Source organism: Undibacterium sp. Di26W (assembly GCF_049340265.1).
Lineage (GTDB): Bacteria > Pseudomonadota > Gammaproteobacteria > Burkholderiales > Burkholderiaceae_D > Undibacterium.
Map to the genome: position 1 here is coordinate 173014 of NZ_JBMPOR010000005.1, position 57671 is coordinate 230684.

General features: G+C 51.4%; 52 protein-coding genes and 3 tRNA genes (2 of these 55 only partly in view). 19 read left to right on the plus strand and 36 right to left on the minus strand.

Annotated features, from left to right (window positions below; all coding sequences use genetic code 11):
• The 5 genes from ACO0LM_RS08625 to ACO0LM_RS08645 form a co-directional block, all read right to left on the minus strand.
• A protein-coding gene (locus ACO0LM_RS08625; RefSeq protein WP_423036143.1) for an SDR family NAD(P)-dependent oxidoreductase crosses the window boundary here: on the minus strand, positions 1-326 show its 5' end (the start). The gene continues 442 nt to the left of window position 1, outside the view; the window shows 326 of its 768 coding nt (coding positions 1-326); it begins with the start codon at positions 324-326; its stop codon lies beyond the left edge, outside the window.
• An 80-nt stretch (positions 327-406) separates the two neighbouring features.
• Positions 407-1978 (minus strand): aldehyde dehydrogenase (NADP(+)), encoded by a 1572-nt coding sequence (locus ACO0LM_RS08630; RefSeq protein ID WP_423036145.1) that lies wholly within the window; start codon positions 1976-1978, stop codon positions 407-409.
• A complete protein-coding gene (gene araD1, locus ACO0LM_RS08635) occupies positions 1975-2967 on the minus strand; it encodes an AraD1 family protein (protein ID WP_423036147.1) in 993 nt (330 codons plus the stop codon). The genes ACO0LM_RS08630 and araD1 overlap by 4 nt, the downstream gene beginning before the upstream one ends.
• 87 nt (positions 2968-3054) lie before the next feature.
• On the minus strand, positions 3055-4797 hold the full coding sequence (locus tag ACO0LM_RS08640; protein ID WP_423036149.1) for an IlvD/Edd family dehydratase: 1743 nt from the start codon (positions 4795-4797) through the stop codon (positions 3055-3057).
• A gap of 234 nt (positions 4798-5031) precedes the next feature.
• Entirely contained in the window at positions 5032-6126 is a 1095-nt protein-coding gene (locus ACO0LM_RS08645) for an aldose epimerase family protein (protein WP_423036151.1), read from the minus strand.
• Between the two features lie 397 nt (positions 6127-6523).
• On the opposite strand from ACO0LM_RS08645, the gene ACO0LM_RS08650 reads away from it, so the two are divergent.
• The 4 genes from ACO0LM_RS08650 (at position 6524) to ACO0LM_RS08665 (ending at position 8892) form a co-directional block, all read left to right on the plus strand.
• Positions 6524-6613 (plus strand) — tRNA-Ser (locus tag ACO0LM_RS08650).
• A 681-nt stretch (positions 6614-7294) separates the two neighbouring features.
• Positions 7295-7729 (plus strand): biotin/lipoyl-binding protein, encoded by a 435-nt coding sequence (locus tag ACO0LM_RS08655; protein WP_423036153.1) that lies wholly within the window; start codon positions 7295-7297, stop codon positions 7727-7729.
• Between the two features lie 214 nt (positions 7730-7943).
• Positions 7944-8129 (plus strand): hypothetical protein, encoded by a 186-nt coding sequence (locus ACO0LM_RS08660; protein ID WP_423036155.1) that lies wholly within the window; start codon positions 7944-7946, stop codon positions 8127-8129.
• A 91-nt stretch (positions 8130-8220) separates the two neighbouring features.
• Positions 8221-8892 (plus strand): hypothetical protein, encoded by a 672-nt coding sequence (locus tag ACO0LM_RS08665; RefSeq protein ID WP_423036157.1) that lies wholly within the window; start codon positions 8221-8223, stop codon positions 8890-8892.
• Between the two features lie 88 nt (positions 8893-8980).
• On the opposite strand, the gene ACO0LM_RS08670 is transcribed toward ACO0LM_RS08665, so the two are convergent.
• From ACO0LM_RS08670 to ACO0LM_RS08680, 3 genes are all read right to left on the minus strand, one after another.
• The gene (locus ACO0LM_RS08670; RefSeq protein WP_423036159.1) at positions 8981-9253 is read right to left on the minus strand and encodes a DNA cytosine methyltransferase; all 273 of its coding nucleotides are present in this window, start codon (positions 9251-9253) and stop codon (positions 8981-8983) included.
• On the minus strand, positions 9222-9416 hold the full coding sequence (locus ACO0LM_RS08675) for a Com family DNA-binding transcriptional regulator (RefSeq protein WP_423036161.1): 195 nt from the start codon (positions 9414-9416) through the stop codon (positions 9222-9224). The genes ACO0LM_RS08670 and ACO0LM_RS08675 overlap by 32 nt, the downstream gene beginning before the upstream one ends.
• A 121-nt stretch (positions 9417-9537) precedes the next feature.
• Positions 9538-9759, minus strand: a complete 222-nt coding sequence (locus ACO0LM_RS08680; RefSeq protein WP_423036163.1) for a hypothetical protein — start codon at positions 9757-9759, stop codon at positions 9538-9540.
• 332 nt (positions 9760-10091) lie between these two features.
• Here ACO0LM_RS08680 and ACO0LM_RS08685 point away from each other — a divergent pair, with 332 nt between their 5' ends.
• Positions 10092-11867 carry a GGDEF domain-containing protein gene (locus ACO0LM_RS08685; RefSeq protein ID WP_423036364.1) on the plus strand — a complete coding sequence of 592 codons (1776 nt, stop codon included), beginning with the start codon at positions 10092-10094 and terminating at the stop codon, positions 11865-11867.
• A 90-nt stretch (positions 11868-11957) separates the two neighbouring features.
• Here the strand turns inward: ACO0LM_RS08685 and serS are convergent, their stop codons facing one another.
• The 7 genes from serS to ACO0LM_RS08720 all read right to left on the minus strand — a co-directional run bounded on the left by serS (position 11958) and on the right by ACO0LM_RS08720 (position 23308).
• Complete coding sequence (gene serS / locus ACO0LM_RS08690) at positions 11958-13253, minus strand: serine--tRNA ligase (protein ID WP_423036165.1); 1296 nt, start codon at positions 13251-13253, stop codon at positions 11958-11960.
• 146 nt (positions 13254-13399) lie between these two features.
• Positions 13400-15331 (minus strand): tetratricopeptide repeat protein, encoded by a 1932-nt coding sequence (locus ACO0LM_RS08695; RefSeq protein WP_423036167.1) that lies wholly within the window; start codon positions 15329-15331, stop codon positions 13400-13402.
• A 3-nt stretch (positions 15332-15334) separates the two neighbouring features.
• The gene (locus ACO0LM_RS08700; RefSeq protein WP_423036169.1) at positions 15335-17062 is read right to left on the minus strand and encodes an Hsp70 family protein; all 1728 of its coding nucleotides are present in this window, start codon (positions 17060-17062) and stop codon (positions 15335-15337) included.
• A 327-nt stretch (positions 17063-17389) separates the two neighbouring features.
• Entirely contained in the window at positions 17390-18877 is a 1488-nt protein-coding gene (locus tag ACO0LM_RS08705; RefSeq protein WP_423036171.1) for a DUF4139 domain-containing protein, read from the minus strand.
• A 62-nt stretch (positions 18878-18939) separates the two neighbouring features.
• Positions 18940-20247: a replication-associated recombination protein A gene (locus tag ACO0LM_RS08710; RefSeq protein ID WP_423036173.1), complete on the minus strand. Its 1308-nt coding sequence runs from the start codon at positions 20245-20247 to the stop codon at positions 18940-18942.
• Positions 20248-20901, minus strand: coding sequence for an outer membrane lipoprotein chaperone LolA (lolA, locus tag ACO0LM_RS08715; protein ID WP_423036175.1), 654 nt, complete (start codon positions 20899-20901; stop codon positions 20248-20250).
• 70 nt (positions 20902-20971) lie between these two features.
• Positions 20972-23308 carry a DNA translocase FtsK gene (locus ACO0LM_RS08720; protein ID WP_423036177.1) on the minus strand — a complete coding sequence of 779 codons (2337 nt, stop codon included), beginning with the start codon at positions 23306-23308 and terminating at the stop codon, positions 20972-20974.
• 295 nt (positions 23309-23603) lie between these two features.
• Between ACO0LM_RS08720 and trxB the strand changes: the two genes are divergently transcribed.
• Positions 23604-24560: a thioredoxin-disulfide reductase gene (gene trxB / locus ACO0LM_RS08725; protein WP_423036179.1), complete on the plus strand. Its 957-nt coding sequence runs from the start codon at positions 23604-23606 to the stop codon at positions 24558-24560.
• 26 nt (positions 24561-24586) lie between these two features.
• Positions 24587-25222, plus strand: coding sequence for a Smr/MutS family protein (locus ACO0LM_RS08730; protein WP_423036181.1), 636 nt, complete (start codon positions 24587-24589; stop codon positions 25220-25222).
• A gap of 56 nt (positions 25223-25278) precedes the next feature.
• Here ACO0LM_RS08730 and ACO0LM_RS08735 read toward each other — a convergent pair whose 3' ends face one another.
• From ACO0LM_RS08735 to ACO0LM_RS08745, 3 genes are all read right to left on the minus strand, one after another.
• Positions 25279-26370 (minus strand): ABC transporter substrate-binding protein, encoded by a 1092-nt coding sequence (locus ACO0LM_RS08735; protein ID WP_423036366.1) that lies wholly within the window; start codon positions 26368-26370, stop codon positions 25279-25281.
• Between the two features lie 100 nt (positions 26371-26470).
• Positions 26471-26809, minus strand: coding sequence for a P-II family nitrogen regulator (locus tag ACO0LM_RS08740; RefSeq protein WP_186946701.1), 339 nt, complete (start codon positions 26807-26809; stop codon positions 26471-26473).
• A gap of 287 nt (positions 26810-27096) precedes the next feature.
• A complete protein-coding gene (locus ACO0LM_RS08745; RefSeq protein WP_423036183.1) occupies positions 27097-28722 on the minus strand; it encodes an NAD+ synthase in 1626 nt (541 codons plus the stop codon).
• A gap of 26 nt (positions 28723-28748) precedes the next feature.
• Between ACO0LM_RS08745 and ACO0LM_RS08750 the strand changes: the two genes are divergently transcribed.
• Together ACO0LM_RS08750 and ACO0LM_RS08755 are read left to right on the plus strand one after the other, a co-directional pair.
• Entirely contained in the window at positions 28749-29930 is a 1182-nt protein-coding gene (locus ACO0LM_RS08750; protein WP_423036185.1) for a GNAT family N-acetyltransferase, read from the plus strand.
• Positions 29931-29961: 31 nt separating this feature from the next.
• Positions 29962-31017 (plus strand): serine/threonine protein kinase, encoded by a 1056-nt coding sequence (locus ACO0LM_RS08755; protein ID WP_423036187.1) that lies wholly within the window; start codon positions 29962-29964, stop codon positions 31015-31017.
• A gap of 103 nt (positions 31018-31120) precedes the next feature.
• Here the strand turns inward: ACO0LM_RS08755 and ppa are convergent, their stop codons facing one another.
• The 5 genes from ppa to hemC all read right to left on the minus strand — a co-directional run bounded on the left by ppa (position 31121) and on the right by hemC (position 35915).
• The gene (gene ppa, locus ACO0LM_RS08760; RefSeq protein ID WP_423036189.1) at positions 31121-31657 is read right to left on the minus strand and encodes an inorganic diphosphatase; all 537 of its coding nucleotides are present in this window, start codon (positions 31655-31657) and stop codon (positions 31121-31123) included.
• 98 nt (positions 31658-31755) lie between these two features.
• Positions 31756-32952, minus strand: coding sequence for a heme biosynthesis HemY N-terminal domain-containing protein (locus ACO0LM_RS08765; RefSeq protein WP_423036191.1), 1197 nt, complete (start codon positions 32950-32952; stop codon positions 31756-31758).
• Between the two features lie 4 nt (positions 32953-32956).
• Positions 32957-34108: a uroporphyrinogen-III C-methyltransferase gene (locus tag ACO0LM_RS08770; RefSeq protein WP_423036192.1), complete on the minus strand. Its 1152-nt coding sequence runs from the start codon at positions 34106-34108 to the stop codon at positions 32957-32959.
• 29 nt (positions 34109-34137) lie between these two features.
• On the minus strand, positions 34138-34956 hold the full coding sequence (locus ACO0LM_RS08775; protein ID WP_423036193.1) for a uroporphyrinogen-III synthase: 819 nt from the start codon (positions 34954-34956) through the stop codon (positions 34138-34140).
• Between the two features lie 35 nt (positions 34957-34991).
• A complete protein-coding gene (hemC, locus tag ACO0LM_RS08780) occupies positions 34992-35915 on the minus strand; it encodes a hydroxymethylbilane synthase (protein ID WP_423036195.1) in 924 nt (307 codons plus the stop codon).
• A gap of 330 nt (positions 35916-36245) precedes the next feature.
• Between hemC and trpS the strand changes: the two genes are divergently transcribed.
• From trpS to ACO0LM_RS08825, 9 genes are all read left to right on the plus strand, one after another.
• On the plus strand, positions 36246-37265 hold the full coding sequence (trpS, locus tag ACO0LM_RS08785) for a tryptophan--tRNA ligase (RefSeq protein WP_423036197.1): 1020 nt from the start codon (positions 36246-36248) through the stop codon (positions 37263-37265).
• Between the two features lie 68 nt (positions 37266-37333).
• Entirely contained in the window at positions 37334-38575 is a 1242-nt protein-coding gene (locus tag ACO0LM_RS08790; RefSeq protein WP_423036199.1) for a winged helix-turn-helix domain-containing protein, read from the plus strand.
• A gap of 161 nt (positions 38576-38736) precedes the next feature.
• Entirely contained in the window at positions 38737-39192 is a 456-nt protein-coding gene (locus tag ACO0LM_RS08795; RefSeq protein WP_423036201.1) for a universal stress protein, read from the plus strand.
• Positions 39193-39318: 126 nt separating this feature from the next.
• Positions 39319-39960 carry a response regulator gene (locus ACO0LM_RS08800; protein ID WP_423036203.1) on the plus strand — a complete coding sequence of 214 codons (642 nt, stop codon included), beginning with the start codon at positions 39319-39321 and terminating at the stop codon, positions 39958-39960.
• A gap of 372 nt (positions 39961-40332) precedes the next feature.
• Positions 40333-40716, plus strand: coding sequence for a response regulator (locus tag ACO0LM_RS08805; protein ID WP_423036205.1), 384 nt, complete (start codon positions 40333-40335; stop codon positions 40714-40716).
• Positions 40717-40741: 25 nt separating this feature from the next.
• Positions 40742-41635 (plus strand): helix-turn-helix domain-containing protein, encoded by an 894-nt coding sequence (locus ACO0LM_RS08810; protein WP_423036207.1) that lies wholly within the window; start codon positions 40742-40744, stop codon positions 41633-41635.
• Positions 41636-41742: 107 nt separating this feature from the next.
• On the plus strand, positions 41743-42582 hold the full coding sequence (locus ACO0LM_RS08815; protein ID WP_423036209.1) for a universal stress protein: 840 nt from the start codon (positions 41743-41745) through the stop codon (positions 42580-42582).
• A gap of 365 nt (positions 42583-42947) precedes the next feature.
• The gene (locus ACO0LM_RS08820; RefSeq protein ID WP_423036211.1) at positions 42948-44909 is read left to right on the plus strand and encodes an MASE3 domain-containing protein; all 1962 of its coding nucleotides are present in this window, start codon (positions 42948-42950) and stop codon (positions 44907-44909) included.
• A gap of 225 nt (positions 44910-45134) precedes the next feature.
• Complete coding sequence (locus tag ACO0LM_RS08825; protein WP_423036213.1) at positions 45135-45467, plus strand: flagellar basal body rod C-terminal domain-containing protein; 333 nt, start codon at positions 45135-45137, stop codon at positions 45465-45467.
• A gap of 22 nt (positions 45468-45489) precedes the next feature.
• Here ACO0LM_RS08825 and ACO0LM_RS08830 read toward each other — a convergent pair whose 3' ends face one another.
• From ACO0LM_RS08830 to ACO0LM_RS08890, 13 genes are all read right to left on the minus strand, one after another.
• Positions 45490-46287, minus strand: coding sequence for a sulfite exporter TauE/SafE family protein (locus tag ACO0LM_RS08830; RefSeq protein ID WP_423036215.1), 798 nt, complete (start codon positions 46285-46287; stop codon positions 45490-45492).
• Position 46288: 1 nt separating this feature from the next.
• Positions 46289-47692, minus strand: a complete 1404-nt coding sequence (gene hemN / locus ACO0LM_RS08835; protein WP_423036217.1) for an oxygen-independent coproporphyrinogen III oxidase — start codon at positions 47690-47692, stop codon at positions 46289-46291.
• An 11-nt stretch (positions 47693-47703) separates the two neighbouring features.
• A complete protein-coding gene (locus tag ACO0LM_RS08840) occupies positions 47704-47961 on the minus strand; it encodes a hypothetical protein (protein WP_423036219.1) in 258 nt (85 codons plus the stop codon).
• An 85-nt stretch (positions 47962-48046) separates the two neighbouring features.
• Entirely contained in the window at positions 48047-48592 is a 546-nt protein-coding gene (locus tag ACO0LM_RS08845; RefSeq protein WP_423036221.1) for a FixH family protein, read from the minus strand.
• Positions 48593-48601: 9 nt separating this feature from the next.
• Entirely contained in the window at positions 48602-50014 is a 1413-nt protein-coding gene (ccoG, locus tag ACO0LM_RS08850; RefSeq protein WP_423036223.1) for a cytochrome c oxidase accessory protein CcoG, read from the minus strand.
• 69 nt (positions 50015-50083) lie between these two features.
• Entirely contained in the window at positions 50084-51121 is a 1038-nt protein-coding gene (gene ccoP / locus ACO0LM_RS08855) for a cytochrome-c oxidase, cbb3-type subunit III (protein WP_423036225.1), read from the minus strand.
• Positions 51122-51123: 2 nt separating this feature from the next.
• Positions 51124-51270 carry a cbb3-type cytochrome oxidase subunit 3 gene (locus ACO0LM_RS08860; RefSeq protein ID WP_423036227.1) on the minus strand — a complete coding sequence of 49 codons (147 nt, stop codon included), beginning with the start codon at positions 51268-51270 and terminating at the stop codon, positions 51124-51126.
• 49 nt (positions 51271-51319) lie between these two features.
• Positions 51320-51937, minus strand: coding sequence for a cytochrome-c oxidase, cbb3-type subunit II (gene ccoO, locus ACO0LM_RS08865; protein WP_423036229.1), 618 nt, complete (start codon positions 51935-51937; stop codon positions 51320-51322).
• Positions 51938-51972: 35 nt separating this feature from the next.
• Positions 51973-53412 (minus strand): cytochrome-c oxidase, cbb3-type subunit I, encoded by a 1440-nt coding sequence (ccoN, locus tag ACO0LM_RS08870; protein WP_423036231.1) that lies wholly within the window; start codon positions 53410-53412, stop codon positions 51973-51975.
• Between the two features lie 219 nt (positions 53413-53631).
• Positions 53632-55554 (minus strand): SurA N-terminal domain-containing protein, encoded by a 1923-nt coding sequence (locus tag ACO0LM_RS08875; RefSeq protein WP_423036233.1) that lies wholly within the window; start codon positions 55552-55554, stop codon positions 53632-53634.
• 83 nt (positions 55555-55637) lie between these two features.
• Positions 55638-55714: transfer RNA gene (locus ACO0LM_RS08880), tRNA-Asp, on the minus strand.
• A gap of 26 nt (positions 55715-55740) precedes the next feature.
• Positions 55741-55816, minus strand: a tRNA-Val gene (locus ACO0LM_RS08885).
• A gap of 51 nt (positions 55817-55867) precedes the next feature.
• On the minus strand, positions 55868-56140 hold the full coding sequence (locus ACO0LM_RS08890; protein WP_422980746.1) for an HU family DNA-binding protein: 273 nt from the start codon (positions 56138-56140) through the stop codon (positions 55868-55870).
• Between the two features lie 520 nt (positions 56141-56660).
• Between ACO0LM_RS08890 and nadB the strand changes: the two genes are divergently transcribed.
• Positions 56661-57671, plus strand: partial view of an L-aspartate oxidase gene (gene nadB, locus ACO0LM_RS08895; RefSeq protein ID WP_423036235.1) — the 5' portion only. Its footprint extends 597 nt past the window's final position; 1011 of the gene's 1608 nt are visible here — the first part of the coding sequence; the start codon lies at positions 56661-56663; its stop codon lies beyond the right edge, outside the window.

A 57671-nucleotide genomic window follows, 5' to 3' on the forward strand; every position in this document is an offset into this window, starting at 1 on the left:
ACTTCTTCGGTCTGATGGCGCTGGTCATTGGCTGCATTGTTGACCAGCACATCAAAGTCACCGTTCTCTGCCGCCAGTTCGGCCATGATTTTTTGCAATGCCGGGATATCAGTGATATCGCAATAGCGGAACAGGGGAGCAGGCAAACCAGCAGCAGCCAGTTTGTTGCATAGTGCCTCGCTGGCATCTTTGGCGATATCTACAAACGCCACCTTTGCCCCCTGACGGGCAAAAGCCATGACCAGTTCTTCACCGATGCCGGTGCCGCCACCGGTAATAAACACTGACCGCCCCTTGAGGCTGGCGTAGTGTGCCAATTGATTCATGCTATCTCCTGCTTCACGTTTTATGATGCTGCTATTTTAAATCGACTGCGACGATTTCCTGTACTTATTGCATTTTCAGTTTATTTTTTTCCTAATACGCCATCATGGCGACGCCATATATTCGCGGCGTTTTCATCACGCAGACCAACTGGCAATAAAGCCTGCGGCAAGTTCTGGTAGCAGACCGGGCGCAAGAAGCGATGTATGGATGCCGTCCCCACTGAAGTACTGCGGCCATCAGCAGTGGCCGGAAACGGGCCACCATGCACCATGGCTGTGGCAACTTCAACCCCGGTTGGAAAACCGTTGGCCAGTATCCGCCCTACCTTGCGTTCCAGCACAGGCAGCAATGTGCTGACCTGTTCAAAATCGGCTTCTTCTATCTGTACCGTGGCGGTCAACTGCCCTTCCAGCCTCTCAGTCACGGCGCGCATCTGGTCCACATCGCGGCAAACGACCAGCAATGAGGTTGGGCCAAACACTTCGTTCTGTAATGCATGCTGGCTAAGGAAGGTATCTGCACTGCTGACAAACATGGCTGGATTCGCCTTGCCTTCTTCAGCATCGACCTTGACCAGGGTAGTGACTTCTTCCGCGTCGGCCAGGGCTTCTACCCCACGCTGATAGTTGGCTGCAATACCTGGCGTCAGCATGGGCGCGGGTAATACACCGGATATGATCTGGGTCGCCGATTTGACAAACCTGTCCAGGTCTGGCCCGTCCACTGCCAGCACCAGGCCGGGGTTGGTGCAGAACTGACCAGCACCCAGAGTCAGTGAGCTAACAAAATCTTTGGCAATCTCTTCTGCCCTTTGTGCCAAGGCTTGCGGAAACAGAAACAGCGGATTGATACTGCTCATTTCTGCATACACGGGTATCGGTTGCGGGCGTGCTGCCGCCACCGCCATCAAGGCCAGTCCACCAAAACGTGAACCGGTAAAACCCACGGCCTGTATGGCAGGATGACGTACCAGTTCCTGGCCGATTTCATTGCCGATACCTGTCAACAAGGAAAACACACCGGCAGGCAAACCGCACAATTGCAAAGCCTTGACGATGGCACGCCCTACCAGCTCGGATGTACCCGGGTGGGCAGGATGCACTTTTAATACCACCGGGCAGCCCGCTGCAAAAGCCGCTGCGGTATCACCACCAGCCACTGAAAACGCCAAAGGAAAATTACTGGCTGCGAAAACGGCAACCGGGCCCAGGCCTATCAATTGCATGCGCAAATCCGGGCGTGGTGGCTGGCGATCAGGCAAGGCGCTGTCTATACGGATATCCGGCCATGAGCCTTCGCGCAAGAGATCGGCAAACAATTGTAACTGACTGATGGTGCGGCCCCGTTCGCTTTCCAGGCGTCCACGCAGCAAACCGGTTTCGGCCATGGCACGCTCGATCAGGCGATCACCCAAGGCCATGATTTGCTGGCCTATGGTCTCCAGAAACACCGCTCTTTGTTCGCCAGTGCAGGCACGAAACGGGTCAAATGCTGCCTGCGCCATACTGCAGGCGGTATCAATCTGTTGCTTGTCCACCGTATAAAAAGCCGGTGCCATGCTGACCATTTTGGCTGGATCAAACGCCAGGAAAGAGTTGCCACTCCCCTTTTCCGCAATGCCGCCTATCAGGGCTTCGCCAGTGATATTCATAGGGTTTTGACCTTGGTAAATTCAATCTTCCTGACAGCCAGGCGATTGCGCAATGCTGGCCCGAATGCGGGCGCTTCAATTTCAAAGGTTTCGCCAGCCTTGACGCTGACACCGTCGGCAAAGCTGAGTGTCGCCGTACCAAAGAAATGGATGTGCACATCCCCCGGACGATTGAACAAGGGATATTTGAAATGATGGTATTCAAGATTGGCGATGGTATGCGACATATTTTGCTCACCGCTGACAAAGCTCTTTTCCCATCTTGGCTTGCCTTCGACATCATAAATGCGGGACGTACCGGCCACATGCTGCGGCAAATCACCTACCAGCAACGCTGGCCCCAGGCCACAGGCACGCAGTTTGGAATGGGCCAGGTACAGATAATTCTGACGTTCAGTCACATGATCAGAAAATTCATTGCCGATAGCAAAACCTACGCGATACGGCAAACCATCGTCACCAATGATATACAGACCGGCGATCTCTGGCTCTTCGCCACCATCGAGTGCAAAATCAGGCATATCCAGGTTTTGACCACTGGCGCGCACGACAGAACCATCACCCTTATAAAACCATTCAGGCTGTACGCCAGTAGCGCCTTCGGCTGGCTTGCCACCTTCCACACCCAGGCGGAACATTTTCATGCTGTCACTCAGGTTTTCAACATCGCCACCAATTTTCTTGTGCATGGCATCGCGTGCATCGGCACTGCCCAGATGTGTGAGGCCGGTACCGGTGACATAACAATGCGCATAATCGCGATGATCCAGCGGTGGCAACAACCGCCCTTCTTTGGCAATGTCTTCGTAGTTGTAGACGACCTTCCCCAGCGCCGCTGTCGCCAGCTTTTTCAGCCCCGTGCCAGACCCGATTGCAGTCTGTGCCAGCATATAGGTACTGGCATAGCCATCGATCACTCGAATCTGGTCTTGCTCCAGTGCGCCCACCAGACGTGTACCTGCTGGATTGGTAAATTGTACGATTAACATATTCTCTCCTGAAGCGAATTGTTGACTCAGACTGATGGGTTCACGGTATTAATGGGAATACGTAGTGGGGATACTTAGTGGAAATGCCTAGTGTGAATGCTTGGGCACTTCCGAACCACGGCTACCCAGCAGAAAATCAAAGTCACACCCCTGGTCCGCCTGCAAGACATGATCAATATACAGTTGCTGATACCCAGTTTTGTTGGATGGTTGCTGCTTTTCTGCGCGCCTGGCCAGACGTTGCTGTATTTCTTCATCTGTGACACCCAGGTCCAGCTTGCCATTGCGGCAGTCCAGCGTGATCCAGTCGCCATCCTGCACGATACCCAGGGGGCCGCCTGCCATGGCTTCTGGTGCCACGTGCAATACCACGGTGCCATAAGCGGTGCCGCTCATGCGGGCATCTGAAATCCGCACCATATCCTTGACACCTTGCGCCAGCAGTTTTGGTGGCAAACCCATATTGCCCACCTCTGCCATGCCAGGGTAACCTTTGGGGCCACAATTCTTCATGACCAGCACAGAATCTGCATCGACATCCAGATCAGGATCAAGTATGCGTTGCTTGTAATGTTCAAAATCTTCAAACACCACGGCCTTGCCGCGATGCTGCATCAGTGCCGGTGTTGCGGCAGATGGCTTCAGCACCGCACCCCGTGGTGCCAGATTGCCACGCAAGATGCAGATACCACCATCGGCCAGCAAAGGGTTGTCCAGTTGGCGTATGACTTCATCGTTATACACCGGCGCATCCTGGCAGTTTTCCCAGAAGCTTTTACCATTCACTGTCAATGCATTCTTATGCGGGACCAGACCGCCTTCGCCCAAGCGACGCACGACGCCTGGCAAACCACCGGCATAATAAAATTCTTCCATCAGGAAACGACCTGATGGCATCAGATCCACGATCGTGGGTGTGCCACGGCCAACCGTGGTCCAGTCTTCCAGTTCCAGCGGCACGCCGATGCGACCGGCTATCGCTTTCAAATGGATAACGGCATTGGTAGAACCACCAATCGCCGCATTCACGCGTATGGCATTTTCAAATGCTTCACGCGTCAGTATTTTGGACAGGCGCAAATCTTCACGCACCATTTCAACGATGCGTATGCCAGACATGTGTGCCAGTACATAACGGCGCGAATCCACTGCCGGAATCGCTGCATTATGTGGCAATGTCGTACCCAGCGCCTCGGCCATGCAAGCCATGGTGGATGCCGTACCCATGGTGTTGCAGGTGCCAGCAGAGCGCGACATGCCCGATTCTGCCGCCATGAACTGATGCATGGTGATAGAACCCGCCTTGACCGCTTCATGCAATTGCCAGACCGCAGTACCAGAACCGATATCCTTGCCATCCAGCTTGCCATTCAGCATGGGGCCGCCGCTGACGACGATAGTCGGAATATCACAACTTGCTGCACCCATCAGCAAAGCAGGCGTGGTCTTGTCGCAACCAACCAGCAACACCACCGCATCCATAGGGTTGCCACGGATGGATTCTTCCACATCCATACTGGCCAGATTGCGCGTCAGCATCGCCGTAGGACGCAAATTGGATTCACCATTTGAAAACACCGGAAACTCAACCGGGAACCCGCCCGCTTCCAGAATGCCGCGTTTGACATGTTCCGCCAGCTTGCGGAAATGCGCATTGCAGGGTGTCAGTTCTGACCATGTGTTGCAGATACCGATAATCGGTTTGCCTTCAAACTCGTGATCAGGGATACCCTGATTCTTCATCCAGCTACGGTACATGAAACCATTTTTATCCTGGGTTCCAAACCATTGCGCCGAGCGTAAAGTAAGTTTTTTCTTTGTTTCAGACATCCGGTATCTCCTTGTTTTTATGACGCAGGGTCGCAACTGAACCACGCACCCGCGCTTAATATAGAGATACTAATGACTCCAACGATGTCTTTCCAATGACTTTTTATTTGCAACTGATACTGCAATTGATATCGCAGCAAGTCTAATTTCACCAACCATGAAAATATCCGGGCCACGCACCCAGTCCGGGAGACTGCGGAACCAGCTTCTGGCGTGATTAAAAATCCCGCGCCTTCAAGCCTGCGCCGAGAATCGATAAATGGAGGTCGAACGATATTCCTCACCAGGCCGCAATATCGTCGAAGGAAATGCCGGCTGGTTCGGTGAATCAGGAAAATGCTGGGGCTCTATGCAAAAACCACCGTGCAGGGCATACGTTTGCCCCTTGCCGCTAAGACTGCCATCCAGAAAATTCCCGCTATAAAACTGCAGGCCGGGTTCGTCCGTCCATAATTCCAGCACGCGACCCGACACCGGTTCATGAACACGCACCGCCAGGCTGACTTCTTTTGTCGCTGCCTTGTTCAAGACAAAATTATGGTCATAACCCTGCCCATAGGCCAATTGCGGATCATTATCAGCGATGCGCGCACCAATAGCTGTCGCCCGACGAAAATCAAAAGCAGTACCAGCCACCGGTGCCAGCACACCCGTTGGTATCAAACCGGCATCCACCGGCGTATAGGCATCTGCATTGATCATCACCTCATGCCCCAGTATAGCCCCGCGCCCAGCTAGGTTGAAGTAAGCATGCTGGGTCAGATTGACTGGCGTTGCCTGGTCAGTAGCTGCGTGATAGCGGATATGGAATTGATTATCATCATCCAGCTCATAAGTGACCGTCACATGCAGGTTGCCGGGGTAGCCCTGCTCACCATCTTCACTGAAGTAACGCAGGCTAAGGCCGACACTATTGCGCTTCTGAAACGGTGTCGCATCCCACTTCACCTTATAAAAACCGCCACTACCGCCATGCAGATGGTTGTCACCATTATTGCGGTCAAGCTGATACGTCTTTCCATCCAGCGCAAAGCGCCCTTGCGCAATACGATTACCATACCGCCCTATCAGCGCCCCAAAAAATGAGGATTCGCCCGTATAAGGCTGCAAATCGGTAAAGCCCAGCGTCACGTCTGCCAGCACACCGTGCCGGTCTGGCACATGCAGTTCCGTAATGATGGCACCAAAATCCGTCACCTTGACCAGCATGCCCTGGCGATTGCGCAAGGTGTACAGATGAATGAGCTGCCCATCATCCAAATGACCAAAAACGCTTTGTTGCAGGCTTAAGTCCTGGATTTCATTCGTGAATTGTTCGGCAGACATCATGAGAGTTTATAAGCTATGGCGAGGAAAAATCAGTTTACCAGCGATGGCAGACCGAGTTGCAAGCATGCGGCACGCCTATGACTTCGGTATTTTGACAAAAACGTAGCAAAAACACCGCGCTACGCAGATATTGTTCTAATAGGCAAAATAACCCGACTGCATCATAAGCTGTGCCTAAAAATCCATCCAATCACATTTTTAGCACTTTTGATATTGGTTTCGGTATCGCACATTGATCATCTATAAACTAAAACCTGGCATGATATGGCGACCATCGACGGAGGAGCAATCAGATAAGCGTCGGGAACTTCTGGCATGGAAGAAAAGTAGCTATTTTGAATTGAGCCATTTCTTTGCTATAATCACAGGCTTCGCTTGCTAAGCGAACAACCAAGCCGGAGAGGTGGCAGAGTGGTTGAATGTACCTGACTCGAAATCAGGCGTAGTAGCAATACTATCGGGGGTTCGAATCCCCCCCTCTCCGCCAAAATACGAAAAAGCCCTTGAAAATCAAGGGCTTTTTTATTTTCCGTGAACTAATGTAAGGCGGCGCAAAACTTTGCACAAGTTTGCACTTGATATTGCATTTAAGTAGATCAAAAAGTCAGCTATTTGCACGAGTTACGAGATCGCAAAAAACAAAGTCTCGTGACATGTAGCGCAACCGCACTATCCAATCAAGATCATCACACGTTCATATCAGTCCTTGATAGCACGCTTAGCACGGTCTTTGTCCGCTTCTTCATCAAGAAACTCAAACCAGGAACTTCGGTTCATTTGTATTAAAACAAACGCCTCAAGAAAATATACAAGTGCTATCGCAGCCATACTGAGACACATTGCTGCGGCCCACCAAGTGGAGTACAAGCCGAGCGTGAGTTGAGAGGCGGATGCCAAAAGAGCCGATAGAACCGCGGCAGACAATAACCGAATAATATTTTATGCAGTCAAATGCATGATCGCAGGCGTGCTGGCGCGCGATTCTATCAAAAAGAATTTGAATACAGCCACGTTTTCTAAAAATATTTATTTGCACTTTTTTACAATATGTTGCAAATTCGGTTTATGCTTTATCAAACGGAGCGATGGACGCATCGAAATAAATATTGCCGTAGATAAACGAAGATGAAATACAGAAATAAGCAATTTGATACCAATAAGGGCGCTAATGAGTAATTCCAGCCCTTTATTCCGTCCCGAAGTCACAGCAGCATTAAGTAGTCAATGGATGGTTTCCGTCCGCCTGGCTCAACCAGCCTCGGCAAGTCTGATTGCTATCGTGGCAATGTTGATTGCCGCCGCATTGATCGCCTACATCACTTTTGGCAGTATTACCAAAAAAGCCCGTGTCACTGGCATTACTGTTCCAGTAGACGACCAGTTGAGTGTCGCTGCGTCCAATGCCGGTATCTTGCTGAACACCCACGTCAAAGAAGGCGAGCCGGTCAAGGCTGGACAAGTCTTGCTCACCATCTACATAGAAAGGCAAAACAGCCAGGGTGAAATCACTGCGCTGGTGGCCCAGCAACTGGCTACCCGCGCCGACAGGCGCAAACAATCAAGTCAGGCATGCGCTGGAAGCAGATGTGTTACAGGACAGTAGAAAGATTTGGGAATGAGTGATGGAGCCGGTTCTGATTGTGAAGCAACTTGCCTGAATGCAGAGAAAAAATCTTAGAATTCGTTGCTGAGCCTGTCGGGAAAACCCAACAGACCCGGCTCGGAAAAACCGTTCACGGTATTTGAGACCAAGAACGGAGCAGTAAAACCATGCCATGAGGTATGGTTCTTTTCAACCATGTTTAGGAGTACACAAAATGCGTTTGATTACAAATGAGGAATTGATGGTTGTGGCTGGTGGTGACGCTGCAGCAACTCGCTCTGGCAATGTAAATAGCTGGGGCGAAGAATATCCAAGCAAAGAAGGTCGCCTTGAGATTTTGATTGGTGGCTGTGATGGATCGACAGATTGTATGGACGCAATGTACGATCTGACACGTTAATTTTAAAAATCTGCCTGCTGGTCTTCCAATTGATGGGGCAGCAGGCATTTTCTGCGAACGGACTTTACTCTCTTTCTGGGATAAATATCGAATGAATGCAACCACACATATCGCCCAGTGTAGTGTTTTTTTGATGACACTTTTGTTTTCAAGCGTGACTCTTGGAGAGGAAATTGTACCCGCCAAAAGATTTGAAATAAACGGCGTCATTTCAAAAACTGATGTTGAGCGCTTCGATCAACTCATCAAAGAAAACCCAAATATTAATGAGATATTACTTTCAGATTCGCCTGGCGGATACGATGATGGAACAAGTACCGTTCTCGAATTCAAGAAACGCATTGATGACTTAAAGCTGAAAACTTCTGCACGCGGGCTTTGCGCATCTACATGCGCCTATATTTTTTTATTGGGTTATGAACGCACGTTACTGGCGAATCCATCAGGGAAAAAAACAATGCTTTTACTGCATCCTGTGCGCTGGATCGATAAAGACGATAAAGATGGCATAGGGCGAATCCAAGTTCAATATACTGACAAATTAAACAAGGCGATTTCCGAACGGAGTGGTGGAAAGATCACTACTGATTTGCTTGATAAAATGTACTCAACAGATGATTCCAGTGGTGGAATCTTCTTTTTAAGAGAAGCAAATTCTGAGAATAAATATATCCTTTTTTCTTCCAGCATAAAAAAGAGAATCAGAGCCATACCAATCAGCGATCTGACTCCCCAAGATTTGGGGATGATCATTAAGGACTGAGGGCAGAGAAAAGAGTTTCAGATTCGAGTCCTGAGTCTATAGGGAAATCTAGTTAGCGCATTTCCAATTCAACGGAAAATTGCTTGCGTCAATCACGCTGTGTAAAGTGGACCCATCTGTCCAGACAAATAATCGGTAACCCTCCGACAATGACATCGACTGGTTCAAGGTTGTGTTTCCCGCATTCCCTGACATCGTTAAATTGCCTGGCGCCTGGGAATCTGTCTGCGAGGACTGCTCTACAGACTGGATTAATTTCGATCTGCAATCTTGTTTCAAATCCTGCATTTTCAAATCCGAGGTCAAATCCTCCGATCCCTGCGAATAAGCTACCGATTGTTGGTTTCTTTGTTGCATACATATTTATCCTCAAAGTTTGTTAAAGACGCTCTGAGGCGTTCATCACTTGCACTCGCGGTGCTAAATTGATTTATTACTCCACACCTTGGACATTTAATGCTGAGCTTCTTATAGTCACCAAATCCCAATTTTTTACTACAACTTCCACAACGTATTTCCTGCATTTAACGCTCCGTGATAACATTCGGCCCACCTGTACAGGTGGCAGGGCCTTGGTTTGAGCGCAGTGCATGCTGCAATCAGATGGCCTGGCCAGTGTTAGCGCACTGACCGGGTCGCTCTGTTCTAAACGTCTATTACTTGTACTGTTAAATTCGGCGCGTCTCCCTGGATAACTCCATCCATGACAAAGACACTTTGCCCAACCACGCCATTTCCCCTGGCCGTGATTTGTCCGCCACCTGGCAGAGTAATCACACATTGCCCGACCTCGACAACGATCACTTTGCCCACCAACAGGGGAGCATTTGGTATCAGGTCTTTGAAAACCTTGTAGATATTAGCCATGGGTCTGCACCTCTATTGTCTGCCGTACTTTCGCCTGATCGGTACTCACTGATAACAAATACAATATTTCCAGCATTTGTCCATGCAGGTAAACCAAAACAAATCAATTCCCCTTGACATGAAGATGTCACAAAGCAACCTTATATTTCGGTAATGTCAGGTATCGTGCGTGGATTGTGGCGGCGGTGCTGGTTGTTTGCTTGCTGTTGCTTGTTTAATGGGAATTCGCCTCGATGGAAAGTAGTTTAGCGGGAGATACTGTGGATTATCTGTCTCAGCATACGTCTCAGTCTGGCATCCAGGCGGGGTCACCTGTCAGTCATGATGTGCTGATGCTAACGCAATTGCAGCGCATTATTGACCAGCGTTTGCTGACGGCGCGCTTCCAGCCTATCGTGCAAATGCATAATGGCGATATTCTGGGTTATGAAGGTTTGATACGTGGGCCGTCTGACAGCCCTTTGCATTCACCAGTCAACTTGTTCAAAGCCGCCTGGGAAAATAATCTGACGGTGAAGGTAGAACATCTGTGCCGCCGTATCGTTCTGGAGCAGTTTGCTGCCCAAAATCTGCCGGGCAAACTGTTTTTGAATGTCAGCCCGGAATGCCTGCTGCAAAGAGATGTGGTGTATGGCGAGACGCTGGATTATATCCATGAGGTGGGCATCAACCCTGAACGTGTCATCATAGAACTGACCGAATACCAGCCCACCCACGATTATGCGCTGCTGTGCGAGGCTGTCATCCATTATCGCGAGATGGGTTTTGAGATTGCGATTGATGACCTGGGTGAGGGATTTTCCAGCCTGCGTCTGTGGTCAGAACTGAAGCCTGAATACGTCAAGATCGACATGCACTTTATTCAGGGCATAGACCATGATCCGGTAAAGGCACAGTTTGTACGGTCCATACAAAGCATTGCCGAAAAATCGGGCACACGTGTGGTGGCCGAAGGTATAGAAACACAGGCTGAATTGATGGCCGTGCGCGACATGGGGGTGGCCTGTGGCCAGGGTTATCATATCGCCCGCCCACACCCGACACCGGCGCGTGCGGTGTCTGCCGAAGTGGCACGTATATTGACCAGCAACCAGTACCAGGCTGGACGCCGTTCCCCGACCACGTTTGAACGGTCGGCCACTGTAGAAAAAATACTGAAAACCCCGCCGACGATTTCTTCACGCATGCTGAACAATCAGGTCGATGACGTTTTTTTGCAAAACCCGAAACTGCAGATTGTGCCAGTAGTGGACGATGGCATGCCGGTGGGCCTGATCAATCGTTACCACATGATAGATCGCTTCGCCCGCCCCTATCAGCGCGAGCTGTATGGCAAAAAACCGTGCACGATATTCATGGATGCGCACCCTATCATCGTCGATAAAAATACCAGCATGCAGGATGTCAGCCACATCATTGTGGAAGCCAATCCCGATCACCTGATCAACGGTATCATCATCACTGACCAGGGCCGTTACATCGGTCTGGGAACCGGCCCGGACCTGATGCGCGAGATCACGCAGATGCAGATCAATGCGGCACGCTATGCCAACCCGCTGACGCAATTACCGGGCAACGTGCCCATCAATGAACATATTGATCAGTTGCTGCAAAAGGAACAGGTATTCTGCGCCTGCTATTGCGACCTGGATCACTTCAAACCTTTCAATGATGTGTATGGCTATCGTCGCGGCGACGACATCATACAGATGACCAGTGAAGTGCTGAAACAGCATTGTGACCCGCAGACGGATTTTATCGGCCACATAGGTGGTGATGATTTTATTATTCTGTTCCGCAGTGAAGACTGGGAAGTGCGTTGCCAGGAAATACTGCACAGCTTTGCGCAAGCCATCCATGATTTCTACAGCAATGAAGACCGCGAAAGAGGCGGTTATCTCAGTGAAGACCGTCAGGGTAAAAAGGTATTTTATCCACTGGTCAGCCTGTCGCTGGGTGTGGTGAAGTCACGGGCGAATAAATATTATTCGCACCACCAGATTTCAATTGCCGCATCAGATGCCAAGAAGCAGGCGAAAAAGATACACGGTAACAGCCTGTTTGTTGACCGCCGTTCCGAGATGGAATTATTGCTGGCGCAAGCCTGAAGACGTTCTGATGCAGCCTTAAAAACCCCGGCATTAAAAAACCCGCATGGTCAAAAAAGACAATGCGGGTTTTTTTATCGGCTTGCAGAATCAGCCAGCGATCTGCAATTTTTCTATGCCGCCCATGTAGGGGCGCAAGACGGTCGGGATGACGACGGAACCATCGGCCTGCTGGTAATTTTCCAACACGGCGACCAGGGTACGGCCCACTGCCAGTGCCGAGCCATTCAGGGTATGTACCAGTTCTGGCTTGCCCTGGGCATTGCGGAAACGGGCCTGCATGCGGCGCGCCTGGAAATCAAACATATTCGATATGGATGAAATTTCGCGGTAAGTGTTTTGTGCCGGCAGCCAAACTTCCAAGTCGAAGGTTTTGCAGGCACCAAAACCCATGTCGCCGGTACACAGGCTAAGCACGCGGTATGGCAGTTCCAGTTTTTGCAGCACGGCTTCGGCATGGCCTACCATTTCATCCAGGGCTTCCATGGATTTTTCTGGGTGGACGATCTGTACCATTTCCACTTTGTCGAACTGATGCTGACGTATCATGCCGCGTGTATCACGGCCATAACTGCCCGCTTCAGAGCGGAAGCATGGTGTGTGTGCGGTCAGCTTCACTGGCAATGCGTCAGCCGCCAGGATTTCATCGCGCACGGTATTGGTCAGGGTCACTTCGGAGGTAGGGATCAGGTACAGGGTTTCGCCCTCGCCTTCCTGGCCGCCTTTTTTTACGGCAAACAGGTCTTCTTCAAATTTTGGTAACTGACCGGTACCACGCATGGAATCTGCATTCACCATGTAGGGTGTATAGACTTCGGTATAGCCATGTTCCTGCGTCTGCATGTCGAGCATGAACTGGGCCAATGCGCGGTGCAGGCGCGCCATGCCGCCCTTCATGACGGAAAAACGGGAACCTGTCAGCTTGACGGCAGTATCAAAATCCAGGCCCAGGGCAGAACCGATATCGACGTGGTCTTTGATTTCAAAATCAAAGCTGCGTGGGGTACCGAATTTGCGCACTTCAACATTGCCGCTTTCGTCATTACCAACCGGCACCGATTCATGCGGCACATTGGGGATGGTTTGCAGGAACGCCGTCATTTTTGTCTGTATTTCAGACAGGCGCACTTCGGATGCTTTCAACTCTTCTGGAATACTGGCAACTTCAGCCATGATTGCGGAAGCATCTTCGCCCTTGCTTTTGAGATTGCCGATCTGTTTGGACAAGGTATTGCGCTTGCCTTGCAGTTCTTCGGTACGGGACTGGATTTGCTTGCGTTCTGCTTCCAGCGCGTTAAAGCTGTCCACATCCAGCTGAAATTTACGGGTAGCCAGGCGTGCTGCCACGTTGGCGATGTCTTTGCGCAGGAGTTGAATATCTATCATGGTCTATTACTGGTTAAATGCTGATTGAATGCCGGAAAAACAAGCTAGTCGGCTATTGTATCAAGGGACGAGCGTTTTCCCTAAAATTAGCCCATGGCAAAATGGAAAAGCTTGGGTTTATCAGTTACAAAAGATCAATAAAACAATCAAATGGCGGATGTACAAGCTGGTAAGTTTTCCTTGTCGCAGAGTTGCTGTAACCAGATTTTGGCCTGTTTATTATAGTTTTTGATGGCTTTTTTATACCAATCCACCGCCACAGAGGCTTGCTTGCTGAGGCCACCCACACCTAGCTCATAAGCACGGCCATACAAGCCCTGTGCCGTGCCATTACCTTTTTGTGCCGCTCTGGAAAGCCACAACACGGCCTTGTCTTCGTCTTTTTTCAAGCCAAACTGACCAAACCAGTATAACTGGCCCAGGGTACTTTCTGCCCCCACCTGCCCCTGTTCTGCCGACAGTGTCAGCATTTTGACGGCTTCGGCCTTGTTGGCTTTTACGCCTATGCCTTTTTCATACATCGTGGCCAGTTTAAGCTGGGCGATGCTGCTACCCTTGTCTGCGGCTTTTTTATACCAGTTAAAGGCTTCTACGGAATTTTTAGCTACCCCTTCGCCGTTGAGTAAATCGTCGCCCACCAGTACCAGCGCACTTTCCTTGCCTTGCTCTGCCGCCAGCGAAAACCAGCCATGGGCTTTCGTCGCATTTTTTTCTACTTTATTGCCAACAAAGTAGAGCCAGCCCAGTTGATATGAGGCTTCCTTGTCACCTTTGTCGGATGCCTGCGTCCACAGCTTGATGGCTTCATCCACATTCACCTGCAGTCCATTGCGGCCCAGGAAGTAATCCGTTGCGTGCTGCGACAAGCCAGCTGCCTTGGAATGATCGTAAGCTGGTTTTTGCTGTGCATATTGCGCAGGATTACTGGATGGCGTAGACCAGTTCAATAAAGTCACCACCTTAATCAGCGCAAAGAAAAGGCAAAAGAAAATGGCCTTGTTATCGAATAGCCAGTTGGAAGCGGGGGCTGGCGGTTTACCGATAACGCTGCCTATGTTTTTTGGCTGCCCATTATCCGCTACGGCTGACACGTCCCGGTACTGCGTCATTTCATTATAAGTTTTACGCCATTCGCGAATATTGCGGACCTTGGTCACCAGCGACATCCAGCCCGGGAACAGATTCATCATCTGTTCCATCTGCGGCAAATTAACTTCCAGATAATCGACGCCAGGAAATTCATCTGACCTGGCCTTACTGATCAGGGCTAGCTGTTTATTCTGGATTTTTTTGCTTTTTTCGTTAAAGACGGCCAACTCTGTCAGGGCACGATCCAGAATGAAAGCACGCGTATCCAGGCTGAACAGGCGCTGCTTGTCTTTGTTCCAGTCAAACTGTTGGACGGCGGCATCAAACAATTCGCCATCACCATCATGCCAGCCGCCCAGAAGATACCGGGCCATGCCGCATTCAAACAGATGCCGCGCTTCCACCTGTATCAGACGGGCATCATTCAAGGCCGCTTCCAGCGCGAGGCTGGCATGGTCTGCTGTGTCTGCGGTATCCTGCAATTGCTGGCGCATTTGCTCAAACACGGCTTCGGCCACGGCTTCGGGGTTGGGCAGCGAAGGTGCGTCGGCCTGCGCTGCTGTCTGGATGCGCGCCAGCGTTTCTGCGTCTGGCCAGTGCTTAGCCTTGCTATCAGGATGATCTGGCTCTGGTTCGCTTTCTTCGGGATATGCCTTGGCGACGGGTTCAATTTCCTGTTCTGTTAAAACCGGCGTCAGTGGCGCAGCCTGGTCTGATACCGGCGTTGCAGGTTGTGCAGGGATGACTGCATCTGCAGTTTCATCCTCATCCTCAATGTCGTCTTCAACATTTTCCCAGCGTGCATACAGGTCTTTGTTTTGCAGCCACTGCAAGGCATGTTCATAGGATTCGCGTAGCGCCTGAAAACCACCAGGGTCATTTTCCTGGTCGATTTTTTTCAGGGCTTTGGCATAGGCACGTTTGATATCGCGCTCATCCGCTTCACGGGCAAGCGCATGCTCATTGAAAAAAGAAGGCAGATACGACATGGCTTAATTGGGTTGCGGGTCAAAGTCGGTATGCAAATGCGTGTCTTTTTCGATCTGGTGCAAGAGCTCGGAGAACTTTTTCAAGGCCGGGTCAATCAGACGCGAGTTCTGGCTTTCGATCACGCCTTCAAATTCAGTGATCTGTACCGCCAGCCAGTGGCGTGCATTGCCACGCAAGGTTTCATAGATACGGTCAGCACGTGCCAGTGCGGTGCGCACTTCCAGCGTATCGCGCGGATGCATCTTGATTTTTTCCAGCTCGGCAAAACGTCGTTTGATTTCTTCGTCAGTCAACATGCCGGGGTTACCCTGGATGACGATGGAATGCGTTTCCTGCGTCTTGACCAGGGTCGCCTGCACTTCCAGCAAGCCATTGACGTCATAGGTGAAACGCACGTCAACACCGTTTTCATCGCGTGGCAAGGGTGCCAGTTTCAGGTTCAGGGTGCCAAGGTGGATATTGTCTTTCACCAGACGTGACTCGCCCTGATAAATCTCCAGGGTCAGCTTGACCTGTCTGTCTTCGATGGGAAAGAAGCGCTGTACACGACTGACGGGCACCGCGGTATTACGCTCGATCACCGGCGAGAAATGTCCTTTGGCATTGCGGCCATCGGCCAGCGAAATGGCCACTTCCACACCCAGGGAATACGGTGAGACATCCGTCATCACCACTTCATCCAGCGCGGCATCTTTCATCTTCAGGCCAGCCTGTACGGCGGCACCCATGGCGACCACTTCATCCGGATTGATGTCACTGGCAGGGAAGCGACCAAACATCAGCGTCACCAGGCGCTTGATGATAGGCATGCGGGTTGCACCACCGGCCAGCACGATGCTATCCAGCTGGTTGCTGCGCAGATTGGTATCGCGCAAGGCACGTTCTACCGGATCACGCATGCGCTTGAGCAAGGGTGCGCAAACTTTATCCAGAGCGGCTTCGTCCAGATCCAGTACCAGGTCACGCTGGTCTACATGCATGCTGACTTTTGCAGTCTGTGCCGTGGTCATGACACGCTTGGCATTTTCAGCGGCAGCGGTCAGGCGCTGCATGAAAGCGGCGTCATTACGTTTATCTGCATTTAAATCATGGCGCTGGAAGAACAGGTCAACGATGGCATTGGTAATATCTTCGCCACCCAGAAAATTATCACCGGCAGACGCCCTGACTTCCATGACGCCTTCAAACAATTCAAGTATGGAAACGTCAAAGGTACCGCCACCCAGATCGAATACCAGGAAGCGTGATTCACCATCAATCTGGTGCATGCCATAGGCCAGTGCCGCCGCCGTTGGTTCGTTCAGCAGGCGATCAACCTTCAACCCAGCCAGTTGCCCTGCTGCCCTGGTGGCCTTGCGCTGTGCATCCGAAAAATAGGCGGGGACGGTGATGATGGCTTCGGTGACTGGTTCACCCAGAAAGGCTTCGGCATCGGCCTTCAGCGCTTTCAAAACAAAGGCAGACAATTCTTCGGCACGAAACTCACGTTTGCCTAGCTGTATTTTTTTATCGCTGCCCATATAGCGTTTAAACACTGCCACCGATTTATCGGGATGTGTTTGCAAACGCTCTCTTGCGGCTTTGCCGACCAGTATTGTTCCATCCTGATCCAGACTGACGCAGGAAGGTGTCAGGGTGTCACCCAAACCATTTGCTATCAATTGTGCCTTGCCATCACGCCAGACAGCGACCAGGCTGTTGGTGGTTCCCAAATCAATACCAATGATCATACGCAATCAACCCCAAACTAATGTGTAGGACTTACGCAAAACTGCCCCAACTGCGTTGCAGCTCCTAGCCGTACTAAAGTACTGTCTTCGTCGCTGTGCCTTGTTGGGACAATTTTGCGTAAGTCCTAATGTAAAAAACTTATTCATACCAAAGCAAAACGGTCTGAACAACTCGCCAAAGCATCATAAAATAAACCAGATTGCCTGTTTGTGGCAAACAAAACAAGCAAACAGGGTCCATTTCTGCCTTACCTAAAGACAGAAATGGACCCTGCGGAATCACAAAGAACAACAAAGAACCAGTATTGGTAACGGTTCAGTGGCAGATCAGTAACGAACGACGCTACGGTAGACCAGCTTGGTGCTGCCCTCGGCTGGTACGCTGATCTTCCAGACTGCGGCATTACTGGCAGCTTTGACATAAGGATGGCTGCTGCTCAGCACTTGCCAGTCACCTGGCATAGGCTCTTGTACAGTCACGACGACGGCTTCTTTCTTGGCATTTTTCAACACCAGCTCATAGGCGCTTTCAAATACATAATTGTATTTTCCCGTACCTGAGAGTTTTTTGAAATCTGTCTGCTTCTTGTCTGCTGTCACATCAAAAGCTTCACCCAGTTTCAGGCGTACTTTTTCATTCTTGGGTGTGTGATCAACACTGTCTTCACCGATGAACTGGGCGTTGCCCGATGCATCTTTTTTATACACGCGTACTATGCCTTTTGGCAGGGGCATACCCAGTTGCGAAGCTTCTTTATTATCGAATTCGACAAAGACGCCTATCTTCATTTTCTGACCCAGATCGCCATAGCTGCTTTGGTAGTAATAGTCATTACCGGTCAATAGTAATTCCTTGCGCGCTGGCACACCAGATGCGGTCAGCAAGGCCACCTGTTTGGTCTGGTTTTCTGCGATCGTGGTGGGTCTGTCCAGGGTATACAGGTGGTATTCAAACAAAGACTCTTCGGCCATAGCCTTCCTTGCCAGCATTGGCTTGGCGGTTTCCATTTTGACCGAGCTACCCGTTATTTCCACCCTTTGGCTTACCTGATTGACGTCACCGGCCACCAACTGTAGTTTGGCATTGCGGTAGGTGGTGCCGCTGGTATTGCCCAGTGTGACCCAGCCAGAGATATCCAGCTTGTCATCTGCAGGATTCAGTTCCACCACGTAATCAGCTTTCCATGACAGGCCACTGGTCAGGTAACTGAGTTCTACATCCTGCTGTTGTGCACCTGTGTTATCCAGCGCCATCACCAGGGTTGGCCGGTCACGCAGATTGGCTGGCACATCAGGGTAAATGATGCGCCCACCGGGCAGGCCGGTTTCTATGCGGTCACCTATCTTCAATACAATGCCGCTATTGGCAGACAGGACCTGTGCAGATTCGGTAGTCTCAACGCCTGTCGCCGGATTGGTGCGGACGATATTGACATTGCGACCCACATATTTTTCCAGCAGCTTTTGCGGGGTCAGCAAATCAAAATTAAAATTCTGCTCAACGACAGACAAACTACCGGGTGAAGTCAGGCTGCGCAGCAAGGCAGTTTCTGGACGCATCCTGGCACTGACATCACGAAACGCCAGCGCAGTTGCACCCCGCTTCAGTTGCAGCTTGCGCTGGTCTTTGACCAGGGCCAGGTTTTCATTGTAGATCGTGACGGCGACTTCTTTCTGGTCTGCCAGGGTACTGCGCTGCTCTTCTGTCTGGGCATACGCACTGCCCACCAGGGACAATAACAACAGGCTGGCAGCGAATGAGCGCACAGCAGTCGGGCTTACAACAGTTGGGCTTACAACGAATGGTTTATGCATGACAAATCCTTGATAAAAATTGTTGGCACAATGGATGTAGCTACGGACAGATGCAACGACCTCTACTTGGCCTGATCATCCAGGCTGCGCAGATAAGCAAGCTTTTCTGCAATCTTGATTTCCAGACCGCGTGGTACCGGGTGGTACCAGGATTCATTTTCCAAACCTTCGGGCAGATAGGTTTCGCCAGCGGCATACGCATCTGGTTCGTCATGCGCATAGCGATACAATTTGCCATAGCCCAGCTCTTTCATGAGCTTGGTAGGTGCATTGCGTAAATGTTCGGGCACCAGGCGTGACTTGTCTTTGGCAATCAGCGCACGCACGGCGTTGTAGGCGTTATAGACGGCATTCGATTTGGCAGCACAGGCCAGGTAAATCACGGCCTCTGCCAATGCCAGTTCGCCTTCGGGCGAGCCTAGTCTTTCATAGGTTTCTGCAGCATCCAGGCAAATGCGCAGTGCACGTGGATCAGCCAGACCAATATCTTCTGACGCCATGCGTACGATGCGCCTGGCCATGTAGCGTGGATCGGCACCACCATCTAGCATGCGTACCAGCCAGTACAAGGCAGCATCGGGGTTGGAACCACGCACCGATTTATGCAGGGCAGATATCTGGTCATAAAAAGCATCACCACCTTTATCAAAGCGGCGCAATGCATCACCCAGGCATTCGCCCAGCAAACCCTGGTCTACGGTATCCAGATGCTTGGCCACCGCTGCATGGGCAACGATGTCGAGATTGTTCAGTAATTTGCGGCCATCACCATCGGCGCTGGACACCAGGCTGGCCATTGCTTCTGGTGTCAGCGTCAGGCCATTCAGTTCACGCTCGCAGGCACGCAACACCATGGCAGACAGGTCTTCATCCGTCAGTGATTTCAATACATAGACTGAAGCACGTGACAGCAAGGCGCTATTGACTTCAAACGAAGGGTTTTCTGTAGTGGCACCGATGAAGGTGAACAGGCCACTTTCCACATGCGGCAGGAAGGCGTCTTGCTGGCTCTTGTTGAAGCGATGGACTTCATCGACAAACAGGATGGTTCTGCGATGTGAAGTCGCCTGCAATATCTGGGCACGTTCTACCGCTTCGCGGATGTCCTTGATGCCGGACAATACCGCCGACAGGGCGATGAATTCACACAGGAAAGCGTCTGCCATCAGGCGTGCCAGCGTGGTCTTGCCTACGCCTGGCGGGCCCCACAATATCATCGAATGTGGCTCACCCGACTGGAAAGCCACGCGCAGCGGCTTGCCCTCGCCCAGAATATGCTGCTGGCCGATGACGTCATCCAGCGTGGTCGGACGCATGCGTTCAGCCAGCGGTGCAGGTTTCTTGCGCGGATTGTTTTGCAGCGTATTCATTTACTGGCGAAATACGTCGGCACCGGCGGGTACAACAAACTTGAACTGATCAGGTTTCAGTGCCGGATTTTTTTCCAGGTTTTTCAAGGTCAACACAGAAAACTGGCCAAAGTTGTCACGCAATTCCAGCGCCACAGGCAAGCCATCTTTCATGCCTATGCCTATATGTTCAAACTGGGAATCCTTGGCCTTGGGTGTGGCTTCCAGCCATTCCAGCCCCTGCTTGTTACCGACTTCCTTGAAGCTGAAGTTTTTGTCCAGGTCGGCGGCACCAGCACTGCCAAACAGGATGGCGGCGGGACTGGAACCCAGGGCATTGCCCAGAGGACGTATGGTGACCTGATTCAAGTCCTTGTCGTAGATGTAGAGCTTGTCGCCATCGGCCTGCAAAATTTGTTCATACGGCTTGACGTAAGCCCAGACAAATTTGCCTGGCCGTGCGAAGATGAAATTGCCAGTGGCAGTTTTACTGATCTTGGGGCTTCCATCAACCATTTTGACTTGCTGCTGGGTAAATTCACCCTTGGCGCTTTTATTATTGCTGACAAATGCCTTGAACTGCTCAACCGCAGCAGTCGATGCTAAGGCAGGCATGATGGCAAATGCCATCGCAGCTACCGACAGTTTTGCCATCACACTAGTGTGTTTCTTCACTGAATATCCTATTCTGCTATGCCGTTACCATGCTGTTTTATTCTGTGCTTATTCTGTGCTTATTCTGTGCTTATTCTATATTCCCGGCCGGAACCAGAATTTCGCGGTTACCGTTAGACTGCATGGTAGATACGACACCACTTTGTTCCATTTGTTCCAGCAAACGGGCGGCGCGATTGTAACCGATACGTAAATGTCTTTGCACCAGCGAAATGGAGGCACGGCGGTTCTTGAGTACTATAGCTACCGCCTGATCATACAGGGCATCGGCTTCACCACCGCCAGCACCGGCACTTTCGCCGCCCACTTCACCGCCCTCTTCCAGCGTACCGCCTTCGAGTATGCCTTCGATGTAATTCGGCTCGCCCTGGGATTTTAAATATTCAACCACGCGATGTACTTCTTCATCTGACACAAAGGCACCATGCACACGAATAGGCAAGCCCGTGCCTGGTGGCATGTACAACATGTCACCCATACCAAGCAGGGCTTCGGCCCCCATCTGGTCAAGAATCGTGCGCGAATCGATCTTGCTGCTGACCTGGAAGGCGATACGGGTAGGAATATTCGCCTTGATCAGGCCGGTAATCACGTCCACCGATGGCCTTTGTGTTGCCAGGATCAGATGCAGACCGGCTGCGCGGGCTTTTTGTGCAATACGGGCAATCAGTTCTTCCACCTTCTTGCCAACCACCATCATCAGGTCTGCCAATTCATCGATGATGATGACGATGGTAGGCAGTTTTTCCAATGGTTCTGGCGCATCGGGCGTCAGGCTGAAGGGATTGGGGATATGCACTTCCTTGCGCGCGGCTTCCGCAATCTTGGTGTTATAGCCAGCCAGGTTACGCACACCCAGTTTTGACATCAGCTTGTAGCGGCGTTCCATCTCGCCCACCGCCCAGTTCAGGGCGTGGCCGGCCTGGCGCATGTCGGTCACCACTGGTGCCAGCAAATGCGGTATGCCTTCGTACACCGACATTTCCAGCATTTTTGGATCGATCAAAATCATGCGCACATCATTTGGATCTGACTTGTATAACAGCGACAGGATGGTGGCATTGATACCCACCGATTTACCGGAACCAGTCGTACCCGCCACCAGCAAATGCGGCATCTTGGCCAGGTCGGCGCAGATGGGGTGGCCGCCAATATCCTTGCCCAACGCTACAGTCAGGCTGGACGAACTGTCGTTGTACACTTTGGAACCCAGGATTTCTGTCAGGCGCACGATCTGGCGTTTGGGGTTGGGCAATTCCAGGCCCATGAAATTCTTGCCGGGTATGGTTTCGACCACCCGTATCGATGTCAGCGACAGGGAACGCGCCAGGTCACGTGCCAGATTGACGATCTGACTGCCCTTGACGCCGGTTGCCGGTTCAATTTCATAGCGGGTAACCACAGGGCCAGGGTAGGCGGCCACCACCTTGGCATCGACGCCAAAATCGGAGAGTTTTTTCTCTATCAAGCGACTGGTAAATTCCAGCGTCTGCACGCTGACGGTTTCCTGCACCGGTGGTGGTTCATCCAGCAAGGACAAAGGTGGCAGATTGGTATCTGGCAGCTCATTGAACAGGGATACCTGCTTTTCTTTTTCTACCCGTTCGGAACGCTGCACGGCCACCACTTGCGGTTCTATGCGTATCGGTTGTGCTTCAACGATCTTGGCCCGTTCTTGCACCACGACTTCTTCACGCTTGACTGCGGCAGTCTGACCGACGCGACGGTCTTCTGCATCCGCATGTTTGCTTTGCACAAAGACAAACGCAAACTCGATGCCGCTGCCTATGCGTTCGGCAATTGTCAGCCACGACACATGGAAATACAGGCTGATACCCAGCGCAATCATCAACAGCAGCAACAGGGTCGCCCCGGTAAAGCCTATGACGGCAAAGGCGGCATTGCCTATCAGCTCACCCAGCACTCCACCGGGTGCCAGCGGCAAGGCAACTTTCAGGCTGTGCATGCGCAGAAATTCCAGCCCCATGCTGCCAGCCAGCAGCAAGGCAAAGCCGATAGCTTCGGTCAGGATTTCAGGGAAACCGATTTCCGGTTCAGGTTCCGGGTTAAGCTTCACTCTTTGCGACAGCTTGTGGTACGACTTCCAGACCTGGCGGCAAGCACCAACACACCACCACCATGCAGAGACACCAAATACATAAAACAGCACGTCAGACAGCCATGCACCAAACTTGCCGGCGATATTGTGTACCTTGGGGATGTCGACGGACCTGGACCAGCCAGGATCACGGGTTGAATAGGTGGCCAGTATCAGCACCAGGCACACGCAAAACGCAGCCAGCGCAATCCACCTGGCTTCCATCAGCAACACGACAAAGCGGTTGGGTGGTGCTGCAGGTGCTGCGGTTTTACTGCTTCGCGTATAAGCTTCGTTACTTGTAGTCATAAAACGGGAAAAACCTCATCCAGACAGCTATCGAAAGCTGACAAGATAGCATGATAGCCTGTCTGCGCCAAACAAGTCGGCTGTAACAATTGAAACAAAGTTGTCCCTCCTGAACTACGCCATCTCCCTATGCTGCCTGACGACCCTGTCATGGATAGTCTATAATTTACACTTATCACAGAATAGCGATGCAAAATAGGCAAAAATACTTGAAATTAGCCTGAAAATCGCCATCTCACCAGCATATTAAACATCTAATCATCTACCTTTCGGTTAACTTTTTATCAGGTCTGCCATGTCCACACCAGCAATCGTACCAAAGCACGCTCATGTATTAATTCTTGGCTCTGGCCCCGCAGGCTATTCTGCTGCCGTGTATGCAGCCCGTGCCAACCTGAACCCGGTACTGATCACCGGGGTCGAGCAAGGCGGCCAACTGATGACCACCACGGACGTGGAAAACTGGCCTGCCGACCCCATGGGCGTGCAAGGCCCGGAACTGATGCAGCGTTTTCTGCAACATGCAGAACGCTTCAATACTGAAATCATTTTTGATTACATCCACACTGCCAAGCTGGATGAAAAACCGATACGTCTGATCGGTGACCAGGCCCAATACACCTGTGATTCATTGATCATCGCTACCGGCGCATCTGCCCAATACCTGGGTCTGCCTTCTGAGCAAGCCTTCATGGGCAAGGGTGTATCTGCCTGCGCTACCTGTGATGGCTTTTTCTATCGCGGCAAAGAAGTAGCCGTCGTTGGTGGTGGCAATACGGCGGTGGAAGAAGCCCTGTACCTGTCGAACATCGCCAGCAAGGTGACGGTGATTCATCGTCGCGACAAGTTCCGTGCCGAAGCCATCCTGATCGACCGTTTGATGGCCAAAGTGGCCGAAGGCAAGATCGAAGTCAAATGGAACCACACACTGGATGAAGTGGTTGGAGATGAATCTGGCGTGACCGGTATCAAGGTCAAGGCAGCCGATGACACGGTGACACCCATTACTGTGCACGGTGTTTTTATCGCGATTGGTCACAAGCCCAACACCAGTATTTTTGAAGGCCAGTTGGAAATGCATAACGGCTACATCAAGACCCGTACCGGCACTGAAGGCATGGCAACCGCCACCAATGTGCCTGGCGTGTTTGCGGCAGGTGATGTGCAGGATCATGTGTATCGCCAGGCCATCACCAGTGCCGGCACCGGTTGCATGGCAGCGCTGGATGCGCAGCGCTTTTTGGAAGAATAAGACCAGCCAGGTCAGGAAAGTATCAGATGTCGTCTTTTAAAAGCCTTGCTGATCTGAAGTCACTCAGTCAGCAATTAAAGCAGCAAGAAGAAAGCCGGCAACGTGCAGACGCAATACGCCTGGAACAGGAAAAGAAAGCCAAAGAAGAGGCAAACATTTTCCGTTCCAGCGTGGGCACAATAGCACCTTTGAAAATTGCTGCGAAACACAGCCCGATACCCACTCGCATCGCCCCCCTGCCCTTCCAGCACCTGGCAGATGAGCAGGCAGCATTGCAGGAATCGCTGTCGGATGAATTCGATGCCGATTCCCTGCTGGAAACCGATGAAAATCTCAGCTATACCCGTGCCGGGGTCGGCCAGGATGTCGTCAGGAAGCTCAGGAAAGGTCACTGGGCGATACAGGCCCAACTGGATCTGCACGGCCTGCGCCGCGACGAGGCCAGGGATAGCCTGGGAGAATTCTTGCGCAAGTGCATGCGCAATGGCACACGCTGCGTACGCATCATTCATGGCAAGGGTTTAGGATCAATCAATAAAGAACCCGTACTCAAGCAAAAAGTCAGGAACTGGCTGATACAGAAAGATGAAGTATTGGCGTTTAGCCAGGCGACTGCTGCAGATGGTGGTTCTGGTGCCCTGATCGTGTTACTGAAAGCCTGAAAGTGACAGCAGACATTGAGCTCGGAACCGGGCTCAATGTCTATGATTTGCTCAACTCAATTGTGGAACTTCTTGTCTTTCGTAATAACGGTCATATCAACATACTTTGAACCATTATGATTGGAAGATGAGAAGCTGACATCAAAGCCGCCCGTATCGTAGCTGGAGCGATTGATCGTTTCCAGCGCAGACAGCAGTTTTTCCCTCGTCAGTGCAGGCCCGGCGCGTTTCAAGCCTTCGACAAACACCTTGGCTGCGATATAGCCTTCAAAGCTGGAGAAGTTCAGAGTTTTGACACCTGCCTTGTCCAGGCTTTTGGTGTATTCGCCCACCAGCGGGATCGATCCCGACCATGGGAATGGCGTCACCTGGGAAATCACCACCCCTACACCATCCTTATCCAGCGCATCAGCCAGTGCCTGGCTACCCACGAAGGACACATTGTAGAACATGCCGGTGTACGACGCCTTGTGCATTTCCTTGATCAACGCACTGCTGGCTGCGTAGGTACTGATTTGTATGATGGCATCAGGGCGATTGGGCAATAACTTGGCAACTGCGGCGGCCACATCAGTGCTGTTTCTTTCCACAGTCGCCAGCTCGACAACGCGCAAATTTCTTTTCTTCATTGCCAGTTCAACACCGGCAAGACCTGCTTTGCCATAAGCATCATTCTGATAAAAGACAGCGATACTTTTTGTACCCAGGTTGGCGAGACGGTCTACCAGATATTCAGTCTCATCATAATAACTTGCCCGGATGTGGAAGATTTGCCGGTTGAACGGTTCCCGCAAGGATTGCGCGCCAGTGAAAGGGGCAAAGAAAGGGACTTTTGCTTGTGAAAAAATCGGCAAGGCAGCATTGCTGGTTGGTGTACCTACATAACCAAACAAGGCGAATACGCCGTCGTTTTCAATCAAGGCCTTGGTATTGGCAGCAGCGAGGTCCGCCTCATATTTATCATCCTTCTGGATGATTTCAATCTTGCGACCATACACACCGCCCGCCGCATTGACCTGATCAAAATAAACCCTTGCACCCAAGTTCAACTGTATGCCAAGTTGTGCCGCCGGCCCGGAAAACGCGGCAGACTGTCCCAATAAAATCTTCTTGTCTGTGACACCGGTTTCGGCATGGGCATGCGCCATCACCGTCAGCACCAGTGCCACGCCTGCTTTTGCCCTTGCTTTTGAAAAACCTGCAAATCCAAGTTTTATCAACCGCTTTACTGTATTCAACGTCTTCATATTAAACCGCATCAGATCCCGTCTCGCCAGTACGAATTCGTATCACTTGCTCAACATTTTGTACAAAAATTTTGCCGTCACCAATCTTGCCAGTGTGGGCTGCCTTGATAATCGCGTCTACAACATTGTCTGCAATATTATCATCGACGACGACTTCTACCTTGATCTTGGGCAGAAAATCGACGACGTATTCTGCGCCACGATACAGTTCTGTATGTCCCTTTTGACGACCAAAACCTTTTACCTCAACCACGGTCAGTCCTGTGACGCCAACGTCAGCCAGGGCTTCACGTACTTCGTCCAGTTTGAACGGTTTGATAATAGCGGTAATCTGTTTCATTTCCCTCTCCTTAGTTAATACGAATTAATTTATCGTGAGCTTAACAGTTGAACCAGCATACAGCAGGTAGCACGCGGCCCTGATCGCCGGGTTAGCGCCTTTCATTTCTGTTTCAAAGTTGCAATCCATTAGTGGACTGTAACAATTGAAAACAGAGTGCCTTCCGCTTGCGCGACGGCCATGGCTGCGTTGCAAATGCTCGCGATAGTTCACTATCGCTGTGCTTTGCGCCTTGCCCTGATCGCCGGGCAAGCACCTTTCACTTCTGTTTCAACTGTTACAGTCCACTAGTCTCTGAACTTCGAAGTAATAGGATAACGCCAGTCACGCCCAAAGGCGCGATGGGTAATCCTGATACCTATGGGCGCTTGACGCCGCTTGTATTCATTAATCTTGATCAGGCGCGTGATGCGCTCCACATCTTCTGTCTTGTATCCGGCTGCAACGATCTCTGCACGTGCCTTGTTTTCTTCCATATACATAGCCATGATGCCATCCAGGATGTCATACGGCGGCAGGGAATCCTGATCCTTTTGATCGGGTCGCAATTCAGCTGACGGTGCCCTGGTCAATATCCTTTCGGGTATCACGGCTGACAGGGTATTGCGATAAGCACACAGGCGATATACCAGAGTTTTGGCAATGTCCTTGATGACCGCAAAACCACCCGCCATATCACCATACAAAGTGCAGTAGCCAACCGCCATTTCACTCTTGTTACCCGTCGTCAAAACGATGGAGCCATATTTGTTCGACAAAGCCATCAACAAGGTGCCGCGTATCCTGGCCTGAATATTTTCTTCTGTCGTATCTTCTTTCAGTCCGGCAAATTCCTGACTGAGCGTAGAGCGGAAGGCATCAAAACAATCACTGATGGCAATCTCATCATAACGCACACCTGTGCGTGCCACCATGTCGCGCGAATCTATCCACGAGATATCTGCCGTATAAGGTGACGGCATCATGATGGCCCTGACCTTGTCCGCCCCCAGCGCATCCACGGCAATCGCCAGCACCAGGGCCGAATCCACACCACCCGACAAACCCAGCAAGACGCTGGGGAAGCCATTCTTGCCTACATAATCACGTACCCCCATCACCAGCGCCTGATAGACCTCAGCTTCGAGTGACAAAGCGGGTTCAATACGGGCCATGAGAGGCAAAGGCTGAGGCAGGGCACCATCAAATTCAATTACCTGCAAATCAGCTTGGCAATGTTTCAGTTGCGCGCATACCTGGCCTTGCGCATTCATGACAAAAGAATTGCCGTCAAAAATCAGTTCGTCCTGCCCGCCCACCAGGTTTGCATACACCAGTGACAGGCCTTGCGAAGTCACATTGCTGCGCATCACGTCGTAACGCTGATGCTGCTTGCCCACGTGATAGGGGGAACCATTAGGCACCAGCAAGACTTGCGCGCCAGCCTGTCTGGCCAGGGCAGGTGCATCAGGCAACCAGGTATCTTCACAGATATTGATGCCAAAGCAGATGCCTTTTACCTCAAATACACAAGCCTGAAGCGAGGATGAAAAATAGCGTTTTTCATCAAACACCATGTCATTCGGCAAATCGCGCTTGAAATAAACCGCTTTTACGACACCATCTTGCAGCACGGAAACTGCATTATACCGCCTGCCATCTGATTCCGCCGGATGCCCTACCAAAACAGCAAGTCCCGGAAATAGCGTAAGCTGCTTGCCAAGCGCTGTCATTGCTTGTGCAGTTTCAAGGTAAAACGCCTGCCGCAGCAACAAATCTTCAGGCGGATAACCGACCAGGGATAATTCTGGCGTCACAAGTATGTCTGCCCCCTGCTCTGCAGCGCGACGGGCATACTCTACAATCTGTGCAGCATTACCGGCAAGATCACCGACAACACTATTCATCTGGGCAATGGCAACTTTTACTGTCATAGTGGCAAATCTGTTTTAAATCGAAAATGAAATTTGAATCTATTGCACCGCATTATCGCATGCGCATCATTACTTCACTGTCTGACATAGCGCAGTTTCAATGGGATACGCTGATTGCCGCGCAATCACATCCCAATCCGTTTTTATCTTATGCATTTTTACATGCCTTGCATGAATCGGGTTCGGCATCCGCCCAAAGCGGCTGGCAAGCCCGTTTTATCACCCTGTGGGAAGGTGAGCAACTGATTGCTGCCCTACCCCTGTATGAAAAAGACCATTCCTACGGTGAGTATGTTTTCGACTGGGCCTGGGCCGAAGCGTATCAGCGCTATGGTTTTGTCTATTATCCCAAATTGCTGTCGGCAATACCATTTACCCCGGTCACCGGCAATCGCCTGCTGGCCTATACCCCAGAAGCGCAAGATACCCTGGTGGCAGCCCTGCAGGAACTGCAAAGCGCCGGTGAATTCTCATCCAGCCACCTGCTGTTCCTGCCGGAAGAACAGGCGCAGCGCTTGGGCCAGGCCGGTTACCTGTTACGCACGGGCGTGCAGTTTCATTGGGAAAACCACGACTACCGCTGCTTTGAAGATTTTCTGGAAGGACTGGACAAGAAGAAGCGCAAGAACATCCGCGCCGAACGCCGGAAAGTCAGCGACGCCGATATACAGTTTCAGCATATCAAGGGCAGCGCCATGCAAGAAGAAGACTGGCTATTCTTCAAGCGTTGCTATGACCACACTTACAGGGAGCATCACTCCACCCCATACCTGAACCTGGATTTTTTCTTGCGTATAGGCAAAACCATGCCTGAGCACATCCATTTGATTTTCGCATTGCGTTCAGGCAATAGAATTGCTGCTTCACTACTGATTCATGACCAGGACACGGTGTATGGCCGCTATTGGGGCTGTCTGGAGCATCATCCCTGTCTGCATTTTGAAACTGCCTATTACCAAGCTATAGAATTTTGCATACAGGAAAAAATTCGCATCTTTGAAGGCGGTGCTCAGGGTGAACACAAGATGGCACGCGGCTTTTTACCCACCAGGACCTGGTCGGCCCATCACTTGAGCCATCCGGATTTTGCGAATGCGGTGTCGGATTTCCTTAAAAGAGAAACTGGCGGGGTTGAGCTGTATTTCAACGAACTCAACGAACATTCCCCTTACAAATCTTCACAGTCTGGTACGGGTACCCCTACTTGAAATTTTACCTAGATCAGGGCATCCTGTGGCCATGCAAAATAATTTCATTTCCACACCGAACCTGCCCCCTGCTCCGTTACCGACCAAGCGTGTGGGCCGCTTTTATCTGAGCGAAAGAATAGGTATGGGATCCAATGGCGCTGTCTACCGTGGACACGATCCCGTCATTGACCGTGATGTTGCCATCAAAATATTTAGCGCAGGCAATAATGCGGCTGACAAGAAGCAGCGCGAGCAGCAGTTCATCAATGAAGCGCGTGCTGCCGGTCGCCTGTCCCATCCCAATATCGTGACGATTTTTGATGCCTCCAGCGAAGGCGGAAGCACCTTTATTGCGATGGAGTTCCTGCAGGGCAAAGATTTGCGGCATTTGTTGGCTGATGGCAGGGAGTTTGACATCATAGAAACCGCCAATATCATACAAAAAATCGCTGATGCGCTGGAATACGCCCATGGTAACGGCGTAATACACCGTGATATCAAGCCCGCCAACATCTTTGTCTTGCCAAGCCAGCAGCCCAAAGTCGTCGATTTTGGGATTGCCCGCGCCCCCAACCGTGTACTGGATGAAACCAGGGAACAGTCACATACCTTGTTCAACAACAACATTATGGGTACACCGAACTACATGTCGCCGGAACAGGCGAACGGCAAACAGGTCACGGCGTTGACAGATGTATACTCACTGGGGGCAGTGATGTATGAGATGCTGACCGGGCAAAAGCCTTTTCAGTCGCAAGATGTAGACAAATTATTGCAACAAATTGTAAGTAAGCCGCCCAAGAATCCGTCTGAAATTTGCGCAAATATTCCGGAATCCTTATCCAGAATCGTCATGAAAGCCATGCAAAAAGACCCTTCTGCGCGATATGAAAGTGCCGCCGAGATGTCGCTGGCGCTGGAAAAATTCCTGGATCGCGACAAAAAACTGAAGCGCAAACGCATGAAACAGGGAAGCAATAGCGATATCGATTTCGATAAGGCAAAAAGCAGCCACTCCAATTCCTGGCTGAGCTGGGTTGCCGTGGTTCTGGCCGGTCTGGCAGTGGCAGGTTATTTTCTGAATAAATCGCAGATGCTGCAGTAGATCATCGCCTGCATGCGGCGATGAAAAACCGGTCGCAGATAACCGTTGAAGACGAAAAAAAGGGGCGATCTGACATCACCCCTTTTTTTAAGCCACAAGCAAATTACGCATGGGACTTGTTGTAGCTTTCTACGCCAGCCATGATTTCTGCTTTGGCATCATCCGGACTACCCCAGCCTTCAATTTTCACCCATTTGCCTGGTTCCAGGTCTTTGTAATGCTCAAAGAAATGTTGGATTTGACGCAAGCGCAGATCATTCAGGTCTTCCGGTTGTTGCCAGTGTGTGTAGATAGGCAAAATCTTGTCTACTGGAACTGCCAGTACTTTGGCATCATCGCCGCCTTCATCCTTCATTTTCAGGACGCCAATTGCACGGCAACGTACCACCACACCAGGGATCAGTGGGAAAGGTGTGATCACCAATACATCTACCGGATCACCGTCACCAGCGATAGTGCGGGGAACATAACCATAGTTGCACGGATAATGCATGGCTGTGCCCATGAAACGATCAACGAAGATTGCGCCACTTTCCTTGTCCACTTCATACTTGACCGGATCACCGTTCATGGGGATTTCGATAATGACGTTGAAATCATTAGGCAGATCACGACCTGCCGGGACTTTATTCAAGCTCATGTTGCACTTTCTGTATAAGTATCAATAGAAGAAATTAATCTGGTGAGATTATATCGGCTTTCGACACACAATTGTGCATCGCAGCAGCAGGCGCTTGCCTACAGCATGGTGGCAATTGCACACTGACGATAATGGCTGGCAGCCTCTTCTGCCTGGCCAAGTGCCTCATGCAATTGCGCCAGTTTCAGATTGGCTTCACGCACCGTGCGCGGATCAACTGCATCCGACAGGGCCTGTTCCATATGTCGCTGTGCCTTACCCCATAATTTTTGTCTCAGACACAGTGTACCAAGTGTCAGTGCCAGTTCGGGGTCGGTGGGATGTTGCTCTGACCATTTTTCACAATGTTCAATTTGTGACAACAATGCGGCGGAGCCTTCTGAAGCAGCGGCGTCACGATAGGCGCGCATCAGGCGTTCATCCCAGTCTTCGCTCAGGGCTTTTTCGACAATGCCACGTGCATCATCAAACAAACCGTGGGAATTGAAGGCACTGGCAGCGACGAAGGCAACGAAGGCAGATTTGCGTTCTGCCTGGGGAATTTCAAACCATACCCGGCGTATCGATTCGGCATCATGCCCCTGGTTGGTCAGAAAATCTTCATAAGCCAGTTCACGCAGGCGTTGCGACAAGGCCGGGTGCAAGGCGCGATGCTTGTCCAGTGTGCGGACCAGCTTCAATACTTCCTGCCATTTCTGCGCTTGCTGATTGGCTTTCAATGCCCAACGCAATACCTGGATATGGCGCACGCCGCTGGAATTCAACTCCCGCACGGCTTCCAGCGCCTTGCCGGATTGATGCTGATCCACCAGCAATTCTGTCATGCTGACCAGACGTGCGACTTTAAAGTTATTGTCTGCCTCGATACCGGAGAACCAGGAATCACGCCGTTCAAACTGGCCCATGTGATGGGCAGCACGGGCACCGATCAGCGATGCCACGCTGGCATTTTCTGGCAATTCAGTGGCACGCATGGCAGCTTTTTCAGCATGACCAAAACGTCCTTCGAACAAGGCCTTCAAGGCTTCACGCAAGGCCTTGTTACTGTCTTTTTCACGCTTGTTCTGACGATACAGCGCGACCTTGCGCGGCATCTTGCGGGTAGTGACGATAGCCCGTATCACCAGGTACAGCAACACAAACAGCACCAGCACCAGGAACAGGAAAAAATTCAATGACAGGTCTATCCGGTAAGGCGGATAAAACAAAACCACGTTACCGGGGTTGTAGCGCGCACCGACAGCAAGACCTACGGCAAGCGCAAACAAAATCAGAAGCCGGATAAAAATTCGCATACTGTTAAGGCTTCACTTTATAGTTACGTACTGCGTTCAGACTTTCGGCCAGCGTCGGCATTTCTATCGACAGATTGCTGCCCTGCACCTGACGCAACAGGGCCTGCACGGTCTGGGTCTGTTTGGCACGGGTATCAAAATATTTGGCAATGGCATCCTGGGCAGCGATCATGTCGCTCCTGAAAATATTTTCATTGCGCGACAATAGTGCCAGACGCGCATTCAGCAATCTCAGCTTCAGGTTTTCACGCGCAAAATACGATTGTGTGGGACTCAGCAACAAGACGTCTGGTGTTTCTACATTCCGCACGCGTATCAGTTGTCGTACCTCATTCCACATCTCGCTGGAAAAACTCTGCCAGGCATCCTGCAGGCGCATGCTCCAGGTATTTTCTTCTATCTCTTCTGCCGGTTGCGTAACTGTTTTTGTACCCGGCAGCGATTTCGGCAAGGATTTTGGCAAGGATTTCGGCAATACGCGCAAAGGCGCTTTCGGCGGCGTCGCAGAGACCACGGATTTTTCATCTGCCCATAAAGGGATATGGTCTATCTGTGCAATCACGCTATCCAGACGCAGCGCCACACCGGGCAAATCCAATGCCGGCAGGGATTTCAGCCTTTCTATGTCTTTCGCAATTGCACGACGGATGGAGATAAATTGCGGTTTTTCCGATTTGGCCAGACGGCCATCGGCATTTTGCAAGGCGATCAAGGCGCCCTGTACATTGCCAGCCAGTTGCAATTGCTGACTGGCGGTCGCCAATACCTGCTCAATTTCGGCCAGCGCCCAGTCATCACGGTTCCTGGACAAGTCCTGATACAGCTGTTCAAGTGCCAGTTGCTGACTTTGTGCCTCGGATTGCTTGCCTTCCAGCAGAATCACCTTGGATTGAACTTCCTTGGTGGTTTCTTGCACATTGCGCGCCAGCACCTTGGTTTCACTGCTATTGGTATCGGCACTCAGCAGGCGGCGAGCGACTTCTTCACGCAGGCTGGCGATCTGGTTTTGCGATGACCACCAGTTAACCGCCAGCAGCACGGCTAACACGCCGGAAGCCAGATAAGCCGGATTCCCCCAGGCCATGGACTTGGGGTTTTCCTGTGAGGCAGGAATTATCGGCTGGCGAGCAGCTGGCTCGACAGGATTTGCCGTCATTGCGGCTTCAGAATTTGGTTGCTGTTCACTCATAGACGAGATTGTAACGCGACAAGCAGTTGTTCGTCGCCAGAAGCTGTTAAGGTAATAAATTGAAATCCCAGGGATTTCGCGGTTTCTTCAATGCGACTGTGCGGAACCAGCAGCACTTGCCGTTGCATTTTTGCCACGCCATCAGGCAAACCCAGTGCATCAACATCATGCAACAGATTGCGCAATGCCTCAGAACTAGTGACAACCCACTGGTTTTCCTGCTCCAGCAAGAGGCGCAATTGCTGCGTCCTGCCGGCATCCAGTTGCGGTGCCACCCGCCGGTAAGCAGCCAGTTGCCTGACTTCGATACCGCGTGCACGCAAAGCATCGGCCAATAATTCACGTCCGCTTTCACCACGGACAATCAAGACTTTTTTATCCTGCAAGGCGGCGCAGTCCAGTTCGTCCAGCAAGGTTTCGGAATCAGTCTTGAGTTGATTGCGGGGACGTATGATGGTCGCCGTCTGGTCATTCAAGCCATATTCTGCCAGACGCTGACGACTACCCTCGCCCATGACAGCAATCGGGATTTCTTTTGGATACTGGCTGACATGGCGAAAGAAAGCATCAATCGCATTCGGGCTGACAAAGGCCAGCAAGGCATACTCCTGCAAATGCGCGATTTCAGCGATCAAATGACTTTCGTCCGGCAAGGGCTGGATTTCCAGCAGGGGGAACAGTACACAATCCCGCCCCATAGCCTGCAAGCGACGCGCAAAGTCCTCTGCCTGGGCAGCGGGCCGGGTAATGATCACCGCCCTTCTGTCCCTGCCATCACTACCATTCCTGCTGCTAATGCGATCAATGTGATTCATATCGCCCATATTTTGCAAAATTTTTGCAGAAAGAATTATTCCGTGATCTGGGCTTTGCATACCGCCAGGATGCCTTCTGCATCCTGTGCCGACAGGGCGCGTGCCAGTTCCTGCCCCAGACTGAGCGCCTGGTCCGCATCACCGCGTGCTTCGGCACGTGCAATGCGGCTGCCGTCCGGCGTTGCCACCATGCCGCGAATGAACATCTTGCCCTGGCTGACGGTCGCAAACGCCGCCAGCGGGATTTGGCAACTGCCACCAAACGCCTTGGATACGGTACGTTCTGCAGTCACGGCCTGATCGGTTTCGAGATGGTTCAAGGCAGCCAGCATGGCTTGCAGCTCGGGCCGGTTATCCGGTATTTCTATCGCCATTGCGCCCTGGCCTGCGGCTGGCAGGCTTTGTTCCGGGTCCAGGCAGGCACGTATTCTTTCTGGCAAACCCAGACGTTTGAGGCCGGCTGCTGCCAGGATGATGGCTGCGTATTCGCCGCTATCCAGCTTGCGCAGACGGGTATCCAGATTGCCACGCAAGGGACGGATGACCAGATGCGGGAAACGGGCCGCAATCAGGGCCTGGCGTCGCAAGCTACTAGTACCTACTACCGCACCGGCAGGCAGGCTATCCAGATCGGCATAGTCATTTGAAACAAATGCGTCACGCGGGTCTTCGCGTTCCAGTATCGCGGCCAGGGCAAAGCCTGCCGGCAGATCCATGGGAACATCCTTGAGCGAATGGACGGCCAGGTCAGCACGGCCTTCGGCCATGGCGACTTCCAGTTCTTTCACAAACAAACCTTTGCCACCGACTTTTGACAGCGCCTTATCCAGAATCTGGTCGCCGCGTGTCGTCATTCCCAGTATTTCTACCTGCCAGTCGGGGTACAGTGCGATCAGGCGATCGCGCACATGTTCAGCCTGCCACATCGCCAGACGGCTCTCACGTGAGGCAATAATCAATTTTTTAACGCTTGAGCTGGTCAAAATAAGGCTACTTTCAACTATATAAAAACGAACCGCGATTTTATCATTTTGGGAAATGACTTTATAAGTAATTCAGATGACAAGATGATAGTTTTAAGTGAATTAAGGCAAAATATCGGATAGATCAAGCTGGGGAAGCCTGCAAATCTGGTCAAACTTGACACATCCAGCCTGAAAACGGCATCATAGCCATAGAACACGCCTTGATATCCGTCATGCCGCTCATAGCTCATAACGCAGCGGCATTTTTTACGTATACTCCAGGTTCTGTCAGCACTTTCACCGTATTACCCAACTGGATTTAGCATGCTCCCTGGTACCGAAAACAAAAAACACCTGATATTGACTGGCGATCGCCCTACCGGCCCCTTGCACCTCGGCCATTTTGTCGGCAGCCTGCGCAACCGCGTCAAATTCCAGCATCAGTATGAACAGTACATCATGCTGGCCGATGCCCAGGCATTGACCGACAATATGGAAAACCCGGCCAAGGTGCATGACAATGTCATGGAGGTGGCGCTTGATTACCTGGCCGTCGGCATAGACCCTGCCAAGTCGACGATACTGATACAGTCACAAATTCCTGAACTGACAGAACTGACCTTCTATTACCTGAACCTGGTCACCGTAGCCCGCCTGGAACGTAACCCCACCATCAAGCAAGAGATCGTCTTGCGCAATTTCGAGCGTGACATCCCTGCCGGCTTTTTGACCTACCCGGTCAGCCAGGCATCCGATATCACAGCCTTCAAGGCCAGCCTGGTACCAGTGGGTGAAGACCAGATACCGATGATAGAGCAGACCAATGAAATCGTGCGTCGCTTCAACCGTCTGGCAAATAAAGATATCCTGGTGGAATGCCAGGCTCTGGTGCCTGAAATTGGCCGCCTGCCCGGCGTCGATGGCAAGGCCAAGATGAGCAAGTCACTGGGCAATGTCATCAACCTCAGTTTCACGCCCGCCGAAATCAAGGCAGCAGTGCGCAATGTCTACACCGACCCGTTGCATCTGCGTGTGGCCGACCCTGGCCATCTGGAAGGCAATGTCGCCTTTATCTACCTGGATGCCTTCGACGAAGATAAAGCCGGCCTGCAGGAAATGAAAGACCATTACGTGCGGGGCGGCCTGGGTGACAGCATCGTCAAGGCGCGCCTGGAAGGTATCTTGCAGGATTTGCTGAAACCTATTCGCGAACGCCGCGAAGAATTTGCCAAAGACCGTGGTCAGGTTTTACAAATCCTGAAAGAAGGTACACGCAAGGCACGTGAAATCGCCGCGCAAACTACCGATGAAGTCAGGGCAGCCATCGGTTTGAAGCACTTCTGATCTGCGGGGGAATTCGAACCCCCGCCCCTGCCTCCTACCCCCAGTTATTTTTTTACGGCAATGACTTTATGAGCGCAACTGATTTCCATCTGACACTCAGTTCCGCTCGCGCCCTGCATCTGGCGGCACAGGGCTTGTTGAATCCTGCGCTGCGCAAAGCTGGCAAACTGGATGTGCTGGCCTGCATACGCAATATGTCTGCCCTGCAGATCGACACCATCAGCGTAGTGGCGCGCAGCCCCTATCTGGTGCTGTGGAGCCGCTTGGGAAACTATCCGCATGCATGGCTGCACGAATTGCTGGAAGAAGGCCATCTATTTGAATACTGGTCGCATGAAGCCTGCTTTTTGCCGATAGAAGACTATGGCCTGTATCGCCACCAGATGGTGTCGCCACAGGGCCTGGGCTGGAAATACAATCACAAGTGGCTGAAAGAAAATGCTGTGCAGGTTGACACCGTGCGCCAACATATCCATGCAAATGGTGCCAGCCGCTCGGCAGATTTTGAACGTACCGACGGCAAAAGTGGTGGCTGGTGGGAATGGAAGCCAGAAAAACGCTCGCTCGAAGTCTTGTTCACCACTGGCGAAGTGATGGTCGCCAAACGCCATAATTTCCAGCGCATTTATGACTTGCGTGAACGCGTGCATCCCAAATGGAATGACAAAAAACATCTGAAGCCCATCCTGCATTGCGAGCGCACGCAAATCTTGCAATCAGTCCGTGCGCTGGGTATCTGCAAGGCAAACTGGATCAGCGATTATTTCCGCATGGGTAAACCTGATATCAACAATCAGCCTGCGCAACTGGTCAGGGAAGGTTTGCTGATACCGGTCACAGTCGATCAACACGATGCCCTGTTTTATGTGCATCCGGATCGCCGGGATTTACTGGAACGGGCCAGCGAGAACAAGCTGAAAGCCACGACAACCCGTATTCTGTCACCGTTCGACCCGGTGGTCTGGGACAGGAAACGCGCCATAGACCTGTTTGACTTTGACTATAAACTTGAATGCTATACACCAGCGCCGAAACGGCGCTATGGCTATTTCACCCTGCCCATCTTGCGCCGCGGCGTCTTGATCGGGCGCATGGACGCCAAGGCCCATCGCAAGCAAGGCATACTGGAAGTCAAGGCCCTGCATCTGGAACCGGGTGTGCGCGTTTCGCAAAGCCTGGCAACGGACCTGGCCAAAACCCTGCGCGAATTTGCACTCTGGCACGAATGCAATGATCTCCAGTTAACATGGAGCAATTCATCAGAGCTGACACCCTTATTGCAGGCACTGATCCAGGGCGTGTTGCCCTAGCCAGGCATCAACGATCTGAGCCCTTGAGTGCCCAATGCGTGCTGAATAATTCATCAAATCCCTTGTTTGAAATCAAAGCCGGTGCAACAATCAAGATGCACTATTAGTGGAGTGTTGTAACAGTCCACTAATCTCAAGCTCAACGATGAAAGGCACAGGATATGTACTCCAGAATCTTGTTACCCACCGATGGTTCCGAACTGTCACACGCCTGTGTCACTGCCGGACTGGAATTTGCGCTGCAATTGAAAGCGGAAGTCATCGCTGTGTTTGTTGCCAGCAATTATCAATATCCACTGTATGTCGATATCGTGCCCCCCAATGGTCCGACTGAAGATGAATACAAGGCAGCCATGCGGGCCATGGCCGAAAGCTATCTGCAACCAGTCAGGGAAGCCGCTGCGGCTGCCGGGCTCGCCTATCAGGAAGTCATACAGTTCAACGACTCTACCGCCAAGGAAATTGTTCATACCGCACAAGAGTATGGTTGCGACCTGATCTTCATGGGTTCGCATGGCAGAAGCGGCCTGGGCCAGTTCCTACTCGGCAGTGTCACCACCAAAGTATTGTCCCTGTGCCTGATTCCGGTACTGGTGCACCGTATCAAGCATCACTGATCCGCCATCACGGATTGATCATCACTGCGCACGCGCCAGCGGGCGCTTGCAGTACAATAGCGTTTCACCTTGCCGTGGCACAACACCGGGCAAGTTTCACCATGACTAACGCCTTGTACACAAACGATGACCCGCATTCTGATTGCCGACGACCATACCATCATGCGCGAGGGCTTGAAGCGCATACTGGAAGGGATAGAAGATATACAGGTCATCGGCGAAGCCATTGATGGATTTGATACCCTGGAAAAAGTCCGCAGCCTGGAATTTGATGTCTTGCTGATGGATTTGTCCATGCCAGGCCGCAGCGGTGTGGATCTGATACGCCAGATCAAGGACGAATACCCGAAACTGCCGATACTGATACTGACCATGCATGAAGAAGAACAGTATGCAGTAAGGGCCATACGCGCCGGTGCACGTGGTTACCTGACCAAGGAAAGCGCAGGCACGCAACTGGTTACTGCCCTGCGCAAAGTAGCGTCAGGCCGTCCCTATATCAGTATAGAAGTGGCCGAACAACTGGCCATGAGCGCCATGCCTGCCGATGACAGCCAGCCACATACCAGCCTGTCTGACCGTGAATTTGAAGTGTTCAGCCACCTGGTCAAGGGCAAGTCGATTACTGAAATTGCTGACCTCCTGCATTTAAGTGTCAAAACCGTCAGCACCCACAAGACCAGAATCATGCAAAAAATGAACATGAATAATCTGTCTGACCTAGTGCAATATGCAGTAGCACATCACCTGCTGCAACCACAAGCCTGAATATCCTCGCGCAGCCAGGGCTGCGCTTTCCCTCGCCATACCCTCTTCCATCCAGCCTTTCCCTCTCTCCCTCATTCCGGACTAGTGGACTGTAACTTTGAAACAGAAGTGAAAGACGCTTGCCCGGCGATCAGGGCAAGAAGCAAAGCACAGCGATAGTGAACTATCGCGAGCATTTGCAACGCAGCCATGGTCGTCGCGCAAGCGGAAGGCACTCTGTTTTCAATTGTTACAGTCCACTAGGAATATTCCTACATGTCAGGCTGTAAATCTGACACTCCGAATCAGCATTGGCTGATTTAAATCAAGCTTCATGTTCACGATAATAGAGGCTAAGCAAACACAGTAGCACTAACCACTTAACTCCACATCATGAACCTGTACATCGTAGAAGATTCGGCCCTGATTCAACAACGCCTTATCCGATTCATAGAAGAAGTGCCAGGCATGCATGTGGTCGGGGTAGCCGGCGATATCAGTCACGCCATGCAGGGCATTCTGGATGAACATGCGGATGCCATGATTCTCGATATCCAACTGACCGATGGCAATGGCTTGCAGCTACTCAAGAACATCAAGCAAAGCAATCCAGAAATTAAAGTTGTGGTGCTGACCAATCATGCAACCGAAGACAACCGTGTACATGCAATGCGTGCCGGTGCTGATGGCTTTCTCGATAAATCTACCGATTTTGGCCTGCTTCAAGAGTATCTGCTGCGCTGGCAGCAACCGAATTCAAATCATCAAATCAATTAATGTCGTTTACCTTAAGGGGATTACCATGACTACAGTAGCATTCACAAGCGGCAAAGCCAGCCTGTCATCGACAGCTGCCAAAAGAGCATTCCCATCCGTTGCCGGTGAAGCAGGCTGGCGCTGCCATGGTAACCTTTGGTCGAACCTGCAGGAAGTCTGCGAGCTCTTGCGCATCCCCGCACCAGCCGCATCTGCCGATGAAGAACAATTGTTCCAGCATGTACGCTTCAAGGCTGGCCAAAGAGTGCATACCATAGGCCAGGATTTTGAAACCCTGTACATCGTCAATTCCGGCTTTCTGAAAACTGTTCTGATCGATGAATACGGCAATGAACAGGTGTTGAGTTTCCCCATGAAAGGTGATTTGCTCGGCATCGACGGCATCCATAACCTGCATCATGCGTCCGAAGCAGTGGCACTGTCTGACTGCGACATCATCTTGCTACCTTACAAAACTTTTTCTGCCCTGGGCCGTTGCTATGCCGAACTGGAACAAGCCATGTTCAGCGTCATGAGCCGCGAACTGGTGCGTGAACAATTGATGATAGGCATGCTCAGCGCCCTCAGTGCTGAAGCCAAGGTGGCACGTTTCCTGACCAATCTGGGTGAACGCTTCAGCCTGCTCGGCTATTCCGGCAAATCATTCAACCTGCGCATGACCAGGCATGAAATTGGCAGCTATCTGGGTCTGACACTGGAAACCGTCAGCCGCACCCTGTCTGCCTTCAATGAACTGGGCCTGATCAGTGTAGACCAGCGCCAGATCGCGTTGCTGGACATCCATGCACTGAAAACCCTGCGCCGCCTGCCGCCCGCCAAATCACGCATCAAAGAAAAAGTCAGCGAAAAGGTGTCCGCCCTGGTTGGCAAGAATTTATTGCCGCAATGGACCAAAGAGGTTGCCGTTGCCTTAAATTAGTATAAGCTTGAATTGTACATATGCTACGTTTGCCGGCAGACATAGTGCCGGCGGCCATGATGATGGCTTGATGTTTTTCCACGATAATTCAATCAAGGAGTACAGACATGACATATAAAACCATACTGGTTCATGTAGACGAGTCAGAACGATCCAATTTTCGCGTACGACTGGCGGCAGAAATCGCCAAAGGTGATGCTGCCCACCTGATAGGCACTGCTGTCACCGGGGTATCCCGTTTCATCTATCAGGATGGCAATATCAGCGCGAATGATCCAAATCTGACCATACACCTCAAATACCTGCGGGAACGGGCAGAAAAAGCCGTTGCCAACTTCAACCGGCAAGCCGAATCGGTGGGTCTGGATTCTTATGAAAGCATGATCGCCAATGATGAGGCTGGCGGCGGCATAGGCTTGCAGGCACGCTACAGCGATCTGGTGATCATCGGCCAGACCAATCGTGACGAACCCTCTCCCTCTGTCCTGCCCGATTTTCCTGAATACCTGATCATGAATGCAGGCAGGCCGGTACTGATCATTCCCTATGTCGGTGATTTCACTTCCGTAGCCAAACGTCCGCTGATCGCCTGGGATGCCAGTCGTGAAGCGACGCGTGCGATCACCGATGCAATCCCCCTTTTGAAGCGTGCCGAGCTGGTTCAGGTTGCCATCTTCAATTCCAAATCGGTCCCTGATGCGCATGGTGAACAGCCGGGCAGCGATATTGCCCTGTACCTGGCAAGACATGGTATCAAGGTGGAAGTGTCTGTCCACAAAACCAATACTGATATCGGCAATGCCCTGCTGTCGCTGGCACATGATGTAGATAGTGACATGCTGGTCATGGGTGGTTATGGCCATTCACGCTTCCGTGAAATGATCATGGGTGGCGTCACCAGAACCATACTTGAAAGCATGACAGTTCCCGTACTGATGTCACACTAAGAACCTGTTTGCGATCTTACTGCGCGAGCGCAATCGGAGTCCACGCGGGGCTCATGTGCTGCTCAAAATGCTCATGTACCTGAAGTACATTCCGCTTTTTGCGCTGCGTTTTTGTTACCCTTACCCCGCTGACGCTCGCTACAGATCGCAAACAGGTTCTAAGTGCATACAAACAGGTGGCAGCAAAGCCTGCCACCCTGTAGACGATAGAACCGAGCTAAGCTGATCTGTACTGGAATGCGGCTTTCGTCACTGGTGTCAAACACCTCAGACAATTAAATCAGCTCATTTGAGAATCGGGTATGCATTCCGCTTTAAAATAGTGGATTCGATGCTACCGATCACGCACAGCGAATCACTCTTCCATGGCAACTGATTACACCAGGTTTTTCCGCGCACGCTGGATGGCCGCACTGCTCTTGCTCATATCCCTGTTATTGTGGGCGGCGCATGGCAAGCTGGCACATCTCAGGGTGGCAGCGCCATTATCCGTGCATACCTTGCTAGAAACCGTCACAGTCGTGATATTTACATCTGTCTTTATCGTGTGCTGGAATGCATTTGGCGGTGCCCGCAAAAAAAGCAGTGTCATCCTGGCAGTGGCCTTTCTCTGTACCGCTATACTGGGTTGCATGCATGCACTGTCCTTTCAGGGCATGCCCGGTTTCCCGGATGCCAGCGATATGCACAAATCCCTGCTGTTCTGGATACTGTCGCGCTCATTCATCGCTACCACCCTGCTGGGCCTGGCATTATCGCCAGAAGATTCGGATGTCAGCCCGCTACAGGCCTACCTGGTACTGATCGCCGGTTTGCTGGCCACCGCAGGCTGGACTTACACCGTGTTTGCCTTTTCCGATCTGCTGCCGCTGACCTATATTGAATCGGTGGGCCAGACTTCATTCAAGATTGCCTGTGAAGCGGGACTGATAGGCATCAATCTCATCACCGCCTACCTGTTGAATCGCGATGTCAAGCAGGAACAGGATGCCGAAAAAAACATTCAGCGTCTGCAGATAGATCGTGCCTCGATGTTTCTGGCAGCGATGCTATTGGCGATTTCAGAAGTGTACTTTGCCTTGTATACAGACAGCAGCGACCTGTTTGTCGTGATTGGCCATGTGTTTCAACTTTTTGCGGCGATCGCAATTTATCGTGGCATGGTCGCGGTGAATATCCATACGCCCTACACCAACCTGGCAGAAACCAGCCAGAACCTGGCGCGTTCGGCAGAAGAACTGCACTTGCAACGCGAACGCCTGAGCCGCATGATCGATACCGCCATAGACGGCATCATCACTATTGACGACACCCAGACCATCATCCTCGCCAACCCGTCTGCAGCCACGCTGTTTGGCTACGAAGTCAGCGATTTGCTGGGTATCTCACTCAATACCGTGCTACCGGAACGGCATCGCAAGGTGCATGGTGAGCATGTCAGGAAATTTGGCGAAACCGGCGCCACCCGACGCCGGATGGGTGGCAGCTTTGACGATTTTTACGTCACTGGCGTGAAAGCCAATGGCGAAGAATTCCCGATAGAAGCATCCATCTCCAGCCAGGTTGAGGTGGGCAGGCGCTATTACACCGTGATCTTTCGTGATATCAGCGAACGCAAGGTCGCCAAGGAAAAAATGGCCTTGTACCATGATGAGTTGACTCAACTTTCTGCCACCCTGCAAAGCATACGCGAAGAAGAACGCAAGCATATCGCGCGCGAATTACATGATGACCTGGGCCAGTTGCTGGCCGCATTGCGCATGGACTTATCGCTGCTGCAAAGAGATAGCATGCTCACCGGTAAATCACAGAAAACCGTCAGCAGCATGGATCAGTTGATACTGACCGCCATCACCACCCTGCGCCGTATCGCGACCGACCTGCGCCCGCGCGCGCTGGACGAAGGCGGCCTGTATTTTGCGCTACAGACTTTGCAGAAAGATTTCTCCAGCCGCCACGGCATCCATTGCGAACTGGTGGCGAATGAAGAACAACTGGCACTGGATGACGCCCGCAGCACAGCCATTTTCCGCATCATCCAGGAATCATTGACGAACGTGGTCAGACATGCCGACGCCACAGAAGTAGACATCCGATTTGAAAGAAATGCACACCTGATGCGTTTCACTATTTGCGACAATGGCAAGGGAATGGATGCTGACGACACACGCAAGGCACGCTCATTCGGTCTGGTCGGGATGCGTGAAAGAGTCAAGGCCATGCAGGGTGAATTCAAGGTTGAGAGCCAGCCTGGTGAAGGTACTTGCCTGGAAATTCAATTGCCATTAGAACCTGTTTACGATCTTACTGCGCGGGCGCAATCGTAGTCCACGCGGGGCTCATGCGCTGCTCAAAATGCTCATGTACTACAGTACATTCCGCTTTTTGCGCTGCGTTTTTGTTACCCTTACTCCCGCTGACGCACGCTCGCTACAGATCGCAAACAGGTTCTTGGTGCCAACATCTGACGATTTGTAACGCTTGTCCCTGTCTGTACAAATCAGGTTTCCGCTATAATCCCATGCATCGCGCTTGGTCTTCAGGAAAATGTCATGTCAGTTTCAGCACTCAATAGCGGCCTCTCCGGTCTCAAGGCTTATGCCAGTGCGCTCGACAGTTCTGGCCATAATGTCGCCAATGCCAATACTGCCAATTTCGTGCCGCAGCAAGTCAGCTTTCAGGAACAACCCGCGGGCGGTGTCATCACCACGATCAGCAAAGAAGGGGCCAGCCTGTCGTCACAAGAATCGCAAGATGGTAGCGGCACTGAGCTCGCATCAGAAATCGTGCAATCCATCCAATTCAAGGCAGGTTTTGATCTTTCTGCCAAGATAATCAAAACCGCAGATCAGATGCTTGGTACCCTGATCGATATCCAGGCTTAAGCACCCAGAACCGTTTCAGGATTCATGCTGCCGGCACCACACATAAAAAGGCTGGCATGTTTTTCATATCAAAATACCACAAGCCCAGCAAACCTACAGCAATCAAAAAACATGCCCCTGCCAGTCTGATTGCGCGCATGGTGGCCGTCTTGCTGGCGCGTTGAAACACCGCCTGCGTGAACAGCAGGTGTGGCAAGGCACTCAGGCCAAACAGGAGCATCAGGGCAGCCCCCGACCAGGCATCACCCGACAGCAAGGAAAACGGTGCCACTGCATACAACAAGCCACAGGGCAGACAAGCCCATCCCATGCCCATTAAGAACGGATAATCTGCGGCCTTGTTTAAAGGTGCAGTCAGCCGGCTCAGCATACGCTGCCACGCCCCCATCCATTGCTGCATGAACTGCAGGTGCGGCATGAGGCCCAGCAGGCGTACGCCAAGAATAATCAATGCCACATTACCTATCGTAAACATTAACTGCTGGACAGGGATAAATGGCTTGAATACCAGACCTGCTGCACCGATACCACCGAGTACCGCACCAGCCAATCCATACGTGAAAATACGACCACCATGCAACAAAACCTGATACAGCAAGTTATTCGTCGCAGCCACAGATTTGACATCTGCATTCGCCAGCATGGTAATCGGAATGACCTTATTGCCGACACCGTTGCCGACATCATTACCAGCGCCCTTGCCACGCTTTTGCCCGGCCTGTGTCAACAGCATGGATATGCCACCGCACATGCCTGCGCAATGTATGCCGCCCAGTGCTCCGGCAGTCAATGCAGCAATCACCAAGGGCAGAGTCAGCATGTCAGATCAGTTTTGAATAATGGGCCGTGGTCTGGCGTGTCAGGTAATGATCGAATGCCATGCCGACGGCACGCACAAACAAGCGCCCCCTGGCTTCGACAGTGATGGCAGTGGCACTGAGAGTGATCATTTTTTCCTGCGCATAATCGGCCAGTTGCATCAGTTCATCCGCAAAATAATCAGGGAAGGAAATACCGTATTGCTGTTCCAGCGCGCCAAAATCAACGGTACTGCTGCACATCAGGCTCATGATGATTTGACGACGCAGCACATCATCCATGCGCAGATCAATCCCCTTTTCCACCGGCAATTCGCCACGGTCGAGACAGGCATAATATGCATCAAGCGTACGCATGTTTTGCACATAGGATGCACCGATCTTGCCTATTGATGACAAGCCCAGTCCGATCAGGTCACAATCAGCACGGGTGGTATAGCCCTGGAAATTTCTGTGCAGGCTGCCATCATCCATCGCCCTGGCCAGGCTATCATCCGGCTTGGCAAAATGATCAAGTCCGATGTACACATAGCCTTCTGCCTGCAAGCGGCGCAGGGACATCAAAAAGATTTGCAGACGTTGCTCGGCAGATGGCAAATCTGCTTCAGCGATACGGCGCTGCGGCTTGAAACGGGTCGGTAAATGCGCATAGTTATAGAGTGCTATGCGGTCTGGCGACAAGGCAATGACCTGATCCAGTGTTTCAGAAAAACTGCCCAGGTTTTGTTTCGGCAAGCCATAAATCAAATCAAAATTGATCGACTGAAAACCGGCCGCCCTGCTGGCCTGGACGGTGTTATCCACCAGCTCAAATGTTTGCAGGCGGTGTATCGCTTTTTGCACATCAGGATTAAAATCCTGCACTCCCAGGCTGGTACGATTAAAACCCAGGTCAGCAAGCAATTGCAGGGTCGCCGCATCGACTGTACGCGGATCGATTTCTATGGAAATCTCGGCATCGTCAGCAAAATCAAAATACGCCCGCAGCATCTGCATCAGGTGACGCAATTCATCGTGACTTAGAAAGGTCGGCGTGCCGCCACCAAGGTGTAACTGACTCAGCATTTCGCGGTCATGCAGGTGTGCCGTCACCAGCTTCAATTCTTTTTCCAGATATTCCAGGTATTTTGCCGAGCGTCCGTGATCTTTGGTGATTACCTTGTTACATGCACAGTAATAGCAAAGCGAAGCACAAAACGGGATATGAATGTAAAGCGACAGTGGCGGTTTGGTACCAAGGCGACTGCGTTCCTCTAAATACCGGATATAGGATTCTGCATTAAAGCCGGCATTAAACTTGTCGGCTGTCGGGTAAGAAGTGTATCGTGGGCCCAGCTTGTCGAAACGGCGTATCAAATCTTCGGGAATCTCTGGCAAAGAAAAACCGGCTGGTTCATTCATTTTCATGGTTGTCTCGATTAATGTGCCTTCTGCACAAGTAAAGCGGTCAAACCACTAGACAGAATTCCGAGCAGCCAGAAGGCAAAAAAACCGACTGTATACACACCTGACGCGTGCATTTGCAAACGATGGTCCAGTACGATCAGTTCCATCGGATCTACCAGACTGAAAAATAATCCAGTCGCAGCACAAGCCATCAAAAAAGCTGGCCACAACACTATCATCAACATCGGTCGCAGCAGCGGTTTGTTGTGGCTATTATGGTGTTGTTCCAATTCTGTCCCCTTCTAGTGATTATTCAGCTTAAGGTCAATAAAGAATAAAGCTTTAGAACCTGTTTACGATCTTGGGGAAACAGCTTTATTTTGACGCATGTAACTGCACCGGCTTTTGTTCTGGGTCAAACCAGTCACCCGTCATGCGCCAGTCGCTGGTTTCCAGTTTGAGATGAAACAATTTTACCGAGCCTGCCGTAAAATTGCTCAGTGTTTTCATATCCCCTTCATACATACCGGGGCTGATCTGCTGCAAAGGCAGGCGTCGTATCACTTCGCTGACGGTATTGCCGCCAGTTGCCGCGTTGGCCAGACTCAGCTGTATGGTATCGGACAAACGCCCCTTTCCACTCAGTTGCAACTGTATTTTCCCTGTCAAAAAATCTGCCTTGATTGTGGCTTGCAGCTGCAACTCCCTGGCTTTGGCATCGCGCTGTATGTCTTTGTTGATCATCAAACCCTGCTTGTAATAATCTTCGGCGACGACCTTATCAGCGCCGTGCATGGCGATATACCCGGTAATCAGACTGGCGCAGACCACGATGGCAGGTCCGCCAGCCACCAGCAACAGCCATGGTTCTTTGTACCAGACGTCATGTGTTTTTTTGGGAGGCAATAAAGCAGCGTCCATGAATTTCTCCTATCGTGGAACAATAAATACAGCTTTTTCGGTGACATTGATTTCCGGTGCATCCAGGTCTTTGATGATGAAGCGTATGCGGTTGGAGCCGGTTTCCAATACCCCGGCAGGAACCCGCACCCTGACAGGAAAAGCCTTGGTCGTCGCTGCGCCCATGTCGATATCAGCATTATTCAGGATGACGGCACCGGCAGCACCCTTCACTTCTATGCTGTAGCGACGTGGTGATTCCTGGGTATTCATCACTTGCAGGCGGTAGACATTTTCTATCGCGCCTGTTTCTGTGATTTTCGGCATGCCGCGATCACGCAGCACATCCACTTTCAGGGGCATATGCAATGCCAGCGAAATGGCAGCCAGCAAAATGATCAGGCCCAGTATGCCGCCATAAATCAGGGTACGCATGCGAAATACGCGTTTCCACATGGCCTTGTCATCCAGCTTGTGGGTCAGCGCATGTTCAGTGGTGTAACGTATGAGACCGCGCTCATATCCCATTTTATCCATGACCTGGTCGCAGCCATCAATACAGGCTCCGCAGGCAATACATTCATATTGCAATCCGTCGCGGATATCAATCCCGGTTGGGCAGACTTGCACACAAATGCCGCAATCAACGCAGTCCCCCAAGCCTGCTGCCTTGTAATCGACTTTCTTGTTCCTGGACCCACGTGGATCACCACGGGCAGTGTCGTAGGTAACAATCAGAGTGTCCTTGTCAAACATGGCACTCTGGAAACGTGCGTAAGGACACATGTATTTGCAGACCTGTTCACGCATCCAGCCGGCATTGCCGTAAGTGGCAAAACCATAAAACAGGAACCAGAAAGTTTCCCATGGGCCCAGCGTGAAATTGCCAACACCAATCGCCAGTTCACGAATCGGCGTGAAGTAACCGACAAAGGTGAAGCCAGTCCATAGTGCCAGCGTAATCCACAGAAAATGCTTGAGGAATTTCAGTGAGAATTTGCGCGCCGACAAGGGGGATGCATCCAGCTTGATCCTGGCATTGCGCTCACCTTCAATCTTCGCCTCTATCCACAGAAAAATTTCGGTATAGACCGTTTGCGGACAGGCATACCCGCAAAACAATCGCCCGGCGATGGCAGTAAACAAAAACAGACTCAGTGCAGAAATCACCAGCAAGATAGCCAGGTAAATAAAATCTTGCGGCCACAACACCAGGCCAAAAATATAAAATTTACGTGCTACCAGATCGAACAGCACAGCCTGCCTGTCATTCCAGCTCAGCCAGGCCGTACCATAAAACAGGATCTGGGTAAAAAATACCAACACCCAGCGCCAGGAAGAAAACCAACCTTTCTGTGCACGTGGATAAATTTTCCGACGCTCTTCAAATAGAGCCAGTTCGGCTTCTTCTATGGGTACCGGGATGATGGGTATGTGCTTCATTGTGATTCTATTTTTATCCAATTTCCTGCTTGCTCATTGCATGACTCATTGCGTGCCTCATTGGGTGCCTTACCTGGCTGACGATGCAGCCTCAGATCCAGCTACGGCATTCGACGCGGCAACTGGTGCAGAAGTAGTGGCTATCTGCTGGATAGCCCCAGCATCTGCGCTACTGACCGCTGCTGTCGCGCCGTTATTCGACAAACTCCATACATAGGCAGCCAGCAGATGTATCTTGCCATCGCTCAACAAGGTTTTATGTGCCGGCATCTGATTGTTACGGCCTTTATTGATGGTTTCCATCACCGTATCGATACCGCCGCCGTACAGCCAGACCTTGTCGGTCAGATTAGGCGCACCCAAAGCCTGGTTACCCTTGCCGTTGCTACCGTGGCAGGCTGCACAGGCCGCAAACTTGGATTTGCCGATTGCCGCCTTGATCGGGTCATGCGCAGATTCTGACAGGCTCAGCACATAGTTAGCCACATTACGCACATCATCGTCAGTACCCAGTGCAGCACCCATAGGTGGCATCTGGCCATGACGACCTTCACGTATAGTAGTCAGGATAGTCTGTGGATCGCCACCATACAACCAGTCTGTATCAGTCAGGTTAGGATACCCCTTACCACCCTGGGCATCAGAACCATGGCATTGCGCACAGGTGTTCAGGAACAGGCGCTGGCCAATTTCCCTGGCTTGAGGATCTTTGGCAACCTCTTTGATATCCATGGCCAGGTATTTGTTGAAGATGGGACCATATTGCGCCTCGCCATCCTTCATTTCCTTCTCATAGGCACCGGCCTGGCTCCAGCCAAATGTACCCTGCCAATTACCTAAACCAGGATACACCACCAGATAGCCTGCACTGTAAATAACCGTCAGGTAGAACAACCACATCCACCATTTTGGCAGTGGATTATTTTGCTCCATCAAGTCGCCATCCCAGACATGGCCGGTGGTTTCTGCCGGCAAGGGCTTGCCATCGCTACCGACTTTGACCTTGACCTTGGATTGCGACCACAACAGCAACACGCAGGCCAGCATGGACAAAGCAGTGATTATGGCGATCCCTTTACTCCACCATTCGTTAAAAAAGTCTGCCATGGCTAATTTCCATCCTCATTATCAATTGGCAAGCGTGCCAGTTTCTCGAATTTTTCCTTGTTACCGGCGCTGAAGGCCCAGTAAATAATCCCCAGGAAAACGATGAGACTGATGACCGTCACTATGCTGCTCAGTATTGTGAAATTCATGTTATTTCTCCCTGAAAGGCTGAACCGACAAGGGCTCAGCATCCCTGTATCAATTCTTGTTCTTGATGGCCGTACCCAGTACTTGCAGATAGGCAATCAGCGCATCCAGTTCGGTCTTGTTGGTCAATTCACCAGGGCCGGCCTTGATCTGCTCTTCGGTGTAAGGAACACCGAGGGTTTTCATGGCCTGCAGTTTGGGCGTGATGGCAGCCGGATCAAGCTGAGTCTTGCCCAGCCAGGGATAGGCGGGCATATTCGATTCCACCACCACCGAACGTGGATCGGTTAAATGATCTCTGTGCCAGTTGTCGCTATAGTGACCACCTACGCGTGCCAGATCAGGACCGGTACGCTTGCTGCCCCATTGGAAGGGATGGTCATAGACCGACTCGCCCGCAACGGAATAGTGGCCATAGCGTTCGGTTTCAGCACGGAACGGACGTATCATTTGCGAATGGCAGCCATAGCAGCCTTCACGCAAATAAATATCCCGGCCCACCAGTTGCAGCGGCGTGTAAGGCTGCATGCCCTGCACTGGCTGGGTGGTGGATTTCTGAAAGAACAGCGGAACGATTTCCACCAGGCCGCCAAAACTGATGGTCAGGATCACCAGCACCAGCATCAGGCCCACGTTTCGCTCAATCAGATCATGAGTAAAATTACGCATCAAATTTCTCCTTTGATTTCTCTGCTATCTCTGATTTATGCATGGGCCGCAGCAGCAGGCAATGCAGGAATCGCGTTGTTGACGGGTTTGGCAGCCATGAGCGTTTTTGTGACGTTGTAGGCCATGACCAGCATACCGCTCAGATACAGCAAACCACCAAGCATGCGTATCACATAGTAGGGATACGTTGCTTTCACGGTTTCGACAAAGGAATATGTCAGGGTGCCGTCTTCATTCACGGCACGCCACATCAGACCCTGCATCACACCGGCGATCCACATGGAAGCGATATACAGAACCACACCGATAGTCGCCACCCAGAAATGCACTTCTATCAGGCGTTTGCTATACATCTGGGTCTGGCCAAACAGACGTGGAATCAGGTAATACAAACTGCCGATGGTGATGAAACCCACCCAGCCCAACGCACCAGAGTGGACGTGACCAACTGTCCAGTCCGTGTAGTGCGACAGCGCATTCACGGTTTTGATCGCCATCATCGGGCCTTCAAATGTTGACATGCCGTAGAAGGACAAAGACACGATCAGGAAACGCAGGATAGGATCAGAGCGCAACTTGCTCCATGCTCCTGACAGTGTCATGATGCCGTTGACCATACCACCCCATGACGGAGCCAGCAAAATCAGCGAGAACAGCATACCAATGGATTGCGCCCAGTCAGGCAAGGCGGTGTAATGCAAATGATGCGGGCCTGCCCACATGTAAGTGAAAATCAGGGCCCAGAAGTGGACGATGGACAGGCGATAAGAATAGACAGGACGTTCAATCTGTTTCGGGATGAAGTAATACATCATGCCCAGGAAGCCCGCAGTCAGGAAGAAACCCACCGCATTATGCCCGTACCACCATTGCACCATGGCATCCTGCACGCCCGAATAGGCAGAATAGGATTTCATGAAAGATACAGGAATGGCAGCGCTGTTGACGATATGCAGTATGGCGACGGCGATGATGAAGGCACCGTAAAACCAGTTGGCCACATAAATGTGTTCTATCTTGCGCTTGACCAGGGTGCCAAAGAAGACCACGGCATAGGCTATCCAGACCACAGCAATCAGTATATCAATAGGCCATTCCAGTTCGGCATATTCCTTACCCTGGGTGTAACCCATGGGCAGGCTGATGGCTGCCGCAACGATGACCAGTTGCCAGCCCCAGAAAGTGAATTCAGCCAGGCCATCAGAAAACAGGCGCACATTCGAGGTACGCTGGACGACATAATATGAGGTTGCAAACAAGGCGCAACCGCCAAAGGCAAAAATCACGGCATTCGTGTGCAAGGGACGCAAACGTCCGTAGCTGAGCCATGGTATTCCCCCGAGAAATTCTGGCCAGGCAAGCTGAGTTGCAATCACCACGCCCACGAGCATGCCGACTATTCCCCATACCACTGCCATGACAGAAAATTGCCGTACAACCCGATAGTTGTATGTGTTTTCTTTAGTTATCGTCATGATCTCACTCTGTTATAAAAATACACTGCAAGAATAACAATCGCACTACCTGGCTACATTGATTCAAATCAAAAGTTGCCGGATTCAAAGACAATTGCATGTGAAAGGCAACACCTGAAAGCATAGGTAACAATTGAATAAAACACAAAAAAAAAGACACCCGAAGATGTCTTTTTTTATACGCGTGAAAAATACTACGCAATACGTCTATCCATGATGTTATTGCGTCGCAGTAGGTGCAGGTGCCGTCAAAGCTGCCTTGTTCACTGTCACTTTGGCTTTTTGCTTCAGGACATCAATATACGAATACAGATTTTGCTGTGCCAGCACATTCGCCTGCTGCTGTGCTTCTGCAGTACGGCGTGCCTGGTCAGGCGTACCAGCGCTGACCTTGGAAATACGGAACACGATATAACCGTTATCGCCCAGGCTGGTACCGACAAACGCCGGCAGCTTGCTGGTATCCGCACGCATCAGATCAACGAAGGCAACATCGGGAATATCCTGATTTTTCAGACGCGACACCACTTTCGATTCAGTGAATCCGGCGGTAGAATCAGCAGCCTTCAAGGCCGCCAGTTTTGCCTTACCTTCTTTTTCAGCCAGTGCAGCCGCTTCTTTATGAGTGACGACGGCGACGATGGAAGCCTTGACTTCCTCAAACGGACGCCTGGACGCCGCTTTGTATTCGACAATGCGACCTGCTATCAAAGTATTTGGTGCCACTTCCACGGCTTCCGTGTTGTGTTTTTTCTTGACTACGTCGTCAGCAAAAATCGCTTTCAAAAACTTGGCGTTATTGGTTTCCACTGTGGCCGGCACCCCTGGCTTGCTCTGACGTGTCAGGCCACTCGCGGTTTCTATTTTCAGCTTCAGCTTTTCTGCCACTGGTTTCAGGCTGTCAGGCTGTTCATAGACCAGATTACCAAAGGCGTCGGCGGCTTCTTTATAGGCCTTGACTGCCTTCTGCTTTTTGATGTCGGCCGTAATTTGTGGCTTGACTTCATCCAGCGTCTTGATCATTGCTGGCTTAATGCCAGTCACCATGATGACGTGGTAACCAAAATCGGTCAGCACAGGTTCACTGATTTCACCCTGCTTCAGTTTGAATGCCGTTTCATCAAACTGTTTGACCATGGCACCATGCGCAAAAAAGTCCAGGTCACCACCTTTTTCGGCAGAACCAGGATCCTGGGAATTTTCCTTGGCCAGCTTGGCAAAATCTTCCGGTTTTTTACGCAGTTGCGCCAGAATGCCATCAATTTTTTCTTTCGCCTTGGCTTTGTCAGCACTGCTGCTGTCCTTGCCGGCGGCGATCAGGATATGGCTGGCACGACGCTGTTCGTCTGTACCGTACAGCTTCTTGTTTTGCTCATAGTAAGACTGCACGTCAGCATCCGATACCGTTACCTGCGCTGCCAGTGCCTCGCTATTCAGGATCACGTACTCGGCATTGATCTGTTCAGGGATTTCATACTGAGCGGCATTCTTTTCGTAGTAAGCCTTCAGCATGTCATCGGTAACTTTGACGCGGGACGCAAAGTCATCGGTTTTAAGCATCATTGCCTGCACTTCACGTTCCTGCTCATTGATGGCAGACAAACGGGCAGTTACAGTTTTAGGCACGAAAGCACTGCCCTGCACGGCGCTCAGCAATTGTTGCAGAGTCATGTCCTGACGCAGGCGCTGCTCATACCCGGCTGGGCTCAAACCCTGTGCTGCCAGCAAGCTCTTGTAGCGATCAGTATCAAAAGTACCGTCTGCCTTGGTCAGGCCAGATTCCTTCAAGATTGTCTGCTGCAGGGTCGCATCAGAAATCATGAGCTTTTTGCGTACCACTTCGGCAGCCATGGCCTTGCGCGCAATTAACTCATCCAGGATGTTTTGCCTGGCTTCTGGCGTACTCAGCATTTTGGAATCAAACTGCGGGCCATACATCTGACGCAGGCGGTCCAACTGGTCACGCGTAGCCTGATCCAGTTCCAACTGCGTAATGGATGTGCCGGCCACGGTCGCCACAGCAGTATCGCCACCGCGCGAACGGGTATAACTTTCTATGCCGAAAAATGCAAAGGAAGGGAAAATAATCAGCAGCAAAAGAAATTGCATCAACCGCTGATGGGTACGAATATATTCAAACATGTTCAACCGATCACATGGCTAAGTATGACAAAACACTCACGAATACAAAAAAAGGCGAACTTTCGTTCGCCTTTTCGATTTTCTGGCGGAGCGGACGGGGCTCGAACCCGCGACCCCCGGCGTGACAGGCCGGTATTCTAACCAACTGAACTACCACTCCTTTTTTACTGCTTTATGTTTGCTGCGTGGTGGGCGCTGAGAGGCTCGAACTCCCGACCTAAGCCTTGTAAGGGCTCCGCTCTACCAACTGAGCTAAGCGCCCCACTCGTACAATCAAACACCGTGGCGCTAGTCACCGCGCCACGAAAGAGCATTAGTTTACCGCATCTTTCAATGCTTTGCCAGGTTTAAATTTAGGAACCTTGGCAGATTTGATCTTGATGGCTTCGCCAGTACGTGGATTACGGCCAATTCTGGCGGCACGTTTACCGACAGAAAAAGTACCGAAACCAACCAGGGTTACTGTACCGTTTTTCTTCAAGGTCGATTTCACTGCACCAATCAGGGCATCCAGCGCACGCGACGAAGCCGCTTTAGAGATATCCGCTGTTTTAGCAATATGATCGATCAACTCAGTCTTGTTCACTTATAGCCCCCTCACAAAAATTTGAATTTCGCAATGATGTATTCGATTATTTTATTGCTCGCACATCCATCACCGCCAGCAGGAAATCTGCATCCGGTATTAGAGCAAGCCGCAAAGCCTTGTGTCAAGCGGTTTGCAAGCTTTCTGACCAAGTTTGACGAAATGTGATTTACTTATTTGTTTTTTCAGCGAACTGGCAGTAAAGCCACTGTGCAAAAAATCAGGTAGCTGAGTGTTTTTGCTGTGCAGAAAAGCTACCTGCTGCTTCATCCTGATTTAGAATATGACAGACCTGAAAATAAGACGCTACAATCAATGAGACTCGGAAGCGCATCTGTCGCCCACCCTTCATGCAGACAGCAAACTGCAACGGTATTCCTTGTTAGGCATATAGTATGGCTTTAAGTTATAGGCAAAAGCTCAGTTCCAGGCATGATATGCCAGCCAGCATGCAGACACTGACTGACATCGCCCGATCATCATTACACTCATCGACACTCACCTATATTCACATCAGATAATGAAGAATTTTGACGTAGCAATTGTTGGTAGCGGACTAGCCGGCCTGTCTGTCGCCCTGCACCTGGCGCAAACACGTAAAGTCGCCATCATTTCCAAGCGCGAATTACTCGACGGTGCCAGTAACTGGGCACAGGGTGGCATCGCAGCTGTACTGGATTCCCATGACAGCCATGAACAGCATATTTCCGACACGCTGATTGCAGGTGGCGGACTATGTGACGAAGGTGCCACCCGGTATATTATCGAACATGGCCGCGAAGCCATAGACTGGCTGATAGAGCAAGGCGTTCCATTCACACGCGATGAGGAAGCAGAACTCGGCTTTCACCTGACGCGCGAAGGCGGCCACAGCCAGCGCCGCATCATACATGCCGCAGATGCCACTGGTCACGCGGTCCAGGTCACACTGGAACAGAAGGTGCGCAACCATCCCAACGTCAGTCTGTTTGAACATCACTATGCAATCGATGTCATCACGTCCGCCAAGCTGGGTGATACCTCCCCCACACCACGCTGCCTGGGCCTGTATGTGCAAGATGTCAAAAGTGGCGAAGTACACACCTTCGCCGCCCAGCATACCGTGATGGCCACCGGCGGTGCCGGCAAGGTATACCTGTACACCACCAATCCCGACACGGCAACCGGCGACGGCATCGCCATGGCCTGGCGTGCCGGCTGCCGGGTTGGCAATATGGAATTCATACAGTTTCACCCTACCTGTCTCTACCACCCATTCGCCAAGTCATTCCTGATTACCGAAGCAGTGCGTGGCGAAGGCGGTATATTGAAATTGCCAGCCGAAGCCGGCACCTCAGCCGGCAAGCGTTTCATGACCAGTCACGATCAACGCATGGAACTGGCACCACGCGATGTGGTCGCCCGTGCCATCGACTTTGAAATGAAAAAACGCGGCCTGGACTATGTAGAACTCGACATCAGCCACCAACCACCTGAATTCCTCAAGGAACACTTTCCAACCATTTACGCGCGCTGCCTGGAACTGGGTATA

What these genes read in the sequence shown, in the direction of transcription:
- ACO0LM_RS08680 (WP_423036163.1), bottom strand. Translation starts at nt 9,759, where the DNA reads ATGGCTAATATCTACAAGGTTTTCAAAGACCTGATACCAAATGCTCCC.
- ACO0LM_RS08775 (WP_423036193.1), bottom strand. Translation starts at nt 34,956, where the DNA reads ATGAATCACATTGATCGCATTAGCAGCAGGAATGGTAGTGATGGCAGG.
- ACO0LM_RS08810 (WP_423036207.1), top strand. Translation starts at nt 40,742, where the DNA reads ATGACTACAGTAGCATTCACAAGCGGCAAAGCCAGCCTGTCATCGACA.
- ACO0LM_RS08705 (WP_423036171.1), bottom strand. Translation starts at nt 18,877, where the DNA reads ATGCATAAACCATTCGTTGTAAGCCCAACTGTTGTAAGCCCGACTGCT.
- serS (WP_423036165.1), bottom strand. Translation starts at nt 13,253, where the DNA reads ATGATAGATATTCAACTCCTGCGCAAAGACATCGCCAACGTGGCAGCA.
- ACO0LM_RS08740 (WP_186946701.1), bottom strand. Translation starts at nt 26,809, where the DNA reads ATGAAACAGATTACCGCTATTATCAAACCGTTCAAACTGGACGAAGTA.
- ACO0LM_RS08770 (WP_423036192.1), bottom strand. Translation starts at nt 34,108, where the DNA reads ATGACGGCAAATCCTGTCGAGCCAGCTGCTCGCCAGCCGATAATTCCT.
- ccoP (WP_423036225.1), bottom strand. Translation starts at nt 51,121, where the DNA reads ATGGCAGACTTTTTTAACGAATGGTGGAGTAAAGGGATCGCCATAATC.
- ACO0LM_RS08630 (WP_423036145.1), bottom strand. Translation starts at nt 1,978, where the DNA reads ATGAATATCACTGGCGAAGCCCTGATAGGCGGCATTGCGGAAAAGGGG.
- trxB (WP_423036179.1), top strand. Translation starts at nt 23,604, where the DNA reads ATGTCCACACCAGCAATCGTACCAAAGCACGCTCATGTATTAATTCTT.
- ACO0LM_RS08665 (WP_423036157.1), top strand. Translation starts at nt 8,221, where the DNA reads ATGAATGCAACCACACATATCGCCCAGTGTAGTGTTTTTTTGATGACA.
- ACO0LM_RS08755 (WP_423036187.1), top strand. Translation starts at nt 29,962, where the DNA reads ATGCAAAATAATTTCATTTCCACACCGAACCTGCCCCCTGCTCCGTTA.
- ACO0LM_RS08660 (WP_423036155.1), top strand. Translation starts at nt 7,944, where the DNA reads ATGCGTTTGATTACAAATGAGGAATTGATGGTTGTGGCTGGTGGTGAC.
- ACO0LM_RS08695 (WP_423036167.1), bottom strand. Translation starts at nt 15,331, where the DNA reads ATGTCGTATCTGCCTTCTTTTTTCAATGAGCATGCGCTTGCCCGTGAA.
- ACO0LM_RS08735 (WP_423036366.1), bottom strand. Translation starts at nt 26,370, where the DNA reads ATGGCGCATGCCCATGCCGAAACCGGTGTCACAGACAAGAAGATTTTA.
- ACO0LM_RS08710 (WP_423036173.1), bottom strand. Translation starts at nt 20,247, where the DNA reads ATGAATACGCTGCAAAACAATCCGCGCAAGAAACCTGCACCGCTGGCT.
- trpS (WP_423036197.1), top strand. Translation starts at nt 36,246, where the DNA reads ATGCTCCCTGGTACCGAAAACAAAAAACACCTGATATTGACTGGCGAT.
- ACO0LM_RS08815 (WP_423036209.1), top strand. Translation starts at nt 41,743, where the DNA reads ATGACATATAAAACCATACTGGTTCATGTAGACGAGTCAGAACGATCC.
- ACO0LM_RS08745 (WP_423036183.1), bottom strand. Translation starts at nt 28,722, where the DNA reads ATGACAGTAAAAGTTGCCATTGCCCAGATGAATAGTGTTGTCGGTGAT.
- ACO0LM_RS08845 (WP_423036221.1), bottom strand. Translation starts at nt 48,592, where the DNA reads ATGGACGCTGCTTTATTGCCTCCCAAAAAAACACATGACGTCTGGTAC.
- ppa (WP_423036189.1), bottom strand. Translation starts at nt 31,657, where the DNA reads ATGAGCTTGAATAAAGTCCCGGCAGGTCGTGATCTGCCTAATGATTTC.
- ACO0LM_RS08670 (WP_423036159.1), bottom strand. Translation starts at nt 9,253, where the DNA reads ATGTATGCAACAAAGAAACCAACAATCGGTAGCTTATTCGCAGGGATC.
- ACO0LM_RS08830 (WP_423036215.1), bottom strand. Translation starts at nt 46,287, where the DNA reads ATGCTGACTCTGCCCTTGGTGATTGCTGCATTGACTGCCGGAGCACTG.
- ACO0LM_RS08645 (WP_423036151.1), bottom strand. Translation starts at nt 6,126, where the DNA reads ATGATGTCTGCCGAACAATTCACGAATGAAATCCAGGACTTAAGCCTG.
- ACO0LM_RS08765 (WP_423036191.1), bottom strand. Translation starts at nt 32,952, where the DNA reads ATGCGAATTTTTATCCGGCTTCTGATTTTGTTTGCGCTTGCCGTAGGT.
- ACO0LM_RS08790 (WP_423036199.1), top strand. Translation starts at nt 37,334, where the DNA reads ATGAGCGCAACTGATTTCCATCTGACACTCAGTTCCGCTCGCGCCCTG.
- ACO0LM_RS08730 (WP_423036181.1), top strand. Translation starts at nt 24,587, where the DNA reads ATGTCGTCTTTTAAAAGCCTTGCTGATCTGAAGTCACTCAGTCAGCAA.
- ACO0LM_RS08875 (WP_423036233.1), bottom strand. Translation starts at nt 55,554, where the DNA reads ATGTTTGAATATATTCGTACCCATCAGCGGTTGATGCAATTTCTTTTG.
- ccoN (WP_423036231.1), bottom strand. Translation starts at nt 53,412, where the DNA reads ATGACGATAACTAAAGAAAACACATACAACTATCGGGTTGTACGGCAA.
- ACO0LM_RS08675 (WP_423036161.1), bottom strand. Translation starts at nt 9,416, where the DNA reads ATGCAGGAAATACGTTGTGGAAGTTGTAGTAAAAAATTGGGATTTGGT.
- ACO0LM_RS08655 (WP_423036153.1), top strand. Translation starts at nt 7,295, where the DNA reads ATGAGTAATTCCAGCCCTTTATTCCGTCCCGAAGTCACAGCAGCATTA.
- ACO0LM_RS08860 (WP_423036227.1), bottom strand. Translation starts at nt 51,270, where the DNA reads ATGAATTTCACAATACTGAGCAGCATAGTGACGGTCATCAGTCTCATC.
- ccoO (WP_423036229.1), bottom strand. Translation starts at nt 51,937, where the DNA reads ATGCGTAATTTTACTCATGATCTGATTGAGCGAAACGTGGGCCTGATG.
- ACO0LM_RS08750 (WP_423036185.1), top strand. Translation starts at nt 28,749, where the DNA reads ATGAAATTTGAATCTATTGCACCGCATTATCGCATGCGCATCATTACT.
- ACO0LM_RS08700 (WP_423036169.1), bottom strand. Translation starts at nt 17,062, where the DNA reads ATGATCATTGGTATTGATTTGGGAACCACCAACAGCCTGGTCGCTGTC.
- ACO0LM_RS08795 (WP_423036201.1), top strand. Translation starts at nt 38,737, where the DNA reads ATGTACTCCAGAATCTTGTTACCCACCGATGGTTCCGAACTGTCACAC.
- hemN (WP_423036217.1), bottom strand. Translation starts at nt 47,692, where the DNA reads ATGAAAATGAATGAACCAGCCGGTTTTTCTTTGCCAGAGATTCCCGAA.
- ACO0LM_RS08685 (WP_423036364.1), top strand. Translation starts at nt 10,092, where the DNA reads ATGCTAACGCAATTGCAGCGCATTATTGACCAGCGTTTGCTGACGGCG.
- ACO0LM_RS08640 (WP_423036149.1), bottom strand. Translation starts at nt 4,797, where the DNA reads ATGTCTGAAACAAAGAAAAAACTTACTTTACGCTCGGCGCAATGGTTT.
- ACO0LM_RS08825 (WP_423036213.1), top strand. Translation starts at nt 45,135, where the DNA reads ATGTCAGTTTCAGCACTCAATAGCGGCCTCTCCGGTCTCAAGGCTTAT.
- ACO0LM_RS08820 (WP_423036211.1), top strand. Translation starts at nt 42,948, where the DNA reads ATGGCAACTGATTACACCAGGTTTTTCCGCGCACGCTGGATGGCCGCA.
- ACO0LM_RS08800 (WP_423036203.1), top strand. Translation starts at nt 39,319, where the DNA reads ATGACCCGCATTCTGATTGCCGACGACCATACCATCATGCGCGAGGGC.
- ACO0LM_RS08805 (WP_423036205.1), top strand. Translation starts at nt 40,333, where the DNA reads ATGAACCTGTACATCGTAGAAGATTCGGCCCTGATTCAACAACGCCTT.
- ACO0LM_RS08720 (WP_423036177.1), bottom strand. Translation starts at nt 23,308, where the DNA reads ATGACTACAAGTAACGAAGCTTATACGCGAAGCAGTAAAACCGCAGCA.
- araD1 (WP_423036147.1), bottom strand. Translation starts at nt 2,967, where the DNA reads ATGTTAATCGTACAATTTACCAATCCAGCAGGTACACGTCTGGTGGGC.
- ccoG (WP_423036223.1), bottom strand. Translation starts at nt 50,014, where the DNA reads ATGAAGCACATACCCATCATCCCGGTACCCATAGAAGAAGCCGAACTG.